This window comes from Pseudomonas sp. F220 (assembly GCF_057813935.1).
On record NZ_JBVASJ010000017.1, the window covers coordinates 1 to 56,823 of the forward strand.

Genomic DNA, 56,823 nt, shown 5'->3' on the forward strand with positions numbered 1-56,823 from the left:
TCGGTTGAAGACAGGGACTGTTTAACCGTCGTATTCTTTTTCATGGATTCGCCCTCGCTGTCGGTGGCTTCTTAGACTGCCCCCGTGGCGCATTGACGCCTCGGCGCGGGCGAGTCCATCCAATTACAGGCCGTCATCGGTCACTCCATGGGCGGCGCCAGTGCCATGCTGGCGGTCCAGTTGGGCTTGCGTACTGAAACCCTGGTCAGCATTGCAGCTCCAGCCCGCATATTGGGTGTGCTGCGCGGTTTCGCCCGGTATGTACGCTTGCCGCCAGCGGCGCGTTCGGCGTTTATCCGGCAAGTTGAGCAGGAGGTCGGCATGCCGGCGTCCCGGCTCGATGTGGCCCACTATCAATTGGATATGCCAGGGCTGATCGTGCATGCCGAGGATGACTGCTTTGTTCCGGTCAATGAATCGCAGTTGATTCACGAGGCCTGGTTCGACAGCCGTCTGTTGCGACTGCAAGAGGGCGGCCATCAGCGTGTATTGGCTGACCCGCGTCTGATCGAAGGGGTGTTGGCTTTGCTCGCCGGACGCAGTCTGCAATCGCGCCAATCCGCCTGAGCATCCGTTACACTGCCTCGGTCGAATTTATCTGACTGGGGAGTGGGGCATGGGCTGGGATCTGGCAACGCCATTTATCATTGATCTGCAGGTGGATGCCGAAGACATCGACGGGCTCGGGCATGCCAATAACGCGGTGTATGTCACCTGGCTCGAGCGCTGCGCCTGGCGTCATTCGCAGCGCTTGGGGCTGGACCTGACCGAGTACCGACGGCTGGATCGGGCGATGGCCGTGGTACGCCACGAGATCGATTACCTGGCGGCTGCCTACGAGGGTGATGAAGTGCAATTGGCGACCTGGATCGTCGATTGGGATCAGCGTCTGAAAATGACCCGACGCTTTCAATTGGTCCGCCCAAGCGATAACACCACCTTGCTCCGGGCCCAGACCACGTTCGTGTGTATCGAGCTGTCCAGCGGCAAGCCCAAGCGTATGCCGGCGGAGTTTATCGAGGGCTATGGCCCAGCGTTGCACGTCGCGGTGTAGGAGCTGCCGCAGGCTGCGATCTTTTGACTTTGCTGGAGCCGCCGAAGATCAAAAGATCGCAGCCTGCGGCAGCTCCTACGCGGGCGTGGGTTTACCACGCGAAACCCAGTAAACTGCCTCACGTTTTTTTGCCCGTGTTTTTCGTTGAGTGTTATCCATGCAAATTGCTTTGGCGCCCATGGAGGGGTTGGTCGACAACATCCTTCGGGACGTTTTGACCCACGTTGGCGGGATCGATTGGTGCGTGACCGAATTCATCCGCGTCAACGATCGTCTGCTGACCCCGGCTTACTTTCACAAGTTGGCCCCTGAGTTGCTCCACGGCGCGAAGACCGCTGCCGGCGTGCCGTTGCGCGTGCAATTGCTCGGCTCTGATCCGGTATGCCTGGCGGAAAACGCTGCACTGGCCTGCGAGCTGGGCTCACAAGTTATCGACCTGAACTTCGGCTGCCCGGCCAAGACCGTCAACAAGTCTCGCGGTGGTGCGGTGCTGCTCAAAGAGCCGGAACTGTTGAACGCAATCGTCGCTGAAGTCCGTCGTGCGGTGCCGGCGCATATTCCAGTGACGGCCAAGATGCGCCTGGGCTTCGACAGCCCGGACGGCGCACTGGTGTGTGCCACGGCCCTGGCTGAGGGCGGCGCTGCGCACATCGTTGTGCATGCCCGCACCAAGACCGACGGTTACAAGCCTCCTGCCCATTGGGAGTGGATTCCACGCGTCCAGGAAGTGGTCAAAGTGCCGGTGTTTGCCAATGGCGATATCTGGAGCGTCGAAGATTGGCGCCGCTGCCGTGAGATCAGCGGTGTCGAAGACATCATGCTCGGTCGTGGGCTGGTGTCGCGTCCGGACCTGGCGCGGCAGATAGCCGCGGCGCAGGCCGGTGAAGAGGTTGTCGAGATGTCCTGGGACGATCTGCAGCCGATGCTTCAGGAGTTCTGGGCGCAAGCCGTCGCGCAACTGACACCACGCTCTGCGCCGGGGCGTTTGAAGCAATGGCTGGCGATGCTGACACGTAATTATCCTGAGGCGGTTGAGCTGTTCACGGCGATGCGTCGGGAAACCGATCTGGATCAGGTCGGGCGTTTGCTGGGCATTCAGAACACCAAAGCGGCCTGAGGATCGTTCAAACGAACCACGTCGCATTAAGAACGGGCGCTTTGGCTAACGCCAGTCAGTTAAGGGTATGTGTAGGAGCGAGCTTGCTCGCGATGGATCTGAGGGCGACGCGTTTATCCAGCAAACACGCGTCATCGTTAACGTCCATCGCGAGCAAGCTCGCTCCTACAAAGGCTGCGTTCGCTTAACTGACCGGTATTGGGCGCTCCGGAGCCCTTTTTAATGCCCTTTATTTGAGCAGCTTCTTGAACTCGTCCAGCGGTAACGGCCGGCTGTGCAGGTAGCCTTGATACAAATGGCAGCCCAGACCTTGCAAGAACTCAAGCTGCTCCGAGGTTTCCACGCCTTCGGCAATCACTGCCAGATCAAGGCTGAGGGCCATGGCGACGATGGCGCGAATGATTTCCGCGTCGTTCGGGTCGTTGGTTGCGTCGCGGACGAAGGACTGATCGATCTTCAGCGCATCCACGGGTAGGCGCTTGAGGTAGGTCAGCGAGGAGTAGCCAGTGCCGAAATCATCCATGGCAAAACTGACCCCGAGTTTTTTCAGGCGGCGCATCTTGCTGATGGTGTCATCGAGGTTCTGGATCACGATGCCTTCGGTGATCTCCAGTTTCAGCAGTGAGTAGGGCAGTTGATGGTTGCTCAGGCTGCGTTCGATGCGTTCGACGAAGTCGTTCTGGCGAAATTGCCGTGGGCTGATATTCACGCAAAGGCTGAAATTGAGTGGGTCGATCCGGCCCTCGTCGATCAGTTGGCGGAAGGCCTGGCAGGCCTCATCGAGAATCCAGGTGCCGACCTCCAGAATCAGCCCGCTCTCTTCCAGGACTTTGATGAACTCTGCGGGGGATTGCGCCCCCAGTTTTGGGTGTTGCCAGCGAACCAGTGCTTCGGCGCCCACTATGCGGTTGCCGCGCGCGTCGACTTGTGGCTGGAAGTGCAGGCTGAACTCGCCTCGCGAGAGGGCCAGGCGCAGGTCGGTCTCCATGCGCAATCGCTCGCTGGCGGCTTTTTGCATGGTGCTGTGGAACATTTGCGTGGTATTTCGCCCGGAATCTTTGGCCCGGTAGAGCGCGATGTCCGCGCGCTTGAGCAAGTCGCTTGGGGTCGAGCCGTGGTCGGGGATCAAGGCTATGCCGATGCTCGGCGTGACTTGCAACCGTTGACCATCGAGAAACATGGGCTCGGACAGCAGCTCGCGCAAAGTGTCGGCCAGCTCGCGCACTTGATCGCTGACCTCACTTCGTGTGCCTTCCAGGCCGCTGAGCAATACCACAAACTCGTCGCCGCCAAGGCGCGCGACGGTGTCCTCCATGCGTACGCTGGCCTCAAGCCGGGCGGTGATGATTTTCAGCACGGTATCGCCGACCGGGTGGCCGAGGGAGTCGTTGATGTGCTTGAAGTGATCGAGGTCGAGAAACAGCAGGGCGCCACGCAGGTTATGCCGTTTGAGCAGCGCTATTTGCTGGCTCAGGCGGTCCATCAGCAGTGCACGGTTGGGCAGGTTGGTCAGAGGGTCGTGGTAGGCCAGATGGCGAATTTGCGCCTCGGCATTCTTCAAAAGGCTGACGTCCCGCGCCGTCAGTAGCAGGCACGGTGTTTCATTCAGGGTAATGGGCTCGACCGATACCTCGACCGTGAGAATATCCCCGCGCTTGTTACGGCCGAGCATTTCCAGATGATGAACCCGGCCTTTTATCTGCAATTCCGCCAGCAAGGTCGAGCGCTGTTTCTCCTCGGCCCAGATGCCAATCTGATACACCGTGCGCCCGACCACCTCGTCCGCACGGTAGCCCGTCAACCGGCAGAAACCGTCATTGACCTCCAGATAGCGCCCGGTGTCGCGCTCGGTGATGGTGATGGCGTCGGGGCTTGAGTGGAATGCCTTGGCGAACTTCTCTTCGCTGGCCTTGAGCGCGGCCTCGGAGCGTTGCTGTTGGGTGATGTCGCGCAGGGTGGTGACGATGCAGGGTTGGTCGCCGACGCTGATCTGGCGACTTGAGATCACGCAGGTCAGGGACTGGCCGTCTTTGTGATGAACAATCACTGCGACATTGTTCAGCGCCTGCTCGCGGATGACTTGCTCGATGCGTTGCTGGCGCTTCCCTGTATTGTCCCAGAGCCCGATCTGATCGGTGCTGCGATTCATGACGTCGGCGGCAGTCCAGCCAAATGTCTGGGTGAAACTGGAGTTGATCTCGATGAACTGGCCGGTGTCCTGGTGGGTCACGCAGATCGGGTCCGGGCTGACCTGGAACAGACTGGCGAATTTCTCTTCGGAAGTGACCAGGCGTTGCTCGCGTTCCACCTGCTCGGTGATGTCCAGTAGAGTGCCGGCCATGCGAAACGGATTACCGTCTTCGTCGCGGTAGAGCCGGGCCCGGCTTTCCAGGTAGCGCGAACTGCCGTCTGCCAGCTGCACATGGTAGGTCAACTGATAACTGCCTGCCGGTCCTTCACGCAGGCTGCGATAGGCGTCGCGCATGCTATCGCGCTCTTCATCGGGAACGCCTTCAAAAAACGCATCGAAGGGTTCGTGAAAGGGCTTGGGATCCAGACCATGAAGCTGTGCGGCCCGTGCCGAGCCATAAAGCATGCCGCTGGGAATGTGCCAGTCCCAGGTACCGAGTTGGGCAGAGTCCAATGCCAGGTCGAGGCGCTCCTGGCTGTCTTTCAGTGCTTGCTCGGCGTTTTTGCGTTCGCTGGTGTCGAGGAAGGTGCTGAGTAGATAGGGCTGACCCTCCAGCTCGACCTTTTGCGCGCTGAGAATGCCGTCGTGAATTTGCCCGCTGCTGGCACGAAACTGAACCTCCATGTTGATCAGTTCGCCTTTGGCTTTGGTGGCTTTGATCAGTTGGGCGCGCTGTTCCGGATGGACCCAAAGACCCAGCTCCAGCGTGGTGCGGCCGATCGCATCTTGCACTGGCCAGCCGAACAGGCTTTCGAAATACTGATTGGCCTCGCTGATTAAACCGTCTTCCTGGCGGGTCAGCAGCACCATGTTCGGGCACAGATGAAACAGCGTGGCGAAGCGTTTTTCCGAGCTGCTCAAGGCTTGTTCGCGCTGGCGTTGATGGGTGATTTCACGGATCACGCCGATCATTCTCGGTTTGCCGTTCTTGTCCGGCAGCAGGCTACCGTTTATCTCCAGCCAATGCAGGCTCCCGTCCGGCCAGCGGATTCGGTGATGCATCACCTGCTCCAGTGGCCCTCCAGCGACCACGGCATGGAAGGCGCGCATCGCTTTGGCCCGATCCTCAACGGGCAGCAGGTCCAGATATTCCAGATCGGCTGGCAGCGGTTGCCGGGGGTCGAAGCCAAACAAGGCCTGAGTGCCGCTTGACCAACTGATTTGCCCGCGTTCTATGTCCCAATACCAGGCGCCCAGGTGCGCGCCGTTCAGCGCGGCGAGCAATTGCGGGGCGCTCTCCCAGCTCTGTTCCGACGTTTTTGGGTCGAGCGCCTGAATACGCGGCATAGGGGGCATGGGTTTGCGGGTGCGGTCAGCGGGTTTGTACATTGGCAGCGGGCCTTAAGCTGAATGAGGCATTTAGCGCGAGGGTTCCAGGCCATAACGGGTTAGCACAACTTATGCCTGGATCCGTGGCAAATCGATTTGTGCATCCAATAAGGCCATGAAAGCCCGCGCAGCATTCGACAGTGTCCGTTCGGTGTGCAGGATATAGCCTAGCTGGCGAGTGAGCTGTATGCCCGGTAAAGGAATGCGCGCCACCTGATCATCGAGCATGGTGCGCGGTAAAACACTCCAGGCCAGACCAATGGAGACCATCATCTTGATGGTTTCCAGATAGTTGGTGCTCATGGCGATATTCGGTGTCAATCCTTGCGCTTCGAACAGGCGCTGGACGATATGGTGGGTGAAGGTGTTGCCACCAGGGAATACCGCCGGATGCAGTGCGATGTCGGCCAGGCTGACCACGCCATTGCTGACCAGCGGGTGTTCGGGGGCGGCAACGAAGTCCAGCGGGTCATCCCAGACCGGTGTCGCCTGCACCAGCGTGTGGGGTTCCGGCGCGAGAGTGATCACGGCCAACTCGGCGCGACCATGGAGAATTTCTTCGTAGGCCACTTCCGAATCGAGGAACTGAATGTCGAGCGCTACCTCTGGATAGCGCCGGGTAAAGACCCGCAATAATGGCGGCAAGCGATGCAGACCGATGTGGTGGCTGGTGGCCAGGGTCAGACGGCCGGTGACCTCGCCAGTCAGATTGGTCAGCGCTCGGCGGGTGTCATCCAGCACATTGAGGATCTGATAGGCCCGAGGCAGCAGGGCGCGCCCGGCTTCAGTCAGACTGACTTCACGGCCGAGCCGGTCGAACAACCGCACCTTGAGTTGCTGCTCCAGCCCGGCAATGCGTTTGCTGATCGCAGGCTGTGTCAGGTGCAAGCGCTCGCCTGCGCCGGAGAAACTACCGGTCTCGGCGATCGCGATAAAAGCATTGAGGTTGGCCAGGTCCATGGTCGTATTCCAAATGGTTATCCAAAGCATAAAAAATATGAATTTGAGTTATTTAATGTAACCCCATAGGATCGACCTCACAAGCCAAGGGGTTATTGAAATGCTCAAAACCCACGGCATAGAAACAAGCTGATGAGGACCGTCTGATGGCCGGCAAAACGCTCTACGACAAGCTCTGGGATTCGCATTTGGTTAAACAGCGCGACGATGGGTCTGCGCTGATTTATATCGATCGTCACATCATTCATGAAGTGACCTCGCCGCAGGCCTTCGAAGGCCTGCGTCTGGCAGGGCGTAAGCCTTGGCGCATCGATGCCAACATCGCGACCCCAGACCACAACGTACCGACCACCCCGGAGCGTAAAGGCGGCATCGAAGCCATTGTCGACCAGGTCTCGCGTTTGCAGGTCCAGACCCTCGACGATAACTGTGATGAATACGGCATTGTCGAATTCAAGATGAACGACATCCGTCAGGGCATCGTCCACGTGATCGGCCCCGAGCAGGGCGCAACTTTGCCGGGGATGACCGTCGTCTGTGGCGACTCCCACACCTCGACCCACGGTGCATTTGGTGCCTTGGCTCACGGGATCGGCACTTCCGAGGTCGAGCATGTGCTTGCCACTCAGTGCCTGGTCGCGCAAAAAATGAAGAACATGCTGGTTTCCGTGGAAGGGCAATTGCCGTTCGGCGTGACGGCCAAAGACATTGTCCTCGCAGTGATCGGCAAGATCGGTACTGCCGGTGGCAACGGCCACGCCATCGAGTTCGCCGGTAGCGCGATTCGCGATTTGTCGGTTGAAGGCCGCATGACCATCTGCAACATGTCCATCGAAGCCGGTGCGCGGGTTGGTTTGGTCGCAGCGGACGAAAAGACCGTCGCCTACGTTAAAGGCCGTCCGTTTGCCCCGAAAGGCGCGGAGTGGGACATGGCCGTCGAAGCCTGGAAAGATCTGGTGTCCGACGCTGATGCGAAGTTCGACACCATCGTTGAGCTCGACGCCACCCAGATCAAGCCGCAAGTCAGCTGGGGCACGTCTCCAGAAATGGTGCTCGCGGTCGATCAGAACGTGCCGGACCCGGCCAAAGAGACCGATCTGGTGAAGCGCGGCTCCATCGAACGCGCCTTGAAGTACATGGGTTTGACCGCCAATCAGGCGATCACCGATATCCAGCTGGACCGCGTATTCATTGGTTCCTGCACCAACTCGCGGATCGAGGATTTGCGTGCTGCGGCGGTGATCGCCAAGGGCCGTAAAGTGGCCTCGACCATCAAACAGGCGATCGTGGTCCCGGGTTCGGGTCTGGTGAAGGCGCAGGCTGAGTCGGAAGGCCTGGACAAAATTTTCCTCGAGGCCGGTTTTGAGTGGCGTGAACCAGGTTGCTCGATGTGTCTGGCGATGAACCCGGACCGATTGGAGTCGGGCGAGCACTGTGCATCGACCTCCAACCGCAACTTCGAAGGCCGTCAGGGTGCCGGTGGTCGTACGCACCTGGTCAGCCCGGCCATGGCCGCCGCCGCCGCCGTCAACGGTCGTTTCATCGACGTCCGTGAATTGATCCAGGGAGCGCAGTAAACATGAGAGCTTTTACCCAGCACACTGGTCTTGTCGCGCCTTTGGATCGTGCCAACGTCGACACCGATCAGATCATTCCAAAACAGTTTCTCAAATCGATCAAGCGCACCGGCTTCGGCCCGAACCTGTTCGATGAGTGGCGCTACCTGGATGTCGGTCAACCGTACCAGGACAACTCCAAGCGCCCGTTGAACAAGGATTTCGTGCTCAACGCCGAACGTTATCAAGGTGCCAGCGTGTTGCTCGCCCGGGAGAACTTTGGTTGTGGCTCGAGCCGTGAGCATGCGCCGTGGGCGCTGGAAGAATACGGCTTCCGCAGCATCATCGCGCCGAGCTATGCCGACATCTTCTTCAACAACAGCTTCAAGAACGGTTTGCTGCCGATCATCTTGAGCGATGCCGAAGTCGATGAGCTGTTCCAGCAGGTCGAAGCAAACCCTGGCTATCAGTTGCAGGTCAATCTGCAAGCCCAGACGGTGACCCGTCCGGACGGCAAGGTCTTGAGCTTCGAGATCGACGCATTCCGTAAACACTGCCTGCTCAACGGTCTGGACGATATCGGCTTGACCCTGCAGGACCATGAAGCGATTGCGACCTTCGAAGCCAAGCACCGCGCGAGCCAGCCTTGGTTGTTTCGCGACGCTTGATTGATTCGAAATTGTTGTAGGCAGTTCCGGCCTCATCGCGAGCAAGCCCGCTCCCACACTAAATTTGTGTCGGGCGGGATACTGAAGCCATACCCAATCTAATGTGGGAGCGGGCTTGCTCGCGATGACGGTCGCACACACAACACAAGACTCACCCTAAAAGGAAGTCACCATGACCAGCAGTCCCCAGCATAGCCAAGTGGTACAAAAGCAATTCGGTGAACAGGCTGCGGCCTATCTGAGCAGCGCCGTGCACGCTCAAGGCACTGAGTTCGCGCTGCTACAGGCCGAGCTGGCTGGGCGCTCAGATGCAAGAGTTCTGGATCTGGGTTGCGGCGCTGGCCATGTCAGTTTTCATGTGGCTTCGTTGGTAAAAGAAGTCGTGGCTTACGACCTGTCCCAGCAGATGCTCGACGTAGTGGCTGGCGCGGCGATTGATCGTGGTTTGAACAACGTAACGACTGTGCTGGGCGCCGCCGAACGTTTGCCGTTCGCCGATGGCGAGTTTGATTTCGTCTTCAGCCGTTATTCGGCGCACCATTGGAGCGATCTCGGTCTGGCCCTGCGCGAAGTGCGGCGGGTGCTCAAGCCGGGCGGGGTGGCGGCGTTTATCGATGTGTTGTCGCCGGGTAGCCCGTTGTTCGACACGTATCTGCAAACCGTCGAAGTGCTGCGCGACACCAGCCATGTGCGCGATTATTCTGCCGGTGAGTGGTTGCGTCAGGTCAGCGAAGCGGGTCTGCATACCCGCAGCACGACTCGTCAGCGTTTGCGCCTGGAGTACAGCTCTTGGGTCGAGCGCATGCGTACACCTCAAGCGCTGCGGGTAGCAATCCGTGAGTTGCAGCAGGCCATGGGCGCTGAGGTGCGCGAGTATTTCGAGATTGAGGCCGATGGTTCGTTCAGTACGGATGTACTGGTGCTGATGGCTGAAAGATAAGCGCCGAACGATAGAATTTTTCCCCGGCGAGCCCGCGAGCCCGCGGGCACACCGACAGATGAAATGAGGAAAGCATGAGCAAGCAGATTCTGATTCTCCCAGGTGACGGTATTGGCCCGGAAATCATGGCCGAAGCGGTCAAGGTGCTGGAGCTGGCCAACGACAAGTATCAGCTGGGTTTTGAATTGAGCCATGACGTGATCGGCGGCGCTGCCATCGACAAGCACGGCGTGCCTTTGGCTGATGAAACCCTGGCTCGCGCGCGCGCTGCCGATGCGGTGCTGCTCGGCGCTGTAGGCGGCCCGAAGTGGGACACCATTGAGCGTGACATTCGTCCAGAGCGCGGATTGCTGAAAATTCGTGCGCAACTGGGACTGTTCGGCAACCTGCGCCCGGCGATTCTTTACCCGCAACTGGCCGAGGCATCGAGCCTCAAGCCGGAAATCGTCGCGGGTCTGGATATCCTGATCGTCCGCGAACTGACCGGCGGCATCTATTTCGGCGCGCCTCGCGGCACCCGCGAGCTGGAGAATGGCGAGCGCCAGGCCTACGACACGCTGCCTTACAGCGAAAGCGAGATTCGTCGTATCGCCCGTGTCGGTTTCGACATGGCGCGTGTGCGCGGCAAAAAGCTCTGCTCGGTGGACAAGGCCAACGTACTCGCCTCCAGTCAGCTGTGGCGTGAAGTGGTCGAGCAAGTGGCCAAGGACTATCCGGACGTCGAGCTGAGCCACATGTACGTCGACAACGCCGCGATGCAGCTGGTGCGCGCTCCAAAGCAATTCGACGTGATCGTCACCGACAACTTGTTCGGCGATATCCTGTCTGATGAAGCGTCGATGCTCACCGGTTCCATCGGCATGCTGCCGTCGGCGTCGCTGGATGCCAACAACAAGGGCATGTACGAGCCGTGCCACGGTTCGGCCCCGGACATCGCCGGGCAGGGCATTGCCAACCCGTTGGCGACTATTTTGTCGGTATCGATGATGCTGCGTTACAGTTTCAATCTGCTGGATGCCGCTGATGCCATCGAGAAAGCCGTGAGCCTGGTGCTGGATCAAGGTTTGCGCACTGGCGATATCTGGTCGGTGGGTTGTGCCAAAGTCGGTACGCAGGAAATGGGCGACGCAGTAGTCGCCGCGCTGCGGAATCTGTAATCTCTTGGGCCCCGCTTGTCGCTGATGCCGGCAAGCGTGCCCACTTTTTGTAAAAGGTGTAGTTGCGATGAAACGTGTAGGTCTGATCGGTTGGCGCGGTATGGTCGGTTCCGTGCTCATGCAGCGGATGCTGGAAGAGCAGGATTTCGATCTTATTGAGCCGGTGTTTTTCACCACTTCCAATGTCGGTGGCCAAGGTCCGTCCGTGGGCAAGGATATTGCTCCGCTGAAGGATGCTTACAGCATTGAAGAGCTGAAAACCCTCGACGTGATTCTGACCTGCCAGGGTGGCGACTACACCAGCGAAGTCTTCCCGAAACTGCGCGAAGCCGGCTGGCAGGGTTACTGGATCGACGCCGCTTCCAGCCTGCGGATGCAGGATGACGCAGTGATCGTGCTCGATCCGGTGAACCGCAAGGTCATCGACCAGCAACTCGACGCTGGCACCAAGAACTACATCGGCGGCAACTGCACTGTCAGCCTGATGCTGATGGGCCTGGGTGGCTTGTTCGAAGCCGGTCTGGTTGAGTGGATGAGCGCCATGACGTATCAGGCGGCCTCCGGTGCCGGCGCGCAGAACATGCGTGAACTGATCAAACAGATGGGCGCGACCCACGCTGCTGTCGCCGATGAACTGGCCAACCCGGCCAGCGCCATCCTCGACATCGACCGCAAAGTGGCCGAAGCCATGCGCAGTGACGCGTACCCGACCGAAAACTTCGGTGTGCCGTTGGCTGGCAGTCTGATCCCGTGGATCGACAAAGAGCTGCCGAACGGTCAGAGCCGCGAAGAGTGGAAGGCCCAGGCCGAGACCAACAAAATCCTCGGTCGCTTCAAGAGCCCGATCCCGGTCGACGGCATCTGCGTGCGGATCGGCGCGATGCGCTGCCACAGCCAGGCGCTGACCATCAAGCTGAACAAAGACGTGCCGATCGCCGATATCGAAGGGCTGATCAGCCAGCACAACCCTTGGGTCAAACTGGTGCCGAACCAGCGTGAGATCAGCATGCAGGAGCTGAGCCCAACCAAGGTCACCGGTACCCTGAACGTGCCGGTTGGCCGTCTGCGCAAGCTGAACATGGGGTCGCAGTTCCTCGGTGCCTTCACCGTTGGCGACCAACTGCTGTGGGGCGCGGCCGAACCGCTGCGTCGCATGTTGCGGATTCTGCTTGAGCGTTGATCGATTGATGCAATGAAAGAACCCGTGCCTTGAAAGAGGTGCGGGTTTTTTGTTGCTGTCAGCGGGGAAGGCTGCGTTGCCGGGCAGGCGGTCATCGCGGGCAAGCCTCGCTCCTACAGGTTGTATGTCGTGCACAAATTCCGCGGTCGACACAAGCCCTGTAGGAGCGAGGCGTGCCCGCGATGGGGCTGGGGCGGGCACCACAAAAAACGCGGCCAATTGCCTGTCCCTCAAACCCCCGGTAAAGTGCCGCTCCCCTGTTTCGCCTGAGGTAGCAACATGAGCCAGTCCTTTGATATTGCCGTGATCGGCGCCACCGGTACTGTCGGCGAAACCCTCGTCCAGATTCTTGAAGAGCGTGATTTCCCTGTCGCCAATTTGCACTTGTTGGCCAGCAGTGAGTCAGCGGGGCATTCGGTGCCGTTCCGCGGCAAGAATGTGCGGGTGCGTGAAGTCGACGAATTCGACTTCAGCAAGGTTCAGTTGGTGTTCTTCGCTGCCGGCCCCGCGGTTACGCTGAGTTTTGCGCCTCGTGCTACGGCTGCTGGTTGCGCAGTGATCGATTTGTCCGGTGCCTTGCCTGCCACGCAAGCGCCACAAGTCGTTCCAGAAGCCAACGGCCATGTGCTGGCCGGTTTGAAAAAGCCAGTACAGCTGAGCAGCCCTAGCGCGTCGGCCACCACGCTGGCGGTAGTGTTGGCGCCATTGCGTGGTTTGCTCGACATTCAGCGCGTCAACCTGACGGCCAGCCTGGCAGTCTCCTCCCAAGGTCGCGAAGCGGTTAAAGAACTGGCCCGGCAAACCGCCGAATTGCTCAACGTTCGCCCGTTGGAGCCGCGATTCTTTGATCGGCAGATGGCCTTTAACCTTTTAGCTCAGGTCGGCACCCCTGATGCTCAAGGCCACACGATGTTGGAAAAGCGCCTGGTCAGTGAGCTGCGTGAGGTCCTGGCAGAGCCTTTGTTAAAGATTTCTGTTACGTGTGTTCAAGCCCCGGTGTTTTTTGGCGATAGCTTTACCGTGACCTTGCAATCGGCGACCGAAATTGACCTCGCGAAGGTCAACGCGGCACTGGACGCTGCTCCGGGTATCGAGCTGGTCGAAGCGGGTGATTACCCGACCGCAGTGGGTGATGCGGTGGGGCAGGATGTGGTTTATGTCGGACGGGTTCGGACCGGAGTCGATGACCCGGCGGAACTTAATCTGTGGCTGACGTCAGATAACGTACGCAAAGGCGCTGCGCTCAACGCTGTGCAATTGGCTGAGTTGTTGATAAAAGACCTTCTGTAAAAGATACTTGGCAACAATTTGCAGGATGATTCTAGCTGGGCGCTATGCTTGGCCGTTTGTTGCTGGAGGCGAGCCGCTGTCTGGGGCTTCCAAGGGCATGAATGAAATAATCGCGTGCAGGTTCAGCACTGTGCGCAATGCCTTATGGCAGCGGCTACTACACCTTCTCGCTGGCCGAGGAATGTTCAAACAAAGGATGAGGCTATGGTTCAAGTTCGCAAACTGGTGTTAGCAATTGCGGCCGCCTCGGCGCTGTCCTCCGGTATGGCGCAGGCCCTTGGGCTCGGGGAATTGACCCTGAAGTCGACTCCGAACCAGCCGCTGGTAGCAGAAATCGAACTGCTTGATGTCAAGGATCTCACCGCTGCCGAAGTGGTACCGAGCCTGGCACCACCGGAAGAGTTCGCCAAGGCGGGTGTCGATCGTCAGGCGTTCCTCAACGACCTGACCTTCACCACGGTACTCAATGCCAGTGGCAAAAGCGTTTTGCGCGTGACTTCGAGCAAGCCGCTGTCCGCACCAATGGTCAAGTTTCTGGTGCAGGTGATGTGGCCTAACGGCCGTCTGCTGCGTGACTACAGTGTGTTGCTCGATCCTTCGAAGTTCTCCCCGCAAACTGCCGAAGCCGCCGCCCAGTCAGCACCCGTTCAAGCTGCTGCGGTCACAGCTCCGCTCACCGGGGCGGGCAAGCCTGCGCAATACACCACTACGCGGCACGACACCCTTTGGGAGATTGCCGCGAAGGCTCGTAACGGCGGCTCGGTCCAGCAGACCATGTTGGCGATTCAGGCGCTGAACCCGGATGCCTTTATCGACGGCAATATCAACCGGCTGAAAACCGGTCAGGTGTTGCGTCTGCCGGACTCAGTACAAAGCACCAGTCTGGCGCAACCTAAGGCCATTGCCGAAGTGGCTGCGCAGAATACTGCCTGGCGTCAGGGCCGTCGTTCAGTTGCACGACCACAGCAACTGGATGCCACCAAACGCGCGAGTGACGATACCGCGCGGTCGCAAACGGCAGTCAAAGATACTTTGAGTCTGGTTTCCGCTGATTCCGGCAAAGCGCGCGGTAAAGGTGCGGCGGGCGATAGCAAGGCGCTGAGCAACAAGTTGGCTGTGACTCGGGAAAGCCTCGATACGACCAAACGCGATAACGCCGAGCTGAAAAGTCGCATGACGGATCTGCAAAGCCAAATGGACAAGCTTCAGCGGCTGATCGAGCTGAAGAACAATCAATTGGCCAAGTTGCAAGCCGAAGGCGCGGGTGTTGCTCAGCCTTCAGCGGCGATGCCGGCAGAGTTGGTCGCTAATCCGCCAGCTGCCCCGTCTGCGGCAGAAGGGGCAGCAACGCCGGCGGCTGATGTTGCCACGCCTGCTACTGTACCTGCCGAGGCGCCGATTCAGGCGGTGACTCCGCCTGCAGAAGAGTCTAAATACAACGATCTGCTGACCAATCCTGTCTTGATGGGCTTGGTCGGTGGTGGTGCGATAGTGGTTCTGCTGTTGCTGCTGTTGTTGGCCCGTCGTCGCAAGGCTCAGCAAGAGGCTGCAAAGCATCTGCGCATGGCCCGTGCCTTGTCGGAGGAGTCGGAGTTTTCTACCGATTTGGATCTGCCGGAAAGCAGCTTCGAAGGCCTTGAGGTTCCACCGCCAAGCGTCAAACTCGCTCCAGCTCCAGCTCCAGCTCCAGCTCCAGCTCCAGCGCCCATTGCTCCCGTTGTGGTTGTGGCGCCTATTGCCGCACCGCTGGTAGCGCCTGCGGCTGAGCGTTCAGGCGACGTTCTGGCGCAAGCGCAAGCGCATATCGAGCGCGGCGGGCTGAATCAGGCTGCCGACATTCTGGAAGGCGCCATCAAGCAGGAGCCGCAACGCAGCGACCTACGCTTGAAGCTGATGGAGGTTTATGGCGAGCAGGGCGACCGTGACGCGTTTGTTGCTCAAGAGCGTAAGTTAGTCGCCAATGGCAAAAATTACGCTGAAGTCGAACAGCTTAAAAGCCGTTTCCCGTCGATGGTTGCAATCGCGGCTGTCGCAGGCCTCGGCGCGGCGGCGGTGGCTGCTGAGCTGGACGCACAATACGTCAAGGATTTGCTGCTTGATGAGCCTGAAGCGCCAGCCCCAGCCCCAGCCCCGGCCGCGGTTGCAGCGGATGATGAGTTTGATACGGACTTTGATCTGAGCCTGGATGACCTGGAAGCGGCTTCTCCTGCGGTGGTAACGCCTGAGCCTGCGCTCGAGGCCTTTCCATTGGATGACAATTTGAGCTTCGAATCGGTTTTGCAGCAGCAGACTGAAGCGAAGGAGAGCCTGGACGATCTGTCGGATTTCGATCTTGATCTCGACGGCGACATGCCGACCGCAACGCTGGCCGATGACGAGTTCCTGCTGAGCCTTGACGATGACCTGAAAGACCTGCCGGTCACTGAAACGCCAACGGGTACCGAGGCGCCAATCGATGATCTGGAGCTGCCAGCTGATTTCGATCTGTCTCTGGCCGATGAAATCGATGCGCAAGCCGAGCCGGATGCGTTCGCTAGCGAGCTCGATGACGTCAACGCCGAGTTGGATCGTCTGTCACAAAGCCTGGAACAACCGCCTATCGCCAAGCCGTTCGCCGAGCCAGGTTTTACGGCCGCGGATATGGCTGCTGACGCTGACGAGCCTGAGTTCGATTTTCTTTCGGGTACCGATGAGGTCACTACCAAACTGGACCTGGCTCAGGCTTACATTGATATGGGCGACAGCGATGGTGCGCGGGATATCCTCAGTGAAGTGATCGCCGAGGGCACTGATGGCCAGAAAAGCGAAGCCAAGGAAATGCTGGCGCGTTTGGCCTGATAAATCGCTCCCGCTTTAACGACAACGGCAGCCATTGAGGCTGCCGTTGTTGTTTCTGTGGCCGCTAGACCCCTGGTACCCCATGCTAGTGCGCGAGTCAGGCCAGCAAATCCTCATAAAACGCCCCAAACGGACGAGTAGGGTGGGCGATCTGGATTTCCAGAATCCACAGGCCAACATTCGGGCAGGCTTCGAAATTTCCGAGATCCCCAGCGCGATAGATTGCGTGGGGGAAATCACTGACGCGATGGCCTTTGATGTCCAGGTTCAACGCCCATCCCATGGCTGTTGCCTGCTCGTCGGCGTAGCGATACAGCTCAGGGCCAGCCACCTGATGGGTTCGCCAATAGTCGTGAACCTGATCAAACAGGGTTTTGGCAGCCGCGGCGCAGGCTTGCATCTCGGGATCGTTGCCGGTGGTGAAGGTCGCGCCGGAGTCACCCTCATGCTGATCCCAGACCACGCCGAGGTCGATAAAGAAAATGTCGTTTTCACCCAGTGCCGGATCGCCTTCGGAGCGCTGTTTGAATGTTTTTAATGTGTTCTCGCCGAAGCGGATCAGCAGCGGATGCCAGATGCGGTCCATGCCCAGTTCTTGCAAAACCTCCAGGCCCAGCACTTTGGCTTCGGATTCAAGCATGCCGGGCTTGATGCGCCTGGCCATTTCTTCGATGGCTTCCCAAGTCTTGCGTTTTGCATGACGCATGCCTTCCAGGCTATAGATCAGGCCAACGGCTTCTTTGTGTATGGCGGTCATTCATCGGGTCTCGGTAGTGGTGTTTTTTGAGTTTCGCTGTATATAAATATATATAGCGGTGTCGTTAGGCTGGATGCAATCGTTGTATGCGGTGGCGATCAAAAAATTGAAGCATGAAACTAAAAGCGGCGTGAACATGGCGTCTCGGTCTCGGGGCCTTATAATGGGCACCTTTGCGTCAATTAGCAGGCTGTAAGTCCTTGGCAAATATAGATAACGCGGCCGCCGAAATGGCGGCCGCAGGCTTTTCCAGAATTGCTCTGGGTGTTGAATACAAAGGTTCGCGTTATTGCGGCTGGCAGCGTCAGGCTTCCGGCGTTTTGACGGTGCAGGAAACCCTTGAAAATGCCTTGTCCAAAGTCGCCGATTCTCCGGTATCGCTGATGTGCGCCGGACGTACCGACGCTGGCGTGCATGCCTGCGGGCAAGTGGTGCATTTCGATACCCAGGCCGAACGCTCGATGAAGGCCTGGGTCATGGGTGCCAACATCAATCTGCCCCACGATATCAGCGTGAGCTGGGCCAAGGTCATGCCGGCCGAATTCCATGCGCGCTTCAAGGCGATTGCCCGGCGCTACCGTTACGTGATTTACAACGATCAGATTCGTCCGGCGCATTTGAATCAGGAAATTACCTGGAACCATCGCCCGCTGGACGTACAGCGTATGGCCGAAGCCGCCGAGCATCTGGTTGGGACTCACGATTTCAGCGCGTTTCGCGCCGGTCAGTGCCAAGCCAAGTCACCGATCAAGAAACTCCACCACCTGCGTGTAACCCAGCACGGCAAGATGATTGTGCTGGATATCCGGGCCGGTTCATTTTTGCATCATATGGTGCGTAACATCGCCGGGGTGCTGATGACCATCGGTGCCGGTGAGCGGCCGGTGGAGTGGGCCAAGGAAGTGCTCGAAAGCCGTATTCGCCGAACCGGTGGCGTGACAGCCCATCCATACGGGCTGTATCTGGTACAGGTTGAGTACCACGACGAATTCGAACTGCCTGAGCGTTTCATCGGTCCACATTTCCTGACTGGATTCTCGGAACTTGACGGCTGACGCCCGGAAAAGCATTTGTTACCATCCGGGGCTTTCTCGGATCAGTCCTGAGGTTCAAACGACATGTCAGCCGTTCGCAGCAAAATTTGTGGGATTACCCGCATAGAAGATGCGTTGGCAGCGGTCGACGCCGGGGCGGATGCGATTGGTTTTGTGTTTTACGCCAAAAGCCCGCGGGCGGTGAATGTGCAGCAGGCGCGGGCGATCATCGCCGCGCTGCCACCGTTTGTGACCACCGTTGGCCTGTTCGTCAATGCCAGCCGTTGCGAACTCGGTGAGATTCTCGATGCGGTGCCACTGGATCTGTTGCAGTTTCACGGCGATGAAACACCGTCTGATTGCGAGGGCTATCACCGTCCTTACATCAAGGCGCTGCGGGTCAAGGCAGGCGATGACATCGCCGCCAGTTGCAAGGCTTATACGGGCGCCAGCGGGATTTTGCTGGATACCTATGTCGAAGGTGTTCCTGGTGGTACCGGTGAAGCCTTCGACTGGTCATTGATACCGGAGGGGCTGAGCAAGCCGATCATCCTCGCGGGTGGTCTGACTGCGAAGAACGTGGCTGAGGCTATTGCGCAGGTCCATCCGTATGCGGTGGACGTCAGTGGTGGGGTGGAGCAGAGCAAAGGCATCAAGGATCACGCAAAGATTCGTGCGTTTATACAGGCCGTACGTAGCAGCACGTAGTCGATGTGACGGCTGGCAGTCTGCCGCCGTCCATAACACCACTGTACAAAACAGGCTGGCACCGTCGCTGGACGGGCCGAAATCGAAGTGGCAACCGCTCTGGAGCGGGTGCCGAGATGGCTGAGGGTTTGTTGGGCTACACGCAGGTCAAGCCTCGCGCTGACCGCGGTAGCGAAACGATCATCGCCGCACACATGAATTTAGCTCAAGGGCATACTCGGGGCTTCGAACGTCAAACGTTCGGGCCGCCGGTACTGGAGAAAGAAAGCATGAGCAACTGGTTAGTAGACAAACTGATCCCTTCGATCATGCGTTCCGAGGTGAAGAAAAGCTCGGTGCCTGAAGGTCTATGGCACAAATGCCCGTCCTGCGACGCCGTGCTGTATCGCCCGGAGCTGGAAAAGACCCTGGATGTTTGCCCCAAGTGCAACCACCACATGCGTATTGGCGCTCGCGCTCGTATCGACATTTTCCTCGACGCTGAAGGTCGTGTCGAACTGGGCGCTGACCTGGAGCCAGTGGATCGCCTGAAATTCCGTGACGGCAAAAAATATAAAGACCGTCTGACCGCTGCCCAAAAGCAGACGGGTGAGAAGGACGCGCTGATCTCCATGAGCGGTACCCTGCTGGGTATGCCAGTGGTGGTTTCGGCATTCGAGTTCTCTTTCATGGGTGGCTCGATGGGTGCCATCGTTGGTGAGCGTTTTGTTCGCGCCGCCAACTATGCGCTGGAAAATCGCTGCCCGATGATCTGTTTCGCTGCTTCCGGCGGTGCGCGGATGCAGGAAGCGCTGATCTCTCTGATGCAAATGGCCAAGACCTCGGCGGTTCTGGCGCGTCTGCGTGAAGAAGGCATTCCGTTCATCTCCGTGCTGACTGACCCGGTTTACGGTGGTGTATCCGCCAGTCTGGCGATGCTCGGTGACGTGATCGTCGCTGAGCCTAAAGCCTTGATCGGCTTCGCCGGCCCGCGTGTGATCGAGCAGACCGTGCGTGAAAAGCTGCCGGAAGGCTTCCAGCGCAGTGAATTTCTGCTGGAACACGGCGCCATCGACATGATCATTGCTCGTCAGGAACTGCGACCGCGTCTGGGTAACCTGCTGGCCCAATTGATGGGGCTGTCGACGCCGGTATTCATCGCCGCCCCGATCGAGTCGATCGTGATCCCTCCGGTGCCTGCAAACCTATGACCGAACGTACCCTTGGCGACTGGCTCGCCTACCTTGAGCAGTTACATCCATCGGCCATCGACATGGGGCTGGAGCGCTCGCAAGAGGTAGCGTCCCGAATGGGGCTGGGCAAGCCGGCGCCTCGGGTGATCACTGTTACGGGTACCAACGGTAAAGGCTCTACCTGTGCGTTCGTGGCCTCCTTGTTGCGAACGCAGGGGCTCAAGGTCGGCGTCTACAACTCACCGCATCTGCTGCGCTACAACGAGCGGGTGCAGGTCAATGGTGTCGAAGCCACTGACGCTGAGCTGTGCGAAGCCTTCGTGGCGGTTGAGGCCGGTCGCGGCGCAATTTCCCTGACTTATTTCGAAATGGGCACCCTGGCGGCGTTCTGGCTGTTCCTGCGTGCAGGTCTCGACGCAGTGGTGCTGGAAGTCGGTCTGGGCGGTCGTCTGGATGCGGTCAACCTGATTGATGCTGACCTGGCGCTGGTCACCAGCATCGGCGTTGATCACTCCGACTGGCTGGGTAATACCCGTGAGTCGGTGGCCTTCGAAAAGGCCGGCATCTTCCGCCAGGGTGCGCCCGCGCTCTGTGGTGATCTCAATCCCCCCCAACCCTTGCTGGACAAGGCGCGCGAGCTCAATTGCCCGTTTTTCCTGCGTGGTCGCGATTTCGATCTGGGTATCACCGAGCACAATTGGCAATGGCGTGGCCTTGATGCGCAAGGCCATGCTGTTGAGCTGCATGATTTGCCTTTGCTCGATCTGCCGATGGAAAACGCTGCGCTGGCGCTGCAGGCTTACCTGTTGCTCGGTTTGCCCTGGCAGGCGGAGCAGATCATCGAAGCGTTGAAAAAAACTCAGATGGTCGGCCGTCTCGATCGACGTCAGTTTGGCTGGCACGGCAAACGTCTGAATCTGCTGCTGGATGTGGGTCATAACCCGCACGCGGCGGAATATCTGGCTCAGCGCCTGGCTCGTCGTCCGTTGGCGGGCAGGCGTTTGGCGGTGTTTGGTTTGCTGGCCGACAAGGATCTCGATGGAGTTCTTGCCGAGTTGAATGGTAGTGTCCAGCAGTGGGCTGTTGCCCCGCTGAATTCGGCACGCAGTCGCCCGGTCGCGGATCTGCAAACAGCCTTGCAGAACCTTGGCGCGTCAGCGACGTCCTATGAGAGTGTCGCTGCCGCGCTGGAAGAGCAGTGTGCCCAGGCGGCGGCTGAGGATGAAATTCTGCTGTTTGGATCATTTTATTGTGTTGCCGAGGCTCTCGAATGGTTAGCCCGGCGCTCCACGGAGGAGGCCGCAAATGGCTTTGCTGGATAACGCTTACAAGCAGCGTATGGTCGGAGCTCTGGTTCTGGTGGCGTTGGCGGTGATCTTTTTGCCGATGCTGTTTTCCCGTCAGGATGAGCAGCGTCAGATAACCGTTGAAGCACCGGCTGCGCCTCAAGCGCCTGCCATGCCGCAGGTGCAGGTTGCGCCAGTGGCCGTACCTGAACCGCAAAGTCTGCCGCAAGAGCCGGTTCCGAGCGATGAAGAGATCGCGGCTCAAGAGGCACCGTCCTCGCCGATCGCACCGGCTGCTTCAGTGTCAGCACCGGCCGCACCGAGCAAACCTGTAGCTCCCGCGCCAGCGCCAAAGCCCACAGCGGCCCAGCCTGTTGCGCCAGCGCCGAGCAAGCCCGATGTGGGCCAAAGTCGCGTCGATGCCAATGGTCTGTCGGTCAGCTGGTCGGTTCAGTTGGCCAGTCTGTCCAGTCGGGAAAGCGCCGAGAGCTTGCAGAAAACCCTGCGCAGCCAAGGTTATAACGCGTACATCCGTACCGCGGACGGCAAGAATCGGGTGTTCGTCGGGCCGCTGATCGAGCGCGCTGAAGCCGATCGTCTGCGGGACTTGCTAGGTCGTCAGCAGAACCTCAAGGGTTTTGTGGTGCGCTTCCAGCCTGAGCGCGGTTGAGGCTATTGCACTGATTTGAAGTGCGCTGACAATCGAAGCTTACCGACAGGCATGCGCTTCTGCTAAAATGCGCCGCCTAATCTGTCTGTAGGCTGCACTGTGCCATTTACCTGGGTTGACTGGGCGATCGTTGCAATTATCGCCATCTCCGCTTTGATCAGTTTGAGTCGCGGCTTCGTCAAAGAAGCACTATCGCTGCTCACCTGGATCATCGCAGGAGTCGTAGCCTGGATGTTCGGTGGCTCATTGGCCCAGTACCTCGCCGGATACATCGAAACACCTTCGGCTCGCGTGATCGCGGGCTGTGCCATCATGTTTGTCGCCACCTTACTGGTAGGCGCAATGATCAATTATCTTATCAGCGAGCTTGTTCGCGTCACCGGCCTGTCCGGGACCGATCGGTTTCTCGGCACGGCCTTCGGCGCAGCGCGTGGCGCATTGCTGGTGGTCGTGGCGGTCGGGCTGTTGAGCCTGGGGCCGGTACAGCAGGACGCGTGGTGGCAGGGGTCACAGCTCGTGCCAAAATTTCTATTGGTTGCAGACTGGTCCAAAAACCTGATCCTTGGGTGGAGCAGTCAGTGGCTTGCCAGCGGTATCAGCGTACCCGCTGAAATACCGTTCAAGGAATACCTCTTGCCGACGGCCAAAACGCCTCAGTGAGTTGTGTTCAGTTCAGATCCATTAAGTAGGGGTTGCGTCGCATGTGTGGCATCGTCGGTATCGTCGGTAAGTCGAACGTCAATCAGGCGCTGTATGACGCGCTAACCGTCCTCCAGCACCGCGGCCAGGACGCTGCCGGTATCGTGACCAGCCATGATGGCCGGTTATTCCTGCGCAAGGACAACGGCCTGGTCCGTGATGTGTTCCATCAGCGGCATATGCAGCGTTTGGTTGGCCATATGGGCATCGGCCATGTGCGTTACCCGACCGCGGGCAGCTCGACCTCGGCCGAAGCTCAGCCGTTTTACGTCAACTCGCCTTACGGCATCACCCTGGCGCACAACGGTAACCTGACCAACGTTGAACAACTGGCCAAGGAGATTTACGAATCTGACCTGCGCCATGTCAACACCAACTCCGATTCGGAAGTCCTGCTCAACGTGTTCGCTCACGAACTGGCCCAGCGCGGCAAGTTGCAGCCAACCGAAGAAGACGTTTTCGCCGCCGTAACCGACGTGCACAATCGCTGCGTGGGTGGTTATGCCGTGGTTGCGATGATCACGGGTTATGGCATCGTCGGTTTCCGTGACCCGAACGGCATCCGTCCGATCGTCTTCGGTCAGCGTCATACCGATGAGGGCGTTGAGTACATGATCGCCTCGGAAAGCGTTTCCCTGGACGTGCTCGGCTTCACCCTGATTCGCGACGTGGCACCGGGCGAAGCGGTCTACATCACTGAAGACGGCAAGCTGCACACCCGTCAGTGCGCGATCAACCCGAAACTCACTCCCTGCATCTTCGAGCACGTCTATCTGGCGCGCCCGGATTCGATCATCGACGGTGTATCGGTCTACAAGGCTCGTCTGCGCATGGGCGAGAAGCTCGCAGACAAGATCCTGCGCGAGCGTCCACAGCACGACATCGACGTCGTCATCCCAATTCCGGACACCAGCCGCACCGCGGCGCTGGAGCTGGCGAACCACCTGGGCGTCAAGTTCCGTGAAGGTTTCGTCAAAAACCGCTACATCGGCCGGACGTTCATCATGCCGGGCCAGGCAGCACGGAAAAAATCCGTACGCCAGAAGCTCAACGCTATTGAGCTCGAATTCCGCGGCAAGAACGTGATGCTGGTGGACGACTCCATCGTTCGCGGCACCACCTGCAAGCAGATCATTCAGATGGCCCGTGAAGCGGGTGCGAAGAATGTCTACTTCTGCTCGGCGGCACCGGCTGTTCGCTACCCGAACGTCTACGGCATCGACATGCCGAGCGCTCACGAGCTGATCGCACACAATCGCACCACACAGGACGTTGCTGATCTGATCGGCGCCGACTGGCTGGTCTATCAGGATCTGCCGGACCTGATCGAAGCGGTTGGCGGTGGCAAGGTCAAGATCGAGAGCTTCGACTGTGCAGTGTTCGACGGCAAATACGTGACGGGCGATATCGACGAGGCTTACCTGAACAAGATCGAGCAGGCACGCAACGATGCCTCCAAGGTCAAGACTCAGGCCGTCAGCGCGATCATCGACCTGTACAACAACTGATTTGGAAAACAAGACTAAGGAGTAGGCAGCATGAGTCAGGATTGGGATGCCGGTCGGCTGGACAGCGACCTTGACGGCGTAGCTTTCGATACCCTGGCCGTGCGCGCCGGTCAGCACCGTACGCCGGAAGGTGAGCACGGTGATCCGATGTTCTTCACTTCCAGTTACGTGTTCCGCACGGCCGCCGATGCGGCTGCGCGGTTCGCTGGTGAAGTGCCCGGCAACGTCTACTCGCGTTACACCAACCCTACGGTACGCTCGTTCGAAGAGCGTATCGCGGCGCTGGAAGGCGCTGAGCAAGCGGTTGCCACGGCAACTGGCATGGCGGCGATCCTTGCGGTGGTCATGAGTCTGTGCAGCGCTGGCGATCATGTGCTGGTGTCGCGCAGCGTGTTTGGTTCGACCATCAGTCTGTTCGAAAAATATTTCAAGCGTTTTGGTATCGAAGTGGATTACGTGCCTCTGGCGCAATTGTCCGGCTGGGATGCGGCGATCAAGGCCAATACCAAATTGCTATTCGTTGAATCACCGTCTAACCCATTGGCCGAATTGGTGGATATCGCGGCATTGTCCGAGATTGCCCATGCCAAGGGTGCGATGCTGGTAGTCGACAACTGCTTCTGCACGCCGGCGCTGCAACAGCCGTTGAAGCTGGGTGCTGACGTGGTGGTGCATTCGGCCACCAAGTTCATTGATGGCCAAGGCCGTTGCATGGGCGGTGTGGTTGCCGGCCGTAGTGAGCAGATGAAAGAAGTGGTTGGTTTCCTGCGTACTGCCGGGCCGACCCTGAGCCCATTCAACGCCTGGATTTTCCTCAAGGGCTTGGAGACATTGAACCTGCGTATGCGCGCCCACTGTGCCGGTGCTCAGGTTCTGGCCGAATGGCTGGAGCAGCAGGACGGGATCGAGAAGGTGCATTACGCCGGTCTCAAGAGCCATCCGCAGCATGAGTTGGCTCAGCGTCAGCAGCGTGGCTTCGGTGCGGTGGTGAGTTTCGAGGTCAAGGGGGGCAAAGAGGGCGCCTGGCGCTTCATTGATGCAACCCGACTGATTTCGATCACTGCGAATCTGGGCGACAGCAAAACCACCATCACCCATCCGAGCACCACCTCTCACGGCCGTCTGGCACCGCAAGAGCGTGAGGCGGCCGGGATTCGTGACAGCCTGATCCGGATTGCGGTCGGTCTGGAAGATGTCGCTGATTTGCAGGCAGATCTGGCGCGCGGGCTGGCCGCCTTGTGATCGAGATGTCCATGGAGGCGGGTAGCACCAATGGTCGTGTTGCGCTGGTTACCGGCGCGGCGCGTGGCATTGGTCTGGGGATTGCGGCCTGGCTGATCAGCGAAGGCTGGCAGGTGGTGCTGACAGACCTTGATCGCGTGCGCGGTTCAAAGGTTGCCAAGGTTCTCGGTGAAAGCGCTTGGTTCATCACCATGGATGTGGCTGATGAGCGGCAGGTTGCTGTGGGCGTTGCCGAGGTGCTCGGTCAGTTCGGGCGCCTTGATGCGCTGGTCTGCAATGCTGCGGTGGCTGATCCGCACAATATCACCCTGGAAAGTCTTGATCTGGCTTACTGGAATCGCGTTCTGGCGGTGAACCTCAGTGGGCCGATGCTGCTGGCCAAGCACTGCGCGCCTTATCTGCGTGCTCACAGCGGTGCCATTGTCAATCTGGCTTCGACCCGGGCCAGGCAGTCGGAGCCGGATTCCGAGGCTTACGCGGCGAGCAAGGGTGGTCTGCTGGCGCTGACGCATGCGCTGGCGATCAGTCTTGGTCCGGAGATTCGGGTCAATGCGGTCAGTCCTGGCTGGATCGATGCTCGAGACCCGGTTGTGCGCCGTGCGAAGCCGCTGACGGACGCTGATCATGCTCAGCACCCGGCAGGCAGGGTAGGGACGGTTGAGGACGTGGCGGCGATGGTGGCGTGGCTGCTGTCGAAGAATGCAGGGTTTGTCACGGGCCAGGAGTTTGTGGTCGACGGTGGTATGACCAAGAAAATGATTTATCGCGAGTAGGAGCGTAGCTTGCTCGCGATGCGGCTTGCGCAAGGGAGCTGTTCGAGTGAATGGCTGCCCGGGAAAGATAATCTGATTTTGTCTTTTTCAGAAAAACTTCAAGCGGGGTATTGACTTAGCTTCGGTATCTGCGTAAATTTCGCGGCCTCAACGAAGCAAAGGGTGATTAGCTCAGCTGGGAGAGCATCTGCCTTACAAGCAGAGGGTCGGCGGTTCGATCCCGTCATCACCCACCACTTCTTGAGAGTCTTTCGAAAGAAAGATGGAAGCTTTTAAAAGCCTCCACCGACGCGCAGCGGTAGTTCAGTCGGTTAGAATACCGGCCTGTCACGCCGGGGGTCGCGGGTTCGAGTCCCGTCCGCTGCGCCATATTTTCCAGATCGGGTTTACCCGGTTTGAGATTGAAAAGCCTCGAAGCTTTCCAGTCAGACGATTTCAAAGGTTCAAATGGACGCAAGTCCAAGCGATACGCAGCGGTAGTTCAGTCGGTTAGAATACCGGCCTGTCACGCCGGGGGTCGCGGGTTCGAGTCCCGTCCGCTGCGCCATATCTGCCTCAAGGCCCACTGAACGCCTTGAAGCTACGAAGAAAGCCGATGGCTACTTCTGATTGATAGCAAAGACCCTGGTCGAAAGACCGGGGTTTTTTGTGTCCGGGATTTGGGGTTCCCGCCTCTTTTGCTCCCAACCTTTTCTGAATTCTTCCCGGCTTCGTGCCTTGGGTCGGTGACTTTGTTGCCGCTTCTGGCCTTGCTGTGTCTGGTGTATTGGAGAGGTTACCCATCTACCAGCCCTGCACAGGCACCCTCGCCGCTGACGCTGATGTGAAGCATCTGATGATGGGTTGTGCATGTTCATCAGCGTAACGCGGCAAAGAAAACCGTCAATGCCCGTGCATCTGCTGTACTTAACGTGTTTCTGCTACCTGATGAAGGGTCCATGGCATGGCTGGAGTATCTCGCTCGGGCTTCTAGTGTTTTGCCGAAGGCGGATAAATCCTATAAAGTTAACCTTTGGGTCAACTAAGTTCTGTCTATCAGCCCTTTGCATCGTCAGAAAGGGTTTCTGCATGACCTGAAGTTCTCCAGTACATAAAGACAAGGGTGGAGTGCATAACCGCCCAGAGGATGATCCATGTCCAACCGTGATATATCCCGGCGTTCCTTCCTTCAGGGCGGTTTGATTGCTGGTGTCAGCGTTACACTGACGCCACTCAGCAGTCAGGCTTTGGCGGCGTTGATGGAAAACAGCGTGACCGTCCCGTCCGAGCAATGGCTTGGCAACAATGGCCAGGCGCGCTTTCGTAATGATGCTTTATCCAAGGTGTGCGGCAGCAAGGTGTTTGCCCGTGATATCCGGGCCAAGGACATGCCGGGCTGGCCGCAGCAGCAAGGTCACGCCATGTTGCTGAAAACCATTCGTGCTGACCGTATTTACGACGGCTATGACCTGTCGTTGTTGGGTGAAGAGTTGCAGCCCGACCGCATCGTCACTGCCGAAGATCTGGACAAGGACGGTATCGTTTTCCCGGCAGACCATGCGCCCGATCCGCTGCTGCCGGCCGGTAAAGTCCCCATGTTCATTGGGCATCCAGTCGCGATTCTTATCTGGAACGATTTTGAGCGCTTCCGCCAGGCCAAGGCCAGGCTCAAGTTCAATGACAAGGCCATTCGCTATGGCGCCAAGGTGCCGTACTACGAGGGAGACCCCTACGGTAGCTTCCGTTATGTGCGGGTCGCAGGCCCGACCTCGGCAGATGAGGACGAGTTCGCCAGCCTGAAGGACTCAATTCTTTTTCCGATGATCCGCGATCGTCGTCCGGTATGGAATTCCCAGCCTGACCTGCACGGTAATCTGACGGAGCGAGGCCTGTTTTATGCTGACCGCATGAAGCAGCAACTGGACGCCCCGCCAGAGGGGTGGCTGGTCTTCGATGAGCGCTACAAAACACCTTCCATCGAGCCTGCGGCAATGGAGCCGGACAACGGTAATGGTTGGTACGACCCGGCGAGCAAGACCCTGCATTTTGTCGTTGCGACCCAGTGCCCACTCGAAGTTGCTACTGAAACGGCGAAGATGATCGCGCCTTCACGTTTTGGCTTGAGCACGCTCAACATGCATCCTGGCTACACCGTCGGTTACGGTTCCAAGGATCACAACATCTTCGTTTACTACGCAGCGCTGGCGGCGTTGTATGGCGCAGGTGTGCCAGTACGGCTGGCCAATGACCGCTATGAGCAGTTCCAGAGCGGTATCAAGCGTCACTCCTTCGATATCCGCTACCAACTGGCAGTGGATAAGCAGGATCACAGCTTCAAGATCTTTCGGGCCGAAATGAGCGTCGACGGTGGTGGGCGGGCCAACTACAGCTCTTCGGTAGCGGCGGTCGGTGCTACGGCTGCGCAGTCGATTTATTACATGCCGCAGAATGACTTGCAGGTCACCGCTTATCACTCTCGTGGTGTCGAAGCCGGCTCCATGCGTGGTTATGGCACCCTGCAGAGCATGGCCTCCACCGAGATGATGGTGGATGAAATTGCCGGTCGCCTGGGTATCGACGCCATCGATTTGCGCAAGAAGAACGTGCTGCTGTCGGGCATGAAGAACACCCAGGGTGCAGTGCCCGCGGGGGCCTTGCGGCTGCACGAGATACTCGAGAAGGCCGCCGCTCACGACGCCTGGAAAAACCGCGACGCGTTCAAGAAAAAGATGGACGCCCAGGACCCGGACAGCTGGTACGGCGTCGGTTTTGCGATTTGCCAGAAAGACTTTGGCACCGGCTCGGAAGCGCCGATGGCCAGCGTCGAGTTCACCGCTGAAGGGCACATTACTCTGCGCCACATTGGCATCGAGATCGGCACCGGCATGTCCACGTCTCAAGCCTTGGTGGTTGCCGATTTCCTCGGTAGCCCGGCAAACGAAGTGACAACCGGTGAAACCGACTGGGGCGAACTCCAGCTTGCCAGCGGCGGTAACCCTTACACGATGAGCCAGGCCGAGCAAGATACGGCTTTGCGCAACCCGCGTTGGGTCGGCAAATTGGCTTCGGCGTCGTCTGCGACCAACTCTGCGTACTACTTCAGTCACGCCACCCGTGAAGCCGCGCGCGTGTTGTTCAATCACGGCCTGTGGCCGGTGGCGCTGGAAATCTGGCGACAAGGCCCGTTCGGTGGCCAGGCCAACCCTTACGTGGTGCGCCGCGAGGATGCCCATTGGGTCGATGGCAAACTGACGGCCAACGGCATGGAGCCGTTACCGTTTGCCATGCTGGCCAGGCGTGCTCATGAGCGCGGTCTGGTGACGGGCGCGACCGTGCACGGTTTTAACCGCTGGAGCTGGGCCGAGGCCGAATACAGCATCGACGGCGTGCGTGAGCGCCTGCCGCTAGATGGCCTCGCAGTCAAGTATGGCGACGGCGCTCCGAACGTGAAGAAGGCGCAAATGAGTAGCGCCGGTTTCCATTTGCTGGATCGGCAGAACATCGCCTACCCGGCGACTCAGTTGAACAACGCGGCCGTGACCTATTACAGCCCCGTGGCGACGTTGGTCGAGTTGAAAGTGAACAAAGGCTCGGGTGAGGTGCAAGTCCTCAACCATCACTCCTGGCTTGAATGTGGCCGGGTGCTGGTGCCTGAATTGGTCAAAGGTCAGCTCGAAGGCGGCATCGCCATGGGCATCGGCCATGCGCTGCTGGAGGAAATGCCGCTGTACGAAGGTGGGCCGGGGGAGGGTGACTGGAACTTCAATCGCTATCGATTGCCGCGGGCCAAAGATGTTGCGGTCTGGAATCAGACCTCGGAAATCCTGCCGCCACTCTCGCCCAGCGATCCGTCCAAGGGCATTGCCGAAGTGGTGATGATTCCTGTGGTCGGCGCCATCGGCAATGCCGTGGCCCACGCTATCGGCAAGCGTGTTCGCGACCTGCCTATCACTCCAGCGCGCATCAAGGAGGCCCTCAATGGCTAACCGTCCGCTTCAACTGACCCTCAATGGTCAATCCGTCGGTCCAGTGGAGGTCCCTGATGATCTGCCGATGATCGATTACCTTCACGAATACCGAAACCTCACCGGTTCGCGCCTGGGCTGCGGCCAGGGCATCTGCCACGCCTGCGTGGTGATTGTCGATAACCCCGACGGCACCAGTGAAGAAGTGCGCACCTGCATCACCGGCGCGCACTACTTCGAAGGCAAGAAGGTACGCACGATCGAAGGCCACGCCACCCGGGATGAGAGTGGCAAGGTCACCGAGTTGAACCCGATCCAGCAACGCTTCGTCGATCAGTTCGCCTTTCAGTGCAGCTACTGCGCCCCTGGCTTCGTGAATGCGGCCACGGTACTGGTGGAAAAGCTTCAGCGTCAGTCGATCAAGAAAAGCCAGCTTGAGCAGGTGATCGAGGACAGCCTTGGCCACCACATCTGCCGCTGCACCGGTTACGTGCGCTATTACAGTGCCACGCGCGATGTGCTGACCGATCTCGGCCTGGTCAAGGAGGGTTGAGCATGAAGCGACTACTTTCCCGGCTTGCCACGGCGATTGGCGTGTCCGTACCGATGCTGCTGGCTGTGCAGGTTCTGGCGGCCGATCAGCAGCAGATCGAACGTGGTGAATACCTCGCGCGAGCTGCTGACTGTATGGCCTGCCATACCGCGCCAGGCGGCGCACCGTATGCGGGCGGGCTGCCGATCGCTTCGCCGTTCGGGACCATTTACGGCACCAACATCACCCCGGACAAGGACCACGGGATCGGGCTGTACAGCGGCGATGAGTTCTTTGCTGCGCTGACTGAAGGCAAGCGCCGTGATGGTGCCAATCTTTATCCGGCGATGCCCTACACCTCGTATCATTTGATGCCCCGTGAAGATGCCGATGCTATCCACGCCTATCTGATGACGGTCGAGCCGATCAATCGTGCGGCGCCGGTGACCAGTCTGAGTTTTCCGTTCAACGTGCGCCTGGGGCTGATGGGTTGGAACATGTTCTATGGCAAAGGCGTGAAACTTGCTTCGGCTGACGGTAAAAGCGAAGCCTGGAAACGCGGTCAGTACATGGCCGATGTGCTCGGACATTGTGGCGAATGCCATACCCCGCGCGGCTTGCCCGGCGCGATGCAGCAGGACAAACGCATGACCGGCGGCCTGCTCAATGGTTACCTGGCCCCCAGCTTACTGGCCGATGATCTGGCTGCGCGGGGTTGGACCCCTCAAGACCTGAGCTCGTTTCTCAAACACGGCATGAGCGCCCAAGGCACCATGTTCAATGAAATGTTCCCGGTGTTTCATAACAGCACCCAGCAACTGAGCGACCCGGATCTGGCCGCCATGGCGACCTTCCTGCTCGGCGATCAACCGCCGCTGGCGAAGGTCCTCGCTGAGGTGTCGTTGGACAAAATGGGGGCAAGCGCCCAGCGCGGCCACCAGGAATACCTGAATGTGTGCGCCGGTTGCCATGGTGTGGCCGGCGACGGCAAGCCGCATATCGCCGTGGCCATGCGAGGCAATACCACGTTGCGTCTCGAAGATCCGCGCAACCTGTTGCGGGTAATCGAAGAGGGTATTGGCGAGCAGAAGTTCGCCGGATTCGAACGCATGCAGCCAATGCCGGGCTTTGCCAGCAAGCTCAGCAACGAGCAACTGGTCGATCTGCTCAACTACCTGCGCCAGGGTTGGGGCGGTCAGTCGGGCGATTTGTCGGTTAGCCAGGTGGAGCAATTGAAGGCTGATGCTCCCGCTGAGCACAAGGCGCGCTGATATGCAGCATCTTGACCTGCAAGTGGTGCGGCGAGCGCTGGCCTGGTCCAGCGCTGGCCAGCGTGTCTGGCTCTGTAGCGTGCTCAGCACCTATGGCTCGGCGCCTCGCGCGCCGGGCTCGTTGTTGGCAGTGAACAGCGGCGGGCAATGGATTGGTTCGCTGTCCGGCGGGTGTGTAGAGGACGACTTTCTAGCCCGGGTGGCCGAAGGGGCATTCCTTGAAGCGGTGTCGGTGGTGCGCTACGGCGAAGGCGACAACCCGCGCTCCCAGGTAAAGCTGCCCTGTGGTGGGCTGCTTGATGTGCTGGTGGAAAAGCTTGAGCCTGAGTGTGAGGTTCAAGCCCATCTGCGGGAATTGGAGTCTGCGTTGCTGGGCCGGCGTCGGCTGATCCGCGAGGTCGATCTGGTCAGTGGTGCGCGTAACCTGTTCGTTGATCGTGAACATGGGCCGCGGGTCGAGCGTGAGATTGATCGTGTGCGCTTGCGTATCGGTGCCGCCCAGCGCCTGCTGCTCGCCGGTTACTCCAGCGTGGCTCAGGCTTGCGCGGAGCTTGCGGTCGGTCTGGGCTTTGAGGTGATCCTCTGCGACCCGCGTGAGGAGGTGCTGGAAGGTGTGGAACTGGATAATGTGGAGATTCGCCGCGAGCTGCCTTCCGTGTTCATTGCCAAGGGCGGTTGCCACAGTGATACGGCCGTGGTGGCGTTGACGCACGATCCACGCATCGACGATCTCGCCATGATGGAAGCGGTGCGCACCGACGCCTTTTATATCGGGGTGATGGGCTCTGTGCAGACGTCGCAAAAGCGCTTTGAGCGCTTGGGTCGTATCGGCAGTTTGGGTGAGGCAGAGCTGGCACGTATTCATGCGCCGATCGGTCTCAACCTGGGCAGTAAAACTCCAGCGGAAATCGCCTTGGCGGTGCTTGCCGATATCCTGCGAGTCCGCCGCGGCATCGCCCGGGATCAGCTCTAATCTCCTGTGGGAGCCGAGCTTGCTCGCGATGAGGCCATGACATTCAACATCGATGTTGGCTGACCGTTCGCTATCGCGAGCAAGCTCGGCTCCCACAAAGGATTGTGATGTCGGTCAGTACCCGAATTTATCCCGCAAGCCGTAATACCAGGCCCCCAGCGCCGCAAACGGGGTGCGCAGCAATTGTCCGCCAGGGAAAGGGTAGTGCGGCAGGTCGGAAAAGGCGTCAAAACGCTCTGCCTGGCCGTGCAAAGCCTCTGCCAGAACTTTGCCCGCCAGATGGGTATAGGTCACGCCGTGACCGCTACAGCCCTGGGAGTAATAAATGTTGTCGCCCAGGCGTCCGACTTGCGGAAGGCGTGACAAGGTCAGCAGGAAGTTGCCGGTCCATGCGTATTCGATCTTCACATCCTTGAGCTGCGGGAAGGCCTTGAGCATCTTCGGTCGAATGATTGCTTCGATATTCGCGGGGTCTCGCGCGCCATAGACCACGCCGCCGCCGAAGATCAAGCGTTTGTCGCCCGAGAGGCGGTAATAGTCGAGCAGGTAGTTGCAGTCTTCGACACAGTAATCCTGCGGCAGCAGGCTTTTCGCCAATTCATCGCTCAAGGGTTCGGTGGTGATGACCTGGGTGCCGCAAGGCATCGACTTGGATGCCAGTTCCGGAACCAGATTGCCCAGGTAGGCGTTACCGGCGACGATAATGAACTTGGCCCTGACTTTGCCTTGCGGTGTGTGCACGACCGGATTGGCGCCGCGCTCGATGCGTATGGCTGGCGATTGCTCATAAATGGTTCCGCCCAGCGACTCTACTGCAGCGGCCTCGCCAAGGGTGAGATTAAGCGGGTGCATATGCCCACCGCTCATGTCGAGCATACCGCCCAGGTATTGATCGCAGGCCACCACTTCGCGTATGCGGCGCTGATCAAGCAGTTCCAGCTGAGTGTGCCCGTAACGCTCCCAAAGGCGCTTCTGCGACTCCAGGTGGCCCATCTGCTTGCGGGTGATTGCGGCAAATACGCCGCCGTCCTTCAGATCGCACTGGATCTGATACTTGGCCACACGGTCACGTATGATCTTGCCGCCCTCGAATGCCATCTGGCCGAGCAACTGTGCCTGCTTGGGGCCGACGCTGCGCTCGATCACATCGATATCGCGGCTATAGCTGTTGACGATCTGGCCGCCATTGCGGCCCGAGGCTCCGAAGCCGACCTTGGCCGCTTCCAGGACAGACACCCGAAAACCGTTCTCCAGCAGAAACAGTGCACTGGAGAGGCCGGTGTAGCCAGCACCGATCACACAGACATCAGTCTCTACGTCATCCTGCAACGATGGACGTGGCGGAACAGCGTTCGCCGATGCGGCGTAATAGGACTCTGGGTAGGGGGTGTTCGCCATCCTGCAACCTCTGTTTTATATTTTTTACGAGTCTATCGATCCTACCTGAGTTAAAAATCGGCTGCCAGCCACCGAAAAATCTTCTTTACAGCCCTGAAAATAAAAAATTCGCATATTCATAGGCTTAGCTGCAAAAAAGGTGTTGACACCCCTTCGGAATTCCGTAGAATGCCGCCACACAGCAGGCACGTAGCTCAGTTGGTTAGAGCACCACCTTGACATGGTGGGGGTCGTTGGTTCGAGTCCAATCGCGCCTACCAAACAAAATCCGCTCTGCTGGGCGGTCTAGAAGGGCTCACCGAAAGGTGGGCCCTTTTTTGTGTCTTGGATTTCATGCAGAACGTTCACAAAATATCGGGTTCGTTCACACGGGGCAATGTGAACGCCGATATAAGCTTGGTTTTGGGCGGATTCATAGCGCAGGGGCGGGAGCGGATTACGGCCACTCAGCCGCTTTGTTGCTCTCTTACGTTGCGTTAACCTGCCAGCGGTCGAACGCTCCACCAGAGGTGAAAATGGAACAATTCATTGAAATGCTAGCAAAGGAATGGGTGGTGGTGTCACAGGCACCAGTCGCTTTCGCTACGCTCGCTGTTGCTATGTTCGGCCTTGCCTACTTCGCTGCACGCTGGAAGTACACATCGGTGCTTGATCAAGTGCGAGCATCTAACGACACGCTCAATGAACGCCTGCACCTAAAGTCCGAGCAGGCAGAGCAGTACAAAGATCGTGCATTGAAATATGACGAGAAGGTCTGGGCTGTTGTCGAGTCAAATACGGCTTCTCTTGCACAAAAGTCTCTGTCGCTTGTTTCCCAAATCAGGGAGTTCATTGACCGACATAAGCGTCAGGACGAATCCGTCATGGAGCATGAGTGGGTCGAAATGGCTGGGGCAGTTGATGATATTGAGAAGCATCGTCTTTGGAACAAGTTCATCAATGCGACATCGCGCTTGTCGAGCGAGCGGAACGCTGAATGGGAGCGTCGATTCAAAGTGGATGCAATAATGCTTCGCGACGAATTGCGGAGTCGCTTAAAGGACTACAAACCAGATGAACGCTCGGCACGCGTCTACGAGCATCCGACAAATTACTTCGGTTTCAACGATGTTGCGGCTGATCTTGAGCGTATGGCGAAGCTATTGCTCCCTGCCTAGATCATTGTCTGGCCATCCCTTGCCGGGGTCAGAATCGAAGCGCCGTCCCTGAGAGTGTGGAAGATGCGTTATCGAACCACGGTCGCATCTCGACCGCTGAAAGGAAGCAGCCGCCAGCGGTCTTCATTAGAAATCGCACTTTGAGCTGGCTTCCTTTTGAGAGGTCATACCCGGCCTGCTTGTCTGCGAAATCGACCTGTAGGTCTTGAGTCCCTACGCCATCCACATTCAACGAAGCCTCGTCAGACTCCAGTAGAGCAATCTCGCCTTTCCATGTCATCCAGTGATTTTTGTATTTCGCATTGAATATGTCGTCTTTTTTCTGATCGCTGTAGGTGCTTTTGCACCCTATGTCCGCGTTCACTTGATTGTAGGTTGCAGTGCTCTCGGGGTACTCGGTGACGGGAGTAGAAGCTGTGTAGGTGCTCCCGGTCGAGCTTGTAGGTTTGGTTGGTGCGTTGATCACACCTTTAATAACAATGTAGGCGAGGCCGATTGCGAGCACGATTCCGATGGTTCTTTTGGCTGACAAGATTCAATCCTTGAAGGGTAGAAGGTGCCGTATGGTGGCAGCGTGATGTGACGAGTGTCCAGACGCAAGGAAGGCCCATTCCCAGTTGAATTTCCAAATCCCGCGAAAATCGGGATAGCACTTCGAATTCAGTTTCCCAAATTCCGCGAAAAAATAAGTGAGCTTCCTCGACCGTTTCCAGCACAGGGATAGGAAAATAATGACGGATGCGGACGGGGTTTCAGTGCTGCTTAGCAGGGCACGAGGTGGGTCAACCTGAAGTCGTCAAGCGGAACCACAAATAAAGAAGGACTCTACGAGAGTGCGTGCTTGCAGGTAGTCCCCTCACATCATTCGGCTTTCATGGCGCGTTGAAGGCTGAGCTTGAGCAGCTTTGGATGCAGGGTAAGTGCCCCGGTCAGGTCAGTATGGCGATTACACCACCTACCCGTGGCTCAGCAAGGACAAGCCCTAGCACCAGGGCGAATGTGTGATGATACGGACGGACTATCAGTCCTTTGACGCTTTCACAAACGCCTCAAAATCGGCATAGGTCACACCTAGCTGGTTATGAAGAAATTGACTAGATAAGCGGCGAAACAAGGTCTGTGGCGTGCGTAAATACTGCTGCGCCTTTTTGCGTGACGACCTGATCAATTCGCGATTGCTGTAACCCGCTTTCGCAACGTTTGAACTAACCATGTCTTCAACCATTTCGCTGCGATTCTTCGCCGTGAAATAGCGGGCCATGTAAGTCGCGAAGGTGGAGTAAAACCATTCGCCGCATACGAAGTGCTTGTACCCGGTGTCCAGTTCCTGAATGGCGCCAGCAAGATCTCCCGTCTTCATAACCACCCTGTAGAACGCGATAAGCGTATCTCTCAGGCGCCCCGCGTCCACTTCAGCGGTAGGACCGATAACAAAATGAAATGGACAAGGCTTACCAATCGCAACGAGTTTCGATATCTCGTAACCATGACACGAAGCGAGCACCACAGACGTATTGTTGCGGGTCGAAGCGTTGATTGACGCAACGTAATCTACTAAGTCCTGCCATGGCACGTATTCACCGCTTGGAGCGATGTACAAACCTTTCTCTGCATCACCATGGCACTCGAAATGAAGAATAGGCAACAAGACCCCAGCTCTGCACTCGACCTCAACTGCCTTGAGGGCAGCCACAAGCATCCGCCGATCCTTGATGGCGTAGCGGGTGCAGTAGTTGTACCGTTGCAGGCCGTTGGAAAAATCTGTGACATCTTCGTAAAGTCGTCGCCCGGTCTGTAGCTCACTCGCGGCCAACGCATCAAATATGATCAGACCGTTGTTACGGCTTACTGCGGTGTAGACCAGTCCATTGTTCATTGCGGTAATCCGAGGGTTGAAGCACTGGATGCTAGCAGAGTCGGCACTACTATTGGCTGGTCGTCCCGACTTCCACAGATCCCATTTTCGCCGTGACAGAGACCATGCAACTCTCGATGCGATCTAGATTCAGGCTGGAAAATAATCTGGGGCACTTGTGCACAGAATCACTCGGTTCTTACCGCGTTGCTTAACGGCGTGCACAGGAGGCTAATAGTTCTTCGATCTTTATAGAAATAACCCTTGGTACCCTCGCAGACGCTCTACAACGCTGGATACAGGCGATCACGCGGCGTAGATACCCGAACACTCAGAGACGACGAAGCCCGCCGAAGCGGGCCTGTGGGTACTGTAGACGGTGGGTTAGTTCTTCAGCTCACGCTTGATCCTGTACACCGTGGCAACGCCACAGTCAGCCAGCTTGGCTACCTGATCAGCCGACATGGTTGGGTGCTTAGCCATCAGTGCCACAACCTTGTCCCACATCGCTGTGTCCTTGGCCTTCCCGGTTGGCTTCCAGTCAGGGTTAGCGGCCTTCTTGTTCTTCAGGCCTTGATTGATACGTTCTACGCGCTTCTCTTGGTCCAGTCTTGCCATCGTTGCCATCAGGTCCAACAGCATATTGTTGATCACTTCCATGATCTGACCAGTGATGCCCTTGTCTTCAATCAGCATGTGACTAGTGGGTAGGTCGGCAATTACCAGGCGTAGGCCCTTGGCCTTGATTGTGGCCTTGAGCGTTTCCCAGTCAGCCTGTGACAGACGACTCAGGCGGTCTACCGCCTCCACCAATAGCACTTCATCCTTCTCGGCAGTGCCCAGCAGGCGCATCAGTTCAGGGCGGTTGAGCTTGGTCCCACTGATGTTCTCGCTATAGATGCCAGTGATGGTCAGACCCTTATCAGCAGCGAACGCTTCCAGCGAAGCCTTGGCACGAAGAGCGTCTTGGTCCTTGGTGCTGGCTCGCAGGTAGAGGTGGGCATTCACGGCTGGCTATCCTTTAGAGTCTGATTTGATAGATCAATGATAATTGAATCATAAGTCTATCTGCAATAGATATTTGATAGTGATCGGGGGGCGGCTATCGAACTACCAGACATGTCTACACTATTGTTTGGGCAAACATCTTGAACAGTGTCAGCTTGGCCGGGTTTCGATCATATAGCCCTTGGCCGCCGCGACGCGAACACCTGCAACCCGCGGTGCTTCATGTATTCCTTTGAATAACTCCCTTTAAGCCCGCCCGCATGCGGGCTTTTTTGCATGCTGCTAGACTCCGTTTTTTCGAATGGAATCGACACGATGCCAGGCAATTACTCCCTCTCCAAGCGCATCGCCAAGAGCCAGGCGGCTCTATTGATTTGTCTTTTGACATCGGCTGCCTGTGCCGCAGGCACGTCAGCTTTTCCCGATGCTGCTGCCAGTGATCCAGCGAAACTGGGCTGGATGGTCGGCTCTCCGCCACCTGCTGATCGCACGGTTAGCTTTGAAGATGGCAGCTATTTTCAATTTCCGGCTATGCGCTGGAGCGTCTCAAACTTCCGCCAACTCATGCCCACCCTCAACGTCTCAAGGGGATTGGGATCGCCTGTTGCGTTGCCTTCGGCATTGCGTAAAGAAATCGATGCCGTGAGTTTCGTACCGCTCGGTGCGAAGGAGTCGATGACCTGGGATCAATCGCTGGCAGCCACCTACACGGATGGAATTGTTGTTCTGCACCGCGGAAAGATTGTCTATGAACGTTACTTCGGTGTGCTAAAGCCAGAAGGCCAACACGCCGCAATGTCGGTTACCAAGTCCGTGGTCGGCACGCTTGGGGCGACGTTGGTGGCTGAGGGACGTCTCGACGCTAATAAGCGCGTTGCGGATTACGTACCTGAATTAGCAAGCTCCGCTTTCGGTGACGCCACCGTGCGCCAGGTTCTCGACATGACGACGGGACTTAAATACAGCGAGGACTATGCCGACCCGAATGCAGAAGTCTGGGCCCATGCAAGAGCCGGGAGCCCTTTACCGAAACCAAGCAACTATACCGGCCCTCGCAGCTACTACGAGTTTCTCCAGACAGTGCAGTTGCAAGGCGATCATGGCGACGCATTCAGCTACAAGACAGTCAACACCGACGTACTGGGATGGGTGATTGCCAGGGTGACCGGCCGTAACGTCGCGCAGTTGCTTTCAGAGCGTATCTGGAGTCGCCTTGGCGCTGAGCAGGATGCATATTTCACTGTAGATTCGATCGGCACCCCATTTGCCGGTGGAGGCTTAAACACCGGCCTGCGCGACTTGGCACGCTTTGGCGAGATGTTGCGCAACAACGGGCTATTCAATGGTCAACAGATCGTGCCCAAAGCGGTGGTTGATGATATACGCCGTGGCGGTGACAAGAATGCGTTTGCCAAAGCCGGCTACGACCTTTTGAAGGGCTGGAGCTATCGCTCCATGTGGTGGGTCACGAACAAGGAAGATGGCGCCTTCATGGCTCGTGGCGTACATGGGCAACGGATCTACATTGATCCCAAAGCGGAGATGGTGATAGTTCGCTATGCATCGCACCCGGTGGCTAGCAACTCCGCTAACGATCCGATCACGTTACCTGCTTTTGAGGCGTTGGCTCAGCACCTGATCGTCCAGCCTTAAATATTGCCCAAGACAACGGGTTACAGGTTCGATTCGCAAAAGAAGCAGAGCAGTATCGTTGACTACGCCTTTTTCCTGCTTCCATTACACCCTCCTGAAAATAGATCAGAAGGTGTAAACCTTATTCAGGACGGGACAGGGTGATCCGGAAGGTTCGCCTTTTTTGTGCTCGATACTTTTTTGCGTCTGTTGCAAATCTTCACGCTGGACGTCGAATCGGCGTGCGCTTCCATACGCTTGATGCATCTACAAACCCTCGTCTTTCTCGTTAAGCGAAGCCGTGGTTTATGGGCTACTACTGTCAGGCCAATATTCTTTTCTTCAGGGTTGGAGATCAAGTTGATGCTTGCACACTGGTTTCTTGCGGCAATACATGTTCTGGCATTTGCAACGGGTTTCGCGGCGGTGCTCGCGCGCGGGACGGCTTTGCGTCGCGTTGCTGTGAGCGCTACTGAGGTCCGGAATGTATTACGTGCGGATAATTGGTGGGGGATCTCGGCGATGATTCTTTTGCTCAGCGGTGGAGTTCGCGCCTTTGGCGGGTACGAAAAAGGCACGGACTATTACCTGCACCAGCCGCTGTTTCATCTCAAAATGACGCTGTTCGTCATCATCCTGCTGCTTGAGACTGCCCCTATGGTGGCCTTGATAAAATGGCGGGTTGCCCTGAGTCGAGGGCGTTCAATTGATGTTCAGCGTGCGACGCTGTTCGCCCGGATCAGCCACATTGAAGCGCTGCTGATCGTCGTCATTGTGGTGGCGGCGACGGGTATGGCTCGTGGGGTAGTGTTTGGTTAGCAGATTGCCAACCTGAAGCAGGTGAGCAAATGCGGTGCATCGCGCAGGTGAAGCCTGGCTTGCGGGTTGTGGTCAATGCTCATTGCAGTGGTCGTGGCGGCCTGGACATGCGCCGCTGCCAAAGAGGGGGAGGAGAGTTTACGTAAAGGAATGATGAGTCGAAAGCATGCTCAGATTTTTCGCCAGCCATTGCTGTAAGAGAAAGGGCTGGCTACTGATGAGGCTCAGGGCGTTTCGCGTTTGTCCGGCGCAGTCAGTCCTGCCTGGATACGCTGATAAATTTCCTCGCGATGCACGGCAACGTCTTTCGGAGCGTTGATGCCAATCCTGACCTGTTGGCCGCTAACGCCCAGAATGGTGATCGTAATATCGTCACCGATGTTTATGCTTTCACCGACTTTGCGGGTGAGTATCAGCATGATCTTCTCCTTGATTGCTTTTGTAGGGCACCTGATTCAGATAATGCAGATGTCGGTAGTATGTATAGATTACTGCGAAGTGCCACTGTAGGTGCCTCTTTCAGACGCGTAGCCGCTGTATTAATTCCCGGCTGCAACTATACAGAGGCTATAAGCATCATTCTCGTTGTTTTAAGGCCGGTTTTGGGCGGTCATGGGCCGGTGGTGAGTGATAAAATCACCGACTTGAATTTTCGAGGGGAAGGCTGTGCGTAAACTGGCGATGGTAATGGCGGTGTTGGTGCTGGCGGGATGTGGTGAAGGAACCAGCGTCGAGCACAAGACAGCGTCTACGGCTGCTCCGGCTTCACAAGCCCCGGCGACTGCGGCAGCGCCACAGTGGGATGTGGAGGTTAAAGGAGGCACCGTGCAGGCGGTGAGCGATCTCACTGGCTGGTTGATCGAGCACGGCTTCGTTTCCTATGTAAGTGCGGACGGCGGCAAGGAGCGGATTCTGATTGGCCCTTTCAGTTCGAAAGCCGAAGCTGAAGCCAGGCAGGTGCAACTGACGGCCAGCCTGGAGCGAGCCAAAAATCGCAGTATCGAGTCAGTGGTGGTTGAGCATCACGCGGCACAGTGATCGGTCATCCCGGCACGTCAGAAAACAAAAAAGGCCTCGAGACATGTTGTCCGGGGCCTTTGCGTTTCTGCAGTGGTTCAACCGCAGGCTTTCATATTCACCGGCCCGACGAACTCGTTGCCGCGGCCCATCACGCACGCCACGCTTTGATTGCGTTGGCGTTCCCAGCTCTGCACCGGATAGGTTTTATTCCAGGCTTCGTAGAGCTGGCGGTCCTGTTTCGACAGGGCCAAACCGTATTGCTTGCTCATATAGAAATAGGTGCGCGCAATCATGCCGCGAATAGAGGGGCGGGGCATGACCTTCTTGGCTTTGAAATCGACCTGAGTCAGGCATGAGCCGTACTGTCCGGATTGCGCCGGTAGCCAGCCAAAACTGAAGTTGCTCCGGTCGCCATTCACCTCGCCGATGCTTGGGACCAGGTTATGCAGGTCAGCCTCGGCACGCTGGTAGGTTGGGTCATGACGCGTGCAGTTTTTGCGCCCACCTTGCTGCCAGCATTGGCGCTGATGACCGATCTGCCAGGCCGGGACAATGTGTTCCCATTCGATGCGCGCGGCACGGCTGGGGTTTTTTCGCGGTACATAACCACAGGCCGCAAGATTCACGCGATTGCCGGTGTATTTGCAGCCGCAGTAAAACTCGGTGGATTGCGGAGCGTACAACTTCCAGCCAACTTTTTTGGCTTCATTGAACGTGCGCGGAGCGTCGGCCTGGGCGCTTACTGCGATGAAGAGACAGAGCAATGCAAACAAGCGAACAATCATTGGCTCAGTCTTCCTGCGGCACGACCCAGAAAATGTGCACGCCGCCATCATCGCGATAGGCGAGGGTGACGTTGTCGTTCTCGGCAATCTCTTCGAGCAAGCGCTCCCATTCATCCACCGGTTCGTCCGTGAGACGGAAGATCAGTGCGGCTTTGGCTTTTTGTGCATTAGGGGAGTTGATGATTTTCTGAACGCGCAATCCCAGTCGTTCGTAGGAGTTTTGAGGTGTAGTCGTTGCTGCGGAGGGTTTGGCCACGGAACAATCCTTAGTAAGCTGTACGTGCATACAGTATTTAACTGTAGGAGTTTTCGCAACTGCTTAAAATTCAGGAAAATCCTCTGACAGCGATTTATTCCGTTTTGTGCGAGTCGATTCAGTTTTTTTGCAGGACGCAGGAGCACAGCGGTGAAGGGCGGGATCAACAAGGGGAGGCGCTTTAGAACCACTCACCAGAACAGGCAAGTGGTTGCGACAGATGCCCGACCTGATCAGGTCGGGCGAGGTGAATCAGTATTCCCAGAACATCCGTTGCAGTTCTTTGCTGTCCTGAGTCTTGGTCAGAGCGACCATTGCCAGGATGCGGGCTTTTTGCGGGTTCAGGTCATGAGCAACGACCCAGTCGTATTTGTCATCAGGCTGCTCTGCGTTACGCAGTACAAAACCACCCGCATTGACGTGGGAAGAACGAATGATCTGTACGCCGTCCTTACGCAACGCCTGCAAGGAGGGGACGACGCGTGAAGAGACCGAGCCATTGCCAGTGCCGGCATGGATGATGGCTTTAGCGCCAGATTGAGCCAGGGCCTTGTAAGCGGTGTCGCTGACATTGCCATAGGAGTAAGCAATTTCGACGTCAGGCAGGCTCTTGATGGTTTTGATGTCGAATTCGGAATCCATGGTGTGGCGCTTGGCTGGCAGGCGGAACCAATAGGATTTGCCTTCGACCACCATGCCCAGCGGGCCCCAAGCGCTTTTGAAGGCTTCGGTCTTGATGTTGATCATCTTGCTCACATCACGACCCGACTGGATCTCATCGTTCATGGTGACCAGTACACCTTTGCCATGCGCATCTTTGCTGCTGGCGACCGCGACGGCGTTGTACAGGTTCAGCATGCCGTCGGCAGACATGGCGGTACCTGGGCGCATCGAGCCAACGACCACGATTGGCTTGTCGGTTTTTTCCACCAGGTTAAGGAAGTATGCGGTCTCTTCCAGGGTGTCAGTACCGTGAGTAATGACGATGCCATCGACGTCTTTGCTGTCGGCCAGTTCCGCGACGCGGCGACCCAGTTGCAGCAGGTTTTCGTTAGTGATGCTTTCCGACGCGATTTGCATGACTTGTTCGCCACGCACATTGGCCAATTGACTCAGCTCGGGAACGCCAGCAATCAACTGATCGATACCCACTTTAGCCGCTTGATAAGTGGCGCTGTTGGCGGCACTGGCGCCGGCCCCGGCGATAGTCCCGCCGGTAGCGAGGATCACGACGTTAGCCAGTTTTTGTTTGGTTTCGACTTCTTTTGCTTGTAGCGCGGTAGGGAGTAGCAGCAGGAGGGCCAAGGCGCCCGGAACAAAGGTATTGAAAGCAGATTTCATTATTTTTCTCTCTAGTTGTAATGACGATGCTGATGCAGGTTCATCTAGAAACACCCCAGGCAGATCTGAATGCCGTGGGGTCTTGGAGGAGAGCAGGATCTGTACCAGACATCTCTTGTCGGAAAAAATAATTTAACTATTTGATATATATCATTTTTTTATTATTTATTTGTTTCGTGATGCAGACCGGTGTCCGGTTTTCCGACTATGTGGAGGATTTGCGTTCGGTAGTACGAAAATCCTGCGACAACAGCTGATTTATCCCGCTCGATTGCGAAGTAAAGAAATCCCCCTGGAGGTCGATACCTTTTTAGGATTTTTTTTTTTCAGGAGTTCACATGTCTTTCTCTATAGGTTTCCCTGCTGCAGGCGCGATCACCATCAACGGCAAGTCACCTGCCACCGTTGAGGCGCTGAGCAAGGCCACGGCTGAAACCGCGACGGGGGATGACAAAGAGAGTGGCAAGGTCAAGGCCGGCTCTGGCGGGGCTGAGACTCAGGGCGCTGAAGGTGGAGGCGCCAGCATTACAGTGCAGACACTGCTTAAACGAATGAAGGAGCTTCAGGAGCTCCTGAGGCAGCAACAACAACAGTTGGCATCGGCTCAGGCTGCGCGTTACCCGACCCCGGAAGCTAAAACTACGGTGGTGATGGGCATTCAAGGACAAATAGTCGGCACCAGTGGCGCCCTGCAAGAAGTTGCGAGCGCTTTGCTCAAGGAGTTAAGCAAGGGTTCGACGGCGGGTGCCTTGATCAACACGACTGCTTGAGTCACTGAGTACATTCACCCTGCACAGCGCGCGGGCCTGAATTTTTCGTCCGCGGTGTTAGTGCGTCTTCTGAACGCCTTCTCAAAAAATGGTGTTTTCTTGTCGTTGACAAATGTCAGCAGGGTTCGCATAGTTTGATCTACGCAAACGTTTGCGCGAGTTTCAGGTGATCGTTTTGATCAGGCTGGAAATCTTGTCTCGTCCAGTGTCGCTGTGATTAACGGCTGTCGAAGCCGTAATCCAGCGCAAGCGTTGCTCACAATAATCATAAGAACGGAGTGAACCCATGAAGCTGCCATTCGCTGGACGTCTTCTCGCTGTCGCTATGTTTGCAACTGCATCCGCCGCGCTGCCTCTTTCCTCGGCCTTCGCCGACACCCCTGAAAAACCCAAAGTCGCCCTGGTCATGAAATCCCTGGCCAACGAATTCTTCCTGACCATGGAAGACGGCGCCAAGAGCTACCAGAAAGCGCACTCCACAGATTTCGATTTGATTTCCAATGGGATCAAAGACGAGACGGATACGGCCAACCAGATTCGTATTGTCGAGCAAATGATCGTCTCCAGGGTTAACGCGCTGATCATTGCACCGGCCGACTCGAAAGCGATGGTGCCGGTGATCAAGAAAGCGGTCGACGCCGGTATCACGGTCATCAACATCGATAACCAACTGGATGTCGGTGTGCTCAAAAGCAAAAACATCAGCGTGCCTTTCGTAGGGCCGGATAACCGCAAGGGCGCCCGTCTGGTCGGTGAGTACCTGGCCAAGCAGCTGAAGGCGGGTGATGAAGTCGGCATCATCGAAGGTGTTTCCACCACCACCAATGCACAGCAGCGCACCGCAGGCTTCAAGGACGCGATGGAAGCTGCGCAGATCAAGGTGGTTTCTCTGCAATCCGGTGACTGGGAAATCAACGCTGGCAACCGCGTCGCTGCAGCCATGTTGAGCGAGTATCCAAACCTCAAAGCCCTGCTGGCCGGCAATGACAGCATGGCTGTCGGCGCTGTCTCCGCAGTGCGTGCAGCGGGCAAGGCGGGCAAGGTTCAGGTGGTTGGTTACGACAACATCAATGCCATCAAGCCAATGCTCAAAGATGGGCGTGTACTGGCGACCGCAGACCAGTTCGCAGCCAAGCAGGCTGTATTCGGTATCGAAACGGCGCTGAAAATCCTCAAGGGTCAGAAGGTCGACGGCGGCGCCAATGGCGTGATCGAAACTCCGGTTGAACTCGTCACCAAATAGTCATTCTGGCGACACAACGGCGCTCGCTCATTCGGGCGAGCGCATGGAGAGTTTCTTATGTCAGTTTTCGCCCCGAACGCTGTCCTCTCGGTCAGGGGTATCGGCAAGACCTATACTCAGCCGGTACTGACCGACATCGACCTGACGTTGATGCGCGGTGAAGTGCTGGCGTTGACCGGTGAAAACGGCGCCGGCAAAAGTACCCTGTCGAAAATCATCGGTGGCCTGGTCACGCCGACCACAGGTCAGATGCAGTTCAATGGTCAGGATTACCGTCCGGGAAGCCGGACGCAGGCCGAGGATCTGGGGATCCGCATGGTCATGCAGGAGCTCAACCTGCTGCCGACCTTGTCCGTCGCCGAAAACCTGTTTCTCGACAATCTGCCCAGCCGTGGCGGCTGGATCAGTCGCAAGCAACTGCGCAAGGCGGCCATTGAAGCGATGGCTCAGGTCGGGCTGGATGCGATCGATCCAGACACGCTGGTCGGCGAGTTGGGCATTGGTCATCAGCAAATGGTCGAAATTGCCCGCAACCTGATTGGCGATTGTCATGTGTTGATCCTTGATGAGCCGACCGCGATGCTGACGGCCCGTGAAGTCGAAATGCTCTTTGAGCAAATCATCCGCCTGCAAGCTCGCGGTGTGGCGATCATTTATATCTCCCATCGACTTGAAGAACTGGCCCGTGTCGCACAACGCATTGCGGTGCTGCGTGACGGTTGCCTGGTCTGCGTCGAGCCGATGGGCAATTACAACAGTGAGCAACTGGTCAACCTGATGGTCGGCCGCGAGCTGGGCGAACACATTGACCTGGGACCACGCCAGATTGGCGCGCCTGCCTTGACGGTCAAAGGGCTGACCCGTTCGGACAAGGTCCGAGACGTCTCCTTCGAGGTGCGCAGCGGCGAGATCTTTGGTATCTCCGGGCTGATCGGGGCAGGGCGCACCGAGCTGCTGCGTTTGATTTTCGGTGCTGACATTGCAGACAGCGGCACCGTAGCGCTGGGTTCCCCGGCGCAGGTCGTCAGCATCCGTTCGCCGACCGATGCCGTGGGGCACGGGATTGCCTTGATCACTGAAGATCGCAAGGGCGAAGGCCTGCTGCTGACTCAGTCGATCAGCGCCAATATTGCCCTGGGCAATATGCCGGTCATCTCCAGTGGCGGAATCGTCAACGGTGGTGACGAGGCGGCTCTGGCTCAGCGTCAAATCGACGCCATGCGGATTCGCAGTTCCAGCCCAGCACAGTTGGTGTCCGAGCTGTCCGGCGGCAATCAACAGAAAGTCGTGATCGGCCGCTGGCTTGAGCGCGATTGCTCGGTCCTGCTGTTCGATGAGCCGACCCGAGGGATCGACGTTGGCGCCAAGTTCGATATCTACGGCTTGCTGGGTGAATTGACCCGCCAGGGCAAGGCGTTGGTGGTGGTCTCCAGCGATCTGCGCGAGTTGATGCTGATCTGCGACCGGATTGGTGTACTTTCCGCCGGACGCTTGATCGAGACCTTCGAACGCGACAGCTGGACCCAGGATGAACTGCTTGCTGCCGCATTTGCCGGCTACCAAAAACGTGATGCGTCGCTCAATGAAGCGGCGCCTAGGGACATTCCATGACAACTGCTCTTTCTGCCAGCAAACGTAGTGGCAACTATTACGGCTTGGGCACCTATCTGGGCCTGGCCGGCGCCTTGCTGGCGATGATTGCCCTGTTCTCGACCCTGAGCAGTCATTTTCTGTCCTACGACACCTTCAGCACGCTGGCCAACCAGATTCCGGATTTGATGGTGTTGGCTGTCGGCATGACCTTCGTCTTGATCATTGGCGGTATCGACCTGTCAGTCGGTTCGGTACTGGCACTGGCAGCTTCGGCAGTCAGTGTGGCGATCCTCGGCTGGGGCTGGAGCGTTTTACCGGCGGCTTTGCTCGGCATGGCCGTCGCTGCTTTAGCGGGGACCATCACGGGTTCGATCACCGTGGCCTGGCGCATTCCTTCGTTCATCGTTTCGCTAGGCGTGCTGGAAATGGCTCGCGGCGTGGCTTACCAGATGACTGGCTCGCGCACCGCCTATATCGGTGATGCTTTTGCCTGGCTGTCCAATCCGATTGCCTTCGGCATTTCGCCGTCGTTCATCATTGCGTTGTTGATCATCTTCATTGCTCAGGCGGTGTTGACGCGCACGGTGTTCGGTCGCTACCTGATCGGCATTGGCACCAACGAAGAAGCAGTGCGTCTGGCGGGCATCAATCCAAAACCTTACAAGATCCTGGTATTCAGCCTGATGGGGCTGTTGGCCGGTGTGGCGGCACTGTTTCAGATCTCCCGTCTGGAAGCGGCGGACCCGAATGCCGGCTCCGGGCTGGAGCTGCAAGTGATCGCCGCTGTCGTCATCGGCGGCACCAGTCTCATGGGCGGACGAGGCTCGGTCATCAGCACCTTTTTTGGCGTCTTGATCATTTCTGTACTGGCTGCAGGTCTTGCGCAAATCGGCGCAACCGAGCCGACCAAGCGCATCATCACTGGCGCGGTCATTGTGGTGGCGGTGGTGCTCGATACTTATCGCAGTCAACGCGCACGTCGGCGGGTTTGAGTCATGGCAACGATCAAAGATGTAGCAGCGCTGGCGGGGATTTCCTACACCACGGTTTCTCACGTGGTAAACAAAACGCGGCCGGTCAGCGAAGAGGTCAGGGTCAAAGTCGAAGCGGCGATCAAGAGTCTGGACTACGTGCCCAGCGCCGTGGCTCGTTCGTTGAAAGCGAAGACCACGGCGACCATCGGTTTGCTGGTGCCCAACAGCCTCAACCCGTACTTCGCCGAACTGGCTCGGGGCATTGAGGATTACTGCGAGCGTAACGGCTACTGCGTGATTCTGTGCAACTCCGATGACAATCCAGACAAGCAACGCAGCTATCTGCGGGTGCTGCTGGAAAAGCGAATCGATGGCTTGATCGTCGCTTCGGCTGGCGGTGATGCCGGTCTGGCTGCAGGTCTGGCCGCAGTGCGCACGCCCATGGTGATTGTCGACCGTGGCCTGGAGGGAGTCGATGCGGATCTGGTGCGCATCGATCACGAATACGGTGCCTATCTGGCGACACGGCACTTGCTGGAACTGGGGCATCGGGATATCGCCTGCATCGGTGGTCCGGCGCATACCAGCGTGGCGCAAATGCGTCTGGCCGGTTACTGCCGGGCGTTGAAAGAGGCGGGTGTTGAAGTGCCACAAGAGCGGATGCTGGAAAGCGACTTCACCAGTAACGGCGGCTATAGCGCTGCTGCCACGTTGCTGGAAAAGAATCCGCCCAGTGCCATATTTGCCGGTAACGACATGATCGGTATCGGTGTGTTGCGTGCGGCGGCTGAGCGCCATATTCGCGTGCCGAGCGAGCTCTCGGTCATTGGCTTCGACGATATCCAGATGAGCCGATATGTCTATCCGGCATTAACGACAGTGGGCCAATCGATCCTGCAGTTGGGTGAGATGGCGGCGGAGGTTCTTTTACGACGGATCGCGACACCGGCACTTGCGACCGATCAACGCATCGTGACACCAAGCATTGTCTTGCGAGAGTCGACTGCGCCGCTATCTGGCGTGTTCGCCGAATTCCGCTGAAACGAATTAACGAGTACTGACGTATGCCAGCAAAAGTAGTGGTAGTAGGCAGCCTGAACATGGACCTGGTCACTCGGGCCAAGCGGCTGCCTCGGGCCGGTGAAACGCTGATTGGCGAGTCGTTTGCCACGGTCTCCGGCGGCAAAGGCGCGAACCAGGCCGTCGCTTCAGCACGGCTGGGCGCCGAAGTGTCGATGGTCGGCTGTGTTGGCACCGATGGCTATGGCGTGCAACTGCGAGCGGCGCTGCTGGCCGAGCAGATCGATTGCCAGGCGGTGACGACAGTCGAAGGTTCCAGTGGCGTGGCGCTGATTGTGGTCGATGACAGCAGCCAGAACGCGATCGTGATCGTTGCGGGCGCTAATGGGTTGCTTACGCCCGAAGTGGTCACAGGTTTTGACTCGGTGTTGCAGGCGGCTGATGTGATTATTTGCCAGCTCGAAGTACCCATGCAGACCGTGGGCTACACCCTCAAGCGCGGTCGTGAACTGGGCAAGACCATGATTCTCAATCCGGCCCCTGCGAGCAGTCCACTTCCGGCTGAATGGTATTCGTCCATCGACTACCTGATTCCCAACGAAAGCGAGGCGGCGGCCTTGAGCGGCCTACCTGTAGATTCGCTGAAAACCGCTGAAGCTGCGGCGAGTCGATTGATTGCTGCGGGCGCTGGCAAAGTCATCATTACCCTCGGAGCCCAAGGTTCATTGTTCGCCAATGGGCAACGCGTCGAGCATTTCCCGGCGCCCAAGGTCAAGGCAGTCGATACGACGGCAGCAGGCGACACCTTCGTCGGCGGTTTTGCCGCAGCGCTGGCGTCCGGTAAAAGTGAGGCCGAGGCGATTCGCTTCGGTCAGATCGCTGCGGCGTTGTCGGTCACTCGAGCGGGCGCCCAACCTTCCATTCCAACCTTGTCCGACGTACAGGCCATTAGCCCCTCATGAAAAAGACCCCGTTACTCAACATCGCGTTGTCGCGATTGATTGCCTCCCTGGGTCATGGCGATATGGTGGTAATCGGCGATGCCGGTTTACCCGTGCCGCCGGGTGTCGAGTTGATCGACCTGGCGTTGACCATGGGCATTCCGGACTTCGTCAGCACCTTGCAGATCGTGCTCAGCGAAATGCAGGTGGAAAGCCATGTGCTGGCCGAAGAAATCCTGCTCAAGCAACCACCCGCGCTTCAGGTCATTGACGAGCTGACGGCCAAGGCAGCATTGGGCAAGCGTACGTTGCTGAGTCATGAGGCATTCAAAACCCTCAGCCGACAAGCGCGGGCGATTGTTCGTACCGGCGAATGTCAGCCGTACTGCAACATCGTTTTGGTCGCGGGGGTAACGTTTTAGATCGCTGTATCCCACCCCGGTTTTTTCACGCACAAGGAGTGCGCTATGCACCGCTATGCTCAACTACTGCAACACCTGATCCGGAGTGTGCTGCTTTTGTCATTGATCACCGCTACAAGCGCCCAGGCGGCGGAAAAAATAGATTTGATCATCGACACCGATCCGGGTGCCGATGACGTCGTTGCTTTGTTGTTTGCCCTGGCATCGCCTGAAGAACTGAACATTCGCGCGCTCACGACCGTTGCCGGTAATGTGCGACTGGACAAGACTTCACGTAATGCACGTTTGGCTCGTGAGTGGGCAGGGCGCGAAGAAGTGCCGGTATACGCCGGTGCGCCTAAGCCTTTGTTGCGTACGCCGATCTATGCCGAGAATATTCATGGCAAGGAAGGTATTTCGGGTGTGACGGTGCACGAGCCCAAAGAAGGGTTGGCCAAGGGTAACGCGGTCAATTACCTGATCGACACTTTGCGCGCAGCCAAACCCCACAGCATCACGATTGCCATGTTGGGGCCGCAGACTAACCTGGCGCTGGCGCTGATTCAGGCGCCGGACATTACCCAGGGCATCAAGGAAGTGGTGGTCATGGGGGGCGCGCACTTCAACGGCGGCAACATCACCCCGGTCGCTGAATTCAATCTGTTTGCCGATCCGCAGGCCGCTGAAGTAGTCCTCAAAAGCGGCGTCAAGCTGACCTACCTGCCGCTGGACGTGACCCACAAGGTGCTGACCAGCGAAGAGCGTCTGAATAAGATCGCGGCGCTAGGCACCAATGCCAGCAAGGTGGTGGGCGATATCCTCAACGAGTACGTCAAAGGCGATATGGAACACTACGGTATCCCGGGCGGTCCGGTACATGATGCTACTGTCATCGCTTATCTGCTCAAGCCTGAATTGTTCACGGGGCGCCACGTAAACATGGTGATCGACAGCCGCAAAGGCCCGACCTTTGGTCAGACCGTCGTCGACTGGTACGACGGCCTGAAGCAGGAAAAGAACGTGTTCTGGGTTGAGAACGGGGATGCCCAAGGCTTCTTCGACTTGTTGACGGCGCGTCTCGCTCGTCTTAAGTAAGCTTCGGCCCCGCAGGTGCCAGCTTGTGGGGTGTTACTCCCTTTCAGTGTGCGGCGCGCCCATGTGATTGGCCGGGTATTTTTCGAATACCTGCGCGATAAACGCTTGGGCGGCCTGTGTCCCCAGTTCTTTGACTAGCAGGTCGATACCGATGATGGCCAGTTCTTCAGGGCTGCCAGGGCTGTAGGAGCAATGCCCTTGAGGCCATTTGGCTTTGATGTCGGCGTCGATGGTTACGGTTGTCATGAGGAACTCGCGAGGTCTGAATAGGCCGAGCAATGCTTGGTCGTCTATCCTAGTGGTTGGGACTGTGCTGAGTTAAACATCTTGCGAGGCTTTTGGCACTCCGACTTAGGCATGACGGGAGGGCTATGCGACACTTGGGCTTTGATTATTTTCAAGGAAAGCACTGTGCAGATCGATTTGAGCACTCCTGACGGTTTGACGCTTGAGGCTGTGCGCCAACTGTTGGCTTCTGCCAGCGATGATACGCATACCCAGTTGCGGGTCACCAAGGCCGGTATTGCCTACATTTCTTCAGGCGTGGTGGGCGGTACCGATATTGAAGGTCTTTTGTTTCGTCTGGAAACCTGGGCGAAGGGATCTGGCTACGTCGGTGCGGTAGCTGCAAGTGACGCGGTCTGGGTCATGCAGATATTCAATGCGCTGAAGCAGAACTGGCCAAATCCACCTCTCGACTACATCGACATCTACTGATCATTGCTCATATTCAGTCACGATTCAGTAATGAACGCTGCGTGCCAGCTAAGGCAAACTTACCGTCGGCTGGAAGGAAGTGGCAAAGTGCCAGCATTCCTTTGAAACCAAAAGCCAAATCAGCTGTCGCACGATCTCTACCTATTTTTGCAAAAGGAGGCTTCATGCCTTGGAAGCTCGCGTCATTCGGTACTTTGTTAGCTGCAGTCATTTTGACGGGTTGCAATACTGCGGAGTCAGCAAAAGACCCTGTGGCTACCGAGACCGGACACAGTCGCTGTGAGTCTAAAGCCGCCGAATTCGCCATTGGCAAGAAGGCCTCGCCTGAGCTTCTGGAGCAGGCTCGCACGCGTTCAGGGGCGCAGAACGCGCGAATCCTCAAGCCGAACGACATGGTAACCCTTGAATATCGCTCAGATCGCCTGAACCTCAACACCGATGAAAACCTGGTGATCACTCGCATCAACTGCGGCTGATCGCTTCCGGCTTTTCTTAGGCGCATAAAAAACCCCGTCACATGGACGGGGTTTTTTTAGATCGCGGAGAAATTACTCAGCGCGAACCTGTGCAGCTTGCATACCCTTTTGGCCTTTCTCAGCCACGAAGGAAACGGTCTGGCCTTCTTTCAGGCTTTTGAAACCGTCGCTTTCGATAGCTTTGAAGTGTACGAACAGGTCGTCACCGCCACCTTGAGGAGTGATGAAGCCGAAGCCTTTTTCATCGTTGAACCATTTAACGGTGCCGGTTTGGCGATTAGACATGGTGTATCTCCAAGAAACATATATTTTCAGTAGTGCTGTGCTGCTCAGGCCAACTGGGCACACGGGACTATCATAGTCGAAATGTACGGTTTGGGAGCCCCCTGTAGGTGCTGTTTGCCCTTCAACTGTACATTCTTTGCTGCTTGATCTGGCTGGAAGCCCCGGTTTAAAAGGCTTTCAGCCAAAAGTAAAGACGATAAAAAAGCTGTAAAACTTGCATAAAATGTCTGAGATCCCGGTATTCGGGCCCTTTTTTCAGTCATTTCAGACCTGAACAGTGCTTCCTCAGGCTTATTTTTTCGTACCGGTATCTGCCTTGCACTTGGCAATTTTTTGCATCGCCTCTTCCCCCAGTTCCTTGCTGGCCGTGCCGTTCATCAATGCCGTAAGGTCTTTGGCAGGATACGATTTGATTTGATCGGCGCCACACGCACAGACTGCTTTTGCCTGTGCATCACCAATCTTCTGTGCGGCAGCAGGAATGCATTGCGCCATGTATTTTTCCCGCTCGCCCTTCGGCCAATCGGCATGGGCCGCCAGAGGCAGCAGAAGGACGATAGGGGCGACTACTGCGAATAAACGATTCAGACGCATGCTTGGATGCTCCTTGTGGGTCAAATGTCTTGTTATCTGATGGATAAAACCGGGTTCAAGTTCAGCACTCTGGCATAAAAAACGTCGTTTTACGCTGGCATAAGGCGCGGGTGCATCGACGACCGTTCATCTGTGCTAGGATTCTTCGCTCGTGCTTTTGCAGGCTCTGGCTGACATTCAGTCCCGGCAGCGGCAACTGCACGAATAACCCTGATTTGAATCCCAGTCACTCTGGTTCGGTTTTCCGGTTGGCCGCAAGGCTCCTGCCGCTGTAAGGCAGGCGTTCGTTATTGAATGGCCTGGATCGGATCTTGTACTGGCTCATCCCAACCCACGTGACCTTTGGTAGGGGTCACCACTAGGAGAGGAGGCGCCATGCCAACTATTACTCTTCCCGACGGCAGTCAACGTTCATTCGATCATCCGGTTTCTGTCGCCGAGGTCGCCGCATCCATTGGTGCTGGTCTGGCCAAGGCCACCGTAGCTGGCAAGGTCAACGGCAAACTGGTCGATGCCAGTGACGTGATCGGCAGCGACGCGACCCTGCAAATCATTACGCCAAAGGATGAAGAGGGGCTGGAGATCATTCGCCACTCTTGCGCCCACCTGATTGGCCACGCGGTCAAGCAGCTGTACCCAACGGCGAAGATGGTCATCGGTCCGGTCATCGATGAAGGCTTCTATTACGACATCGCTTACGAGCGTCCTTTCACGCCAGACGACCTGGCGGCCATCGAACAGCGTATGCACCTGCTGATCGAGAAAGATTACGACGTCATCAAGGAAGTCACTCCGCGTGCCGAAGTGATCGACGTGTTCACTGCCCGCGGCGAAGACTATAAGCTGCGTCTGGTCGAAGACATGCCGAATGAACAGGCCATGGGCCTGTACTATCACGAAGAATACGTCGACATGTGCCGTGGCCCGCACGTGCCGAACACGCGCTTCCTGAAGTCATTCAAACTGACCAAGTTGTCCGGCGCCTACTGGCGTGGCGATGCTAAAAACGAGCAATTGCAGCGCGTTTACGGCACCGCCTGGGCAGACAAGAAGCAACTAGCCGCCTATATCCAGCGTATTGAAGAAGCTGAAAAGCGCGACCATCGCAAGCTTGGGAAGCGTCTCGGCCTGTTCCATACCCAGGAAGAAGCACCGGGCATGGTTTTCTGGCATCCGAATGGCTGGACTCTTTACCAGGTGCTTGAGCAGTACATGCGCAAGGTTCAGCGCGACAACGGCTACCTGGAGATCAAAACTCCTCAGGTCGTTGACCGCAGCCTCTGGGAGAAGTCCGGGCACTGGGCGAACTACGCCGAGAACATGTTCACCACTGAGTCGGAAAGCCGCGATTACGCGATCAAGCCGATGAACTGCCCTTGCCACGTGCAAGTGTTCAATCAGGGTTTGAAAAGCTACCGCGAGCTGCCAATGCGTCTGGCCGAGTTCGGTGCCTGTCACCGTAACGAGCCGTCTGGTGCCTTGCACGGCATTATGCGAGTGCGCGCATTCACTCAGGATGACGCACACATCTTCTGTACTGAAGAGCAAATGCAGGCTGAGTCCGCTGCGTTCATCAAGCTGACTCTGGATGTCTATGCCGACTTCGGCTTCAAGGACATCGAGCTGAAGCTTTCCACTCGTCCGGAAAAACGCGTTGGCTCCGATGAGTTGTGGGATCGCGCAGAATCCGCGCTGGCCGCAGCCCTTGATAGTGCGGGCCTTCCGTACGATCTGCAGCCAGGCGAGGGTGCTTTCTACGGTCCGAAAATCGAGTTCTCGCTAAAAGATTGCCTTGGTCGTGTCTGGCAATGTGGTACCTTGCAGCTCGATTTTAACCTGCCGATCCGTCTGGGAGCCGAATACGTCTCCGAAGACAACAGTCGCAAGCACCCGGTTATGTTGCACCGGGCGATCCTGGGTTCTTTCGAACGTTTCATCGGGATTCTGATCGAGCATTACGAGGGCGCGTTCCCTGCGTGGCTGGCTCCGACTCAGGCAGTGATCATGAATATCACTGATAAACAGGCAGATTTTGCCGCTGAAGTTGAAAAAACTCTCAATCAAAGCGGATTTCGTGCCAAGTCCGACTTGAGAAATGAAAAGATCGGCTTTAAAATCCGCGAGCATACTTTGCTCAAGGTTCCCTATCTCTTGGTTATCGGAGATCGGGAAGTCGAAATGCAGACTGTCGCTGTGCGTACACGTGAAGGTGCTGACCTGGGCTCGATGCCCGTCGCTCAATTCGCTGAATTCCTCGCTCAAGCGGTTTCCCGGCGTGGTCGCCCAGATTCGGAGTAATTACTATTAAGCGTGAAATGAGACAAGATAAACGAGCTGCACCGAAAGCCCCGATCAACGAGAATATCTCGGCACGCGAGGTTCGGTTAATTGGGGCTGAAGGCGAGCAGCTTGGGATTGTGTCAATTGAAGACGCGCTTCTTAAGGCTGAAGAAGCCAAACTGGATTTGGTGGAAATTTCCGCCGATGCAGTGCCCCCTGTTTGCAAGCTGATGGACTACGGCAAATCGATCTTCGAAAAGAAGAAGCAGGTTGCTGCAGCGAAGAAAAACCAGAAGCAAATTCAGGTTAAAGAA

The 56,823-nt window shown here is 57.4% G+C and carries 52 protein-coding genes, 4 tRNA genes and 1 pseudogene (1 of these 57 only partly in view); 43 read left to right on the plus strand and 14 right to left on the minus strand.

All coding sequences use genetic code 11. The features are described from left to right. Positions 1-105 precede the first annotated feature (105 nt). The 3 genes and pseudogenes from ACZYSM_RS16130 to ACZYSM_RS16140 form a co-directional block, all read left to right on the plus strand. A pseudogene (locus ACZYSM_RS16130) lies at positions 106-567 on the plus strand (alpha/beta fold hydrolase); the annotation flags it as partial. 49 nt (positions 568-616) lie between these two features. Further along, positions 617-1,054 (plus strand): acyl-CoA thioesterase, encoded by a 438-nt coding sequence (locus ACZYSM_RS16135; protein WP_489072472.1) that lies wholly within the window; start codon positions 617-619, stop codon positions 1,052-1,054. Between the two features lie 157 nt (positions 1,055-1,211). Then, positions 1,212-2,171 (plus strand): tRNA dihydrouridine synthase, encoded by a 960-nt coding sequence (locus ACZYSM_RS16140; protein ID WP_489072473.1) that lies wholly within the window; start codon positions 1,212-1,214, stop codon positions 2,169-2,171. Positions 2,172-2,400: 229 nt separating this feature from the next. On the opposite strand, the gene ACZYSM_RS16145 is transcribed toward ACZYSM_RS16140, so the two are convergent. Next, complete coding sequence (locus ACZYSM_RS16145) at positions 2,401-5,691, minus strand: EAL domain-containing protein (RefSeq protein ID WP_489072474.1); 3,291 nt, start codon at positions 5,689-5,691, stop codon at positions 2,401-2,403. Positions 5,692-5,760: 69 nt separating this feature from the next. After that, the gene (locus ACZYSM_RS16150; protein WP_489072475.1) at positions 5,761-6,651 is read right to left on the minus strand and encodes a LysR family transcriptional regulator; all 891 of its coding nucleotides are present in this window, start codon (positions 6,649-6,651) and stop codon (positions 5,761-5,763) included. 146 nt (positions 6,652-6,797) lie between these two features. Here ACZYSM_RS16150 and leuC point away from each other — a divergent pair, with 146 nt between their 5' ends. From leuC to ACZYSM_RS16185, 7 genes are all read left to right on the plus strand, one after another. After that, on the plus strand, positions 6,798-8,228 hold the full coding sequence (leuC, locus tag ACZYSM_RS16155; RefSeq protein WP_489072476.1) for a 3-isopropylmalate dehydratase large subunit: 1,431 nt from the start codon (positions 6,798-6,800) through the stop codon (positions 8,226-8,228). A gap of 2 nt (positions 8,229-8,230) precedes the next feature. Continuing rightward, positions 8,231-8,875 carry a 3-isopropylmalate dehydratase small subunit gene (leuD, locus tag ACZYSM_RS16160; protein ID WP_489072477.1) on the plus strand — a complete coding sequence of 215 codons (645 nt, stop codon included), beginning with the start codon at positions 8,231-8,233 and terminating at the stop codon, positions 8,873-8,875. 172 nt (positions 8,876-9,047) lie between these two features. Continuing rightward, positions 9,048-9,815 carry a class I SAM-dependent methyltransferase gene (locus ACZYSM_RS16165; RefSeq protein ID WP_489072478.1) on the plus strand — a complete coding sequence of 256 codons (768 nt, stop codon included), beginning with the start codon at positions 9,048-9,050 and terminating at the stop codon, positions 9,813-9,815. Positions 9,816-9,889: 74 nt separating this feature from the next. After that, entirely contained in the window at positions 9,890-10,972 is a 1,083-nt protein-coding gene (gene leuB / locus ACZYSM_RS16170; RefSeq protein ID WP_489072479.1) for a 3-isopropylmalate dehydrogenase, read from the plus strand. Between the two features lie 67 nt (positions 10,973-11,039). After that, positions 11,040-12,152 (plus strand): aspartate-semialdehyde dehydrogenase, encoded by a 1,113-nt coding sequence (gene asd / locus ACZYSM_RS16175; protein ID WP_191489025.1) that lies wholly within the window; start codon positions 11,040-11,042, stop codon positions 12,150-12,152. A 279-nt stretch (positions 12,153-12,431) separates the two neighbouring features. Next, positions 12,432-13,442, plus strand: coding sequence for an aspartate-semialdehyde dehydrogenase (locus ACZYSM_RS16180; RefSeq protein ID WP_489072480.1), 1,011 nt, complete (start codon positions 12,432-12,434; stop codon positions 13,440-13,442). Between the two features lie 204 nt (positions 13,443-13,646). Further along, positions 13,647-16,280, plus strand: coding sequence for a motility hub landmark protein FimV (locus ACZYSM_RS16185; RefSeq protein WP_489072481.1), 2,634 nt, complete (start codon positions 13,647-13,649; stop codon positions 16,278-16,280). Positions 16,281-16,377: 97 nt separating this feature from the next. On the opposite strand, the gene ACZYSM_RS16190 is transcribed toward ACZYSM_RS16185, so the two are convergent. Next, positions 16,378-17,037: a M24 family metallopeptidase gene (locus ACZYSM_RS16190; protein WP_489072482.1), complete on the minus strand. Its 660-nt coding sequence runs from the start codon at positions 17,035-17,037 to the stop codon at positions 16,378-16,380. 230 nt (positions 17,038-17,267) lie between these two features. On the opposite strand from ACZYSM_RS16190, the gene truA reads away from it, so the two are divergent. The 16 genes from truA (at position 17,268) to ACZYSM_RS16270 (ending at position 32,849) form a co-directional block, all read left to right on the plus strand. Further along, a complete protein-coding gene (gene truA, locus ACZYSM_RS16195; protein WP_489072564.1) occupies positions 17,268-18,092 on the plus strand; it encodes a tRNA pseudouridine(38-40) synthase TruA in 825 nt (274 codons plus the stop codon). A 63-nt stretch (positions 18,093-18,155) separates the two neighbouring features. Further along, on the plus strand, positions 18,156-18,779 hold the full coding sequence (locus tag ACZYSM_RS16200; RefSeq protein ID WP_489072483.1) for a phosphoribosylanthranilate isomerase: 624 nt from the start codon (positions 18,156-18,158) through the stop codon (positions 18,777-18,779). Between the two features lie 269 nt (positions 18,780-19,048). Then, a complete protein-coding gene (gene accD / locus ACZYSM_RS16205) occupies positions 19,049-19,969 on the plus strand; it encodes an acetyl-CoA carboxylase, carboxyltransferase subunit beta (RefSeq protein WP_489072566.1) in 921 nt (306 codons plus the stop codon). After that, positions 19,966-21,273 carry a bifunctional tetrahydrofolate synthase/dihydrofolate synthase gene (gene folC / locus ACZYSM_RS16210; protein ID WP_489072484.1) on the plus strand — a complete coding sequence of 436 codons (1,308 nt, stop codon included), beginning with the start codon at positions 19,966-19,968 and terminating at the stop codon, positions 21,271-21,273. The genes accD and folC overlap by 4 nt, the downstream gene beginning before the upstream one ends. After that, positions 21,257-21,907, plus strand: coding sequence for an SPOR domain-containing protein (locus tag ACZYSM_RS16215; protein ID WP_489072485.1), 651 nt, complete (start codon positions 21,257-21,259; stop codon positions 21,905-21,907). The genes folC and ACZYSM_RS16215 overlap by 17 nt, the downstream gene beginning before the upstream one ends. Before the next feature lie 99 nt (positions 21,908-22,006). Then, complete coding sequence (locus ACZYSM_RS16220; RefSeq protein ID WP_489072486.1) at positions 22,007-22,567, plus strand: CvpA family protein; 561 nt, start codon at positions 22,007-22,009, stop codon at positions 22,565-22,567. A gap of 41 nt (positions 22,568-22,608) precedes the next feature. Next, positions 22,609-24,114 carry an amidophosphoribosyltransferase gene (gene purF, locus ACZYSM_RS16225; RefSeq protein WP_489072487.1) on the plus strand — a complete coding sequence of 502 codons (1,506 nt, stop codon included), beginning with the start codon at positions 22,609-22,611 and terminating at the stop codon, positions 24,112-24,114. 30 nt (positions 24,115-24,144) lie between these two features. Then, positions 24,145-25,356, plus strand: a complete 1,212-nt coding sequence (locus ACZYSM_RS16230) for an O-succinylhomoserine sulfhydrylase (protein WP_489072488.1) — start codon at positions 24,145-24,147, stop codon at positions 25,354-25,356. A 5-nt stretch (positions 25,357-25,361) separates the two neighbouring features. After that, positions 25,362-26,129, plus strand: coding sequence for an SDR family oxidoreductase (locus tag ACZYSM_RS16235; protein WP_489072568.1), 768 nt, complete (start codon positions 25,362-25,364; stop codon positions 26,127-26,129). Positions 26,130-26,289: 160 nt separating this feature from the next. Beyond that, positions 26,290-26,365: transfer RNA gene (locus ACZYSM_RS16240), tRNA-Val, on the plus strand. A 56-nt stretch (positions 26,366-26,421) separates the two neighbouring features. Continuing rightward, a tRNA-Asp gene (locus ACZYSM_RS16245) sits at positions 26,422-26,498 on the plus strand. A 101-nt stretch (positions 26,499-26,599) separates the two neighbouring features. Further along, a tRNA-Asp gene (locus ACZYSM_RS16250) sits at positions 26,600-26,676 on the plus strand. 586 nt (positions 26,677-27,262) lie between these two features. Further along, a complete protein-coding gene (locus tag ACZYSM_RS16255; RefSeq protein WP_489072489.1) occupies positions 27,263-30,094 on the plus strand; it encodes a xanthine dehydrogenase family protein molybdopterin-binding subunit in 2,832 nt (943 codons plus the stop codon). Continuing rightward, positions 30,087-30,626: a (2Fe-2S)-binding protein gene (locus ACZYSM_RS16260; RefSeq protein ID WP_489072490.1), complete on the plus strand. Its 540-nt coding sequence runs from the start codon at positions 30,087-30,089 to the stop codon at positions 30,624-30,626. Before ACZYSM_RS16255 ends, ACZYSM_RS16260 begins: the two co-directional genes overlap by 8 nt. Before the next feature lie 2 nt (positions 30,627-30,628). Further along, the gene (locus ACZYSM_RS16265; protein WP_489072491.1) at positions 30,629-31,876 is read left to right on the plus strand and encodes a c-type cytochrome; all 1,248 of its coding nucleotides are present in this window, start codon (positions 30,629-30,631) and stop codon (positions 31,874-31,876) included. A 1-nt stretch (position 31,877) separates the two neighbouring features. Beyond that, positions 31,878-32,849 (plus strand): XdhC family protein, encoded by a 972-nt coding sequence (locus ACZYSM_RS16270; protein ID WP_489072492.1) that lies wholly within the window; start codon positions 31,878-31,880, stop codon positions 32,847-32,849. A gap of 114 nt (positions 32,850-32,963) precedes the next feature. Here ACZYSM_RS16270 and ACZYSM_RS16275 read toward each other — a convergent pair whose 3' ends face one another. Then, positions 32,964-34,247 (minus strand): NAD(P)/FAD-dependent oxidoreductase, encoded by a 1,284-nt coding sequence (locus ACZYSM_RS16275; RefSeq protein ID WP_489072493.1) that lies wholly within the window; start codon positions 34,245-34,247, stop codon positions 32,964-32,966. Positions 34,248-34,430: 183 nt separating this feature from the next. Between ACZYSM_RS16275 and ACZYSM_RS16280 the strand changes: the two genes are divergently transcribed. Then, positions 34,431-34,507: transfer RNA gene (locus ACZYSM_RS16280), tRNA-Val, on the plus strand. 255 nt (positions 34,508-34,762) lie between these two features. Next, entirely contained in the window at positions 34,763-35,404 is a 642-nt protein-coding gene (locus ACZYSM_RS16285; RefSeq protein ID WP_489072494.1) for a hypothetical protein, read from the plus strand. 28 nt (positions 35,405-35,432) lie between these two features. Here the strand turns inward: ACZYSM_RS16285 and ACZYSM_RS16290 are convergent, their stop codons facing one another. The 3 genes from ACZYSM_RS16290 to ACZYSM_RS16300 all read right to left on the minus strand — a co-directional run bounded on the left by ACZYSM_RS16290 (position 35,433) and on the right by ACZYSM_RS16300 (position 38,267). Beyond that, positions 35,433-35,936, minus strand: a complete 504-nt coding sequence (locus ACZYSM_RS16290; RefSeq protein ID WP_489072495.1) for a hypothetical protein — start codon at positions 35,934-35,936, stop codon at positions 35,433-35,435. Between the two features lie 489 nt (positions 35,937-36,425). Continuing rightward, positions 36,426-37,280, minus strand: coding sequence for a hypothetical protein (locus ACZYSM_RS16295; RefSeq protein WP_489072496.1), 855 nt, complete (start codon positions 37,278-37,280; stop codon positions 36,426-36,428). A gap of 363 nt (positions 37,281-37,643) precedes the next feature. Then, positions 37,644-38,267: a recombinase family protein gene (locus ACZYSM_RS16300; protein WP_489072497.1), complete on the minus strand. Its 624-nt coding sequence runs from the start codon at positions 38,265-38,267 to the stop codon at positions 37,644-37,646. Between the two features lie 315 nt (positions 38,268-38,582). Here ACZYSM_RS16300 and ACZYSM_RS16305 point away from each other — a divergent pair, with 315 nt between their 5' ends. Together ACZYSM_RS16305 and ACZYSM_RS16310 are read left to right on the plus strand one after the other, a co-directional pair. After that, positions 38,583-39,920, plus strand: a complete 1,338-nt coding sequence (locus ACZYSM_RS16305; RefSeq protein ID WP_489072498.1) for a serine hydrolase domain-containing protein — start codon at positions 38,583-38,585, stop codon at positions 39,918-39,920. A 342-nt stretch (positions 39,921-40,262) separates the two neighbouring features. Continuing rightward, a complete protein-coding gene (locus tag ACZYSM_RS16310; protein WP_489072570.1) occupies positions 40,263-40,718 on the plus strand; it encodes a DUF2214 family protein in 456 nt (151 codons plus the stop codon). 224 nt (positions 40,719-40,942) lie between these two features. Here the strand turns inward: ACZYSM_RS16310 and csrA are convergent, their stop codons facing one another. After that, a complete protein-coding gene (csrA, locus tag ACZYSM_RS16315; RefSeq protein ID WP_007920550.1) occupies positions 40,943-41,137 on the minus strand; it encodes a carbon storage regulator CsrA in 195 nt (64 codons plus the stop codon). 247 nt (positions 41,138-41,384) lie between these two features. On the opposite strand from csrA, the gene ACZYSM_RS16320 reads away from it, so the two are divergent. Next, positions 41,385-41,756, plus strand: a complete 372-nt coding sequence (locus ACZYSM_RS16320; protein ID WP_489072499.1) for an SPOR domain-containing protein — start codon at positions 41,385-41,387, stop codon at positions 41,754-41,756. A 77-nt stretch (positions 41,757-41,833) separates the two neighbouring features. On the opposite strand, the gene ACZYSM_RS16325 is transcribed toward ACZYSM_RS16320, so the two are convergent. The 3 genes from ACZYSM_RS16325 to ACZYSM_RS16335 form a co-directional block, all read right to left on the minus strand. Further along, positions 41,834-42,523 (minus strand): endonuclease, encoded by a 690-nt coding sequence (locus ACZYSM_RS16325; RefSeq protein ID WP_489072500.1) that lies wholly within the window; start codon positions 42,521-42,523, stop codon positions 41,834-41,836. Between the two features lie 4 nt (positions 42,524-42,527). Next, a complete protein-coding gene (locus tag ACZYSM_RS16330) occupies positions 42,528-42,779 on the minus strand; it encodes a DUF1654 domain-containing protein (RefSeq protein WP_489072501.1) in 252 nt (83 codons plus the stop codon). Positions 42,780-43,031: 252 nt separating this feature from the next. Then, positions 43,032-44,120: an asparaginase gene (locus ACZYSM_RS16335; RefSeq protein WP_060540686.1), complete on the minus strand. Its 1,089-nt coding sequence runs from the start codon at positions 44,118-44,120 to the stop codon at positions 43,032-43,034. A gap of 338 nt (positions 44,121-44,458) precedes the next feature. Between ACZYSM_RS16335 and ACZYSM_RS16340 the strand changes: the two genes are divergently transcribed. From ACZYSM_RS16340 to ACZYSM_RS16375, 8 genes are all read left to right on the plus strand, one after another. Further along, entirely contained in the window at positions 44,459-44,890 is a 432-nt protein-coding gene (locus ACZYSM_RS16340; protein ID WP_489072502.1) for a hypothetical protein, read from the plus strand. 286 nt (positions 44,891-45,176) lie between these two features. After that, positions 45,177-46,133, plus strand: a complete 957-nt coding sequence (locus ACZYSM_RS16345; RefSeq protein ID WP_489072503.1) for a sugar ABC transporter substrate-binding protein — start codon at positions 45,177-45,179, stop codon at positions 46,131-46,133. A gap of 57 nt (positions 46,134-46,190) precedes the next feature. Beyond that, complete coding sequence (locus ACZYSM_RS16350; protein WP_489072504.1) at positions 46,191-47,744, plus strand: sugar ABC transporter ATP-binding protein; 1,554 nt, start codon at positions 46,191-46,193, stop codon at positions 47,742-47,744. Continuing rightward, the gene (locus ACZYSM_RS16355; RefSeq protein ID WP_489072505.1) at positions 47,741-48,718 is read left to right on the plus strand and encodes an ABC transporter permease; all 978 of its coding nucleotides are present in this window, start codon (positions 47,741-47,743) and stop codon (positions 48,716-48,718) included. Before ACZYSM_RS16350 ends, ACZYSM_RS16355 begins: the two co-directional genes overlap by 4 nt. A gap of 3 nt (positions 48,719-48,721) precedes the next feature. Continuing rightward, a complete protein-coding gene (locus ACZYSM_RS16360) occupies positions 48,722-49,741 on the plus strand; it encodes a LacI family DNA-binding transcriptional regulator (protein WP_489072506.1) in 1,020 nt (339 codons plus the stop codon). A gap of 23 nt (positions 49,742-49,764) precedes the next feature. Further along, entirely contained in the window at positions 49,765-50,682 is a 918-nt protein-coding gene (gene rbsK, locus ACZYSM_RS16365; RefSeq protein ID WP_489072507.1) for a ribokinase, read from the plus strand. Next, positions 50,679-51,083, plus strand: coding sequence for a D-ribose pyranase (gene rbsD, locus ACZYSM_RS16370; RefSeq protein WP_489072508.1), 405 nt, complete (start codon positions 50,679-50,681; stop codon positions 51,081-51,083). The genes rbsK and rbsD overlap by 4 nt, the downstream gene beginning before the upstream one ends. Positions 51,084-51,128: 45 nt before the next feature. Further along, the gene (locus tag ACZYSM_RS16375; protein WP_489072509.1) at positions 51,129-52,157 is read left to right on the plus strand and encodes a nucleoside hydrolase; all 1,029 of its coding nucleotides are present in this window, start codon (positions 51,129-51,131) and stop codon (positions 52,155-52,157) included. Between the two features lie 33 nt (positions 52,158-52,190). Here ACZYSM_RS16375 and ACZYSM_RS16380 read toward each other — a convergent pair whose 3' ends face one another. After that, positions 52,191-52,403: a hypothetical protein gene (locus tag ACZYSM_RS16380; protein ID WP_489072510.1), complete on the minus strand. Its 213-nt coding sequence runs from the start codon at positions 52,401-52,403 to the stop codon at positions 52,191-52,193. 165 nt (positions 52,404-52,568) lie between these two features. Between ACZYSM_RS16380 and ACZYSM_RS16385 the strand changes: the two genes are divergently transcribed. Together ACZYSM_RS16385 and ACZYSM_RS16390 are read left to right on the plus strand one after the other, a co-directional pair. Next, entirely contained in the window at positions 52,569-52,874 is a 306-nt protein-coding gene (locus ACZYSM_RS16385) for a hypothetical protein (protein ID WP_489072511.1), read from the plus strand. 164 nt (positions 52,875-53,038) lie between these two features. Then, entirely contained in the window at positions 53,039-53,350 is a 312-nt protein-coding gene (locus tag ACZYSM_RS16390; protein ID WP_489072572.1) for an I78 family peptidase inhibitor, read from the plus strand. A gap of 72 nt (positions 53,351-53,422) precedes the next feature. Here the strand turns inward: ACZYSM_RS16390 and ACZYSM_RS16395 are convergent, their stop codons facing one another. Next, on the minus strand, positions 53,423-53,635 hold the full coding sequence (locus ACZYSM_RS16395; RefSeq protein ID WP_007905882.1) for a cold-shock protein: 213 nt from the start codon (positions 53,633-53,635) through the stop codon (positions 53,423-53,425). Positions 53,636-53,926: 291 nt separating this feature from the next. Then, entirely contained in the window at positions 53,927-54,229 is a 303-nt protein-coding gene (locus tag ACZYSM_RS16400; RefSeq protein ID WP_489072512.1) for a hypothetical protein, read from the minus strand. A gap of 375 nt (positions 54,230-54,604) precedes the next feature. On the opposite strand from ACZYSM_RS16400, the gene thrS reads away from it, so the two are divergent. Together thrS and infC are read left to right on the plus strand one after the other, a co-directional pair. Further along, positions 54,605-56,527, plus strand: coding sequence for a threonine--tRNA ligase (gene thrS, locus ACZYSM_RS16405; protein ID WP_489072513.1), 1,923 nt, complete (start codon positions 54,605-54,607; stop codon positions 56,525-56,527). After that, positions 56,527-56,823: the 5' portion of a translation initiation factor IF-3 gene (gene infC / locus ACZYSM_RS16410; RefSeq protein ID WP_176469887.1), read on the plus strand. Its footprint extends 255 nt past the window's final position; only the first 297 of its 552 coding nucleotides appear in the window; its start codon is at positions 56,527-56,529; the stop codon falls past the right edge of the window. The genes thrS and infC overlap by 1 nt, the downstream gene beginning before the upstream one ends.

Excerpts from the sequence above, each read along its gene's own strand:
- ACZYSM_RS16345 (WP_489072503.1), top strand. The coding sequence starts at position 45,177 with ATGAAGCTGCCATTCGCTGGACGTCTTCTCGCTGTCGCTATGTTTGCA.
- ACZYSM_RS16380 (WP_489072510.1), bottom strand. The coding sequence starts at position 52,403 with ATGACAACCGTAACCATCGACGCCGACATCAAAGCCAAATGGCCTCAA.
- ACZYSM_RS16185 (WP_489072481.1), top strand. The coding sequence starts at position 13,647 with ATGGTTCAAGTTCGCAAACTGGTGTTAGCAATTGCGGCCGCCTCGGCG.
- ACZYSM_RS16255 (WP_489072489.1), top strand. The coding sequence starts at position 27,263 with ATGTCCAACCGTGATATATCCCGGCGTTCCTTCCTTCAGGGCGGTTTG.
- ACZYSM_RS16270 (WP_489072492.1), top strand. The coding sequence starts at position 31,878 with ATGCAGCATCTTGACCTGCAAGTGGTGCGGCGAGCGCTGGCCTGGTCC.
- ACZYSM_RS16310 (WP_489072570.1), top strand. The coding sequence starts at position 40,263 with ATGCTTGCACACTGGTTTCTTGCGGCAATACATGTTCTGGCATTTGCA.
- thrS (WP_489072513.1), top strand. The coding sequence starts at position 54,605 with ATGCCAACTATTACTCTTCCCGACGGCAGTCAACGTTCATTCGATCAT.
- ACZYSM_RS16295 (WP_489072496.1), bottom strand. The coding sequence starts at position 37,280 with ATGAACAATGGACTGGTCTACACCGCAGTAAGCCGTAACAACGGTCTG.
- ACZYSM_RS16285 (WP_489072494.1), top strand. The coding sequence starts at position 34,763 with ATGGAACAATTCATTGAAATGCTAGCAAAGGAATGGGTGGTGGTGTCA.
- ACZYSM_RS16190 (WP_489072482.1), bottom strand. The coding sequence starts at position 17,037 with ATGACCGCCATACACAAAGAAGCCGTTGGCCTGATCTATAGCCTGGAA.
- ACZYSM_RS16340 (WP_489072502.1), top strand. The coding sequence starts at position 44,459 with ATGTCTTTCTCTATAGGTTTCCCTGCTGCAGGCGCGATCACCATCAAC.
- accD (WP_489072566.1), top strand. The coding sequence starts at position 19,049 with ATGAGCAACTGGTTAGTAGACAAACTGATCCCTTCGATCATGCGTTCC.
- rbsD (WP_489072508.1), top strand. The coding sequence starts at position 50,679 with ATGAAAAAGACCCCGTTACTCAACATCGCGTTGTCGCGATTGATTGCC.
- rbsK (WP_489072507.1), top strand. The coding sequence starts at position 49,765 with ATGCCAGCAAAAGTAGTGGTAGTAGGCAGCCTGAACATGGACCTGGTC.
- ACZYSM_RS16180 (WP_489072480.1), top strand. The coding sequence starts at position 12,432 with ATGAGCCAGTCCTTTGATATTGCCGTGATCGGCGCCACCGGTACTGTC.
- asd (WP_191489025.1), top strand. The coding sequence starts at position 11,040 with ATGAAACGTGTAGGTCTGATCGGTTGGCGCGGTATGGTCGGTTCCGTG.
- ACZYSM_RS16325 (WP_489072500.1), bottom strand. The coding sequence starts at position 42,523 with ATGATTGTTCGCTTGTTTGCATTGCTCTGTCTCTTCATCGCAGTAAGC.
- ACZYSM_RS16145 (WP_489072474.1), bottom strand. The coding sequence starts at position 5,691 with ATGTACAAACCCGCTGACCGCACCCGCAAACCCATGCCCCCTATGCCG.
- ACZYSM_RS16350 (WP_489072504.1), top strand. The coding sequence starts at position 46,191 with ATGTCAGTTTTCGCCCCGAACGCTGTCCTCTCGGTCAGGGGTATCGGC.
- truA (WP_489072564.1), top strand. The coding sequence starts at position 17,268 with ATGGCGGCCGCAGGCTTTTCCAGAATTGCTCTGGGTGTTGAATACAAA.
- ACZYSM_RS16235 (WP_489072568.1), top strand. The coding sequence starts at position 25,362 with ATGTCCATGGAGGCGGGTAGCACCAATGGTCGTGTTGCGCTGGTTACC.
- purF (WP_489072487.1), top strand. The coding sequence starts at position 22,609 with ATGTGTGGCATCGTCGGTATCGTCGGTAAGTCGAACGTCAATCAGGCG.
- ACZYSM_RS16200 (WP_489072483.1), top strand. The coding sequence starts at position 18,156 with ATGTCAGCCGTTCGCAGCAAAATTTGTGGGATTACCCGCATAGAAGAT.
- ACZYSM_RS16395 (WP_007905882.1), bottom strand. The coding sequence starts at position 53,635 with ATGTCTAATCGCCAAACCGGCACCGTTAAATGGTTCAACGATGAAAAA.
- ACZYSM_RS16150 (WP_489072475.1), bottom strand. The coding sequence starts at position 6,651 with ATGGACCTGGCCAACCTCAATGCTTTTATCGCGATCGCCGAGACCGGT.
- csrA (WP_007920550.1), bottom strand. The coding sequence starts at position 41,137 with ATGCTGATACTCACCCGCAAAGTCGGTGAAAGCATAAACATCGGTGAC.
- ACZYSM_RS16360 (WP_489072506.1), top strand. The coding sequence starts at position 48,722 with ATGGCAACGATCAAAGATGTAGCAGCGCTGGCGGGGATTTCCTACACC.
- ACZYSM_RS16260 (WP_489072490.1), top strand. The coding sequence starts at position 30,087 with ATGGCTAACCGTCCGCTTCAACTGACCCTCAATGGTCAATCCGTCGGT.
- ACZYSM_RS16265 (WP_489072491.1), top strand. The coding sequence starts at position 30,629 with ATGAAGCGACTACTTTCCCGGCTTGCCACGGCGATTGGCGTGTCCGTA.
- ACZYSM_RS16215 (WP_489072485.1), top strand. The coding sequence starts at position 21,257 with ATGGCTTTGCTGGATAACGCTTACAAGCAGCGTATGGTCGGAGCTCTG.
- ACZYSM_RS16135 (WP_489072472.1), top strand. The coding sequence starts at position 617 with ATGGGCTGGGATCTGGCAACGCCATTTATCATTGATCTGCAGGTGGAT.
- ACZYSM_RS16400 (WP_489072512.1), bottom strand. The coding sequence starts at position 54,229 with ATGCGTCTGAATCGTTTATTCGCAGTAGTCGCCCCTATCGTCCTTCTG.
- leuC (WP_489072476.1), top strand. The coding sequence starts at position 6,798 with ATGGCCGGCAAAACGCTCTACGACAAGCTCTGGGATTCGCATTTGGTT.
- leuD (WP_489072477.1), top strand. The coding sequence starts at position 8,231 with ATGAGAGCTTTTACCCAGCACACTGGTCTTGTCGCGCCTTTGGATCGT.
- ACZYSM_RS16275 (WP_489072493.1), bottom strand. The coding sequence starts at position 34,247 with ATGGCGAACACCCCCTACCCAGAGTCCTATTACGCCGCATCGGCGAAC.
- ACZYSM_RS16230 (WP_489072488.1), top strand. The coding sequence starts at position 24,145 with ATGAGTCAGGATTGGGATGCCGGTCGGCTGGACAGCGACCTTGACGGC.
- ACZYSM_RS16305 (WP_489072498.1), top strand. The coding sequence starts at position 38,583 with ATGCCAGGCAATTACTCCCTCTCCAAGCGCATCGCCAAGAGCCAGGCG.
- ACZYSM_RS16335 (WP_060540686.1), bottom strand. The coding sequence starts at position 44,120 with ATGAAATCTGCTTTCAATACCTTTGTTCCGGGCGCCTTGGCCCTCCTG.
- folC (WP_489072484.1), top strand. The coding sequence starts at position 19,966 with ATGACCGAACGTACCCTTGGCGACTGGCTCGCCTACCTTGAGCAGTTA.
- ACZYSM_RS16165 (WP_489072478.1), top strand. The coding sequence starts at position 9,048 with ATGACCAGCAGTCCCCAGCATAGCCAAGTGGTACAAAAGCAATTCGGT.
- ACZYSM_RS16375 (WP_489072509.1), top strand. The coding sequence starts at position 51,129 with ATGCACCGCTATGCTCAACTACTGCAACACCTGATCCGGAGTGTGCTG.
- ACZYSM_RS16390 (WP_489072572.1), top strand. The coding sequence starts at position 53,039 with ATGCCTTGGAAGCTCGCGTCATTCGGTACTTTGTTAGCTGCAGTCATT.
- ACZYSM_RS16355 (WP_489072505.1), top strand. The coding sequence starts at position 47,741 with ATGACAACTGCTCTTTCTGCCAGCAAACGTAGTGGCAACTATTACGGC.
- ACZYSM_RS16140 (WP_489072473.1), top strand. The coding sequence starts at position 1,212 with ATGCAAATTGCTTTGGCGCCCATGGAGGGGTTGGTCGACAACATCCTT.
- leuB (WP_489072479.1), top strand. The coding sequence starts at position 9,890 with ATGAGCAAGCAGATTCTGATTCTCCCAGGTGACGGTATTGGCCCGGAA.